Below are 57,671 nucleotides of genomic sequence, written 5' to 3' on the forward strand. Positions count from 1 at the left end.
CAAAAAATATTATTGTAAATATTAGCTTCAGCCTGGTCATCACTAAGCATAATATTAATACCCCCTCCATACTCGGCAGTGTTATTACTAAAAATATTGTTTGTAAAAATAATGTTACCCGAGATTGTCTCTGCATGAACACCGCCGCCATAACTACCCCAACCAAAGCTAACTGTATTTGTAGCAAAAATATTGTTTATTAATATGGTTGTCCCTTCACTTGAAGTTATACAAGCACCAGCACCAACACCACCTGAATTATTATAAAAAGTATTATTTATAAAAGTAACTTTACCTGTTTTTACTTCTATATAGATCCCACCACCCAAAAAATCCCCGTTTCCATTAAAAGTATTATTTTCAAAATTGACTGTACTTGAATTTACTTGGACACAGATGCCACCACCACTAATACTGCCTGAATTCTTACTAAAAATATTATCTGTAACTGTAACATTACCTGAGTCTGTTTTCACATAGATACCGCCACCATTAGAAGCAGAATTATTATCAAAAACATTTTTACAAACATTAATACTTGCACTGTTTGTATGAATGTAAATCCCGCCACCAAAACTACTTGAGCCATTCTTAAAAACAATTCCACATATAGTAATATCACCACCTATATCTCCACCATCATTGGATGTGTCCGTGTCTATATTCATAATTTGTATTTGAGTTCCATTTAGTACAGGTTTATTATTCATATCCTGTGCTTTAATGATAAGGCTATGTCCATTATCACCTGTGTCCGTTTGATAGCTAAGGGTTGATGAGACAGTGTATATGCCAGGAGAAACATAAATTATATCATCTTCATTATTATTATGAGCTATATCTAAAGCATCTTGAAACTCTGTGACATTTGTTACAATAAAAGTTGCTCCTATTGCATTTGAAATATTTATTATAATAAAACTAAGGAACAAAATTACTCCCAACATGACTTTATTTTCTTTAAATTCCCATTTTTGTCAAGAATTTTATTGACACTAATTTTTAAAAAGGTTAATTAAACGTTATGGAACTTATCCCTCGTCAAAAAGGTGTTTATGCCCTTATATTAAGAGCAGAGGAAAAAAGATTTATTGTTGTAGGTAACAGAGGTGGCTATCTTATTAAACCAGGATTTTATGCCTATATTGGTTCAGCACAAAGAGGCTTAGCTATTCGTTTAAAAAGACATTTAAATCTTAAGAAGAAAAAACATTGGCATATTGATTATTTATTAGATTACACTCAGCCTATAGCTGTAATTGTTTCTATTACTTCAAAAAGGATTGAATGCCAAGTAGCTCAATCGCTTTTACCTTTACTTTCATTTTTACCAGGTTTTGGAGTCAGTGATTGTCGATGTAAATCTCATCTTTATTATCACCCTTCTTTAAAAGTTTTAGAAAAAGAAGTTATGAAAGCCTTTTCTCCCTATCCCTGTACATTTATTTCTTTAAAGTAAATTTTCTTTAATATATTCAATGGCATTGCGAAAGATCATCAATCCCATACCTTCTTCTGGCAATTTCTCTCTTGTCCATTGTGGATGATTAGTATAATGAAGATAGGCTTCAGGATGAGGCATAAGTCCAAATAATCTTCCTGTTGAGTCACAAATACCGGCAATAGCATTTATTGAACCATTAGGATTATATGGATATTCCATTGTAGGATTGTCTGTTTTTGGATCAATATATTTAACTACAGCTAAATGGGAATTCTCTATACTTTTCAGAATTTCATTATTTTTTGCTATAAACTTTCCTTCTCCATGCCTTATTGGAAGATAGAGCTTTTCTATTCCTTTTGTAAAAATACATGGAGTTTCTTTATCTACTTTTAAATATACCCATCGATCCTCAAAACGGCTAGAATCGTTATATGTTAAAGTAACTAATTGCTCATCATAACGGGAAAAACCTGGCAAAAGACCAAGTTTTACCATTAACTGAAACCCATTACATACTCCAAGGATAAGCTTTCCATCTTTTATGAAACGTAAAAGTTGGTCAAAAAGCAACTCTCCTGTTTTTTTTACTCTTGCAAATCGCCACCGATTGGCTGCTGCTTTAGCTGCTCCTAAATCATCACCATCTAAAAATCCTCCAGGAAAATTGAGAAAATGATAATCATCAAGCCTTTTTTCACCATAAAGCAATTCACTTATATGTACAATATCTACTTCACCACCTGCCAATTTACAGGCATAAGCCATCTCCACTTCACAATTTGTGCCATAGCCACTAATAACAATACAACGCACTTTCTTACTCATCTGTTTATTGTGGAATAGAGTTAAATTTTTGTCAAGTTTATTATTGACAGTTTGTTTCTGATTAGATAAATTTGCCTGCAAACTTTTAAAAGGAGAATGTTATGCAAGAATTAAATCTTGTTGTTTTACCAGGAGATGGAATTGGTCCAGAAATTGTTAATCAAGCATTAAAAGTGCTTAAAACAGTTCAAAAAAAGTATAATTTAAAAGTTAATTTAAAAGAAGGGCTTATAGGTGGATGCGCTATTGATAAGTATGGCATACCATTCCCAAAAAAAACTAAAGAGATGGTAATTAAAGCAGATGCAGTTTTACTTGGAGCAGTAGGTGGCCCAAAATGGGATAATTTGCCATTTTCTATACGACCTGAACAAGGTCTTTTAGCTTTACGAAAAACTTTAGAAGCATTTGCCAATTTAAGACCTGCCAAAGTATATGATGAATTGATTGATGCATCTTCTTTAAAACCTGAAATAATTGATGGTGTTGATATTATGGTAGTTCGTGAACTAACCAGTGGTATTTATTTTGGAGAACCAAGAGGAATATTTGAAGAGGAGGGAGAGAGAGTAGGAATAAATACTTTAAAATATAAAGAACATGAAATTAAACGAATTGCTAAAGTTGCTTTTGAAATAGCAAGAAAAAGAAGGAAAAAGCTTGTTAGTGTAGATAAAGCAAATGTCCTTGAAGCTACAGTTTTATGGCGAGAGGTAGTAACAGAGGTACATAAGGAATATAAAGATGTAGAACTTTCTCATATGTATGTAGATAATGCAGCCATGCAAATTATTAGATGGCCAAAACAATTTGATGTAATTTTAACAACAAATATCTTTGGTGATATTTTAAGTGATGCCTGTGCTATGCTTACTGGTTCTCTAGGCATGCTTCCTTCAGCTAGCATTGGGGGAAAAACCGGACTTTATGAACCTATTCATGGCTCAGCGCCAGATATTGCTGGAAAAGATATTGCTAATCCAATTGCCACTATTAATTCTTTAGCTATGATGTTTATTTATGCTTTTAATCGCCCAGAAATTGCAGCAAATATTGATGCTGCTATTAAGACTGTTTTAAAACAAGGATTTCGTACAAAAGATATTTGGAGTGAAGGAAAAACGTTAGTTGGAACTGAAAAAATGGGAGATTTAATTAGTGAGGCTATTTGATTGAATTAATCTTTCTAAATAAGGAGCAATTTTTAAAGAAATAAATGCTAATAAAGCACCTGCTAATACATCTGTAACATAATGATAACGACAATAAACTGTTGAAGAAATTAAAAAGATAGTCATTATACCAAAGGCTATACCAATAGTTTTATTTAAATAAAAAGCAAAATAAGTGCATATAAGACTGATTTGAGTATGACCACTTGGGAAAGCATCAGTTTTATTTTTTTCAAGTAGATTTAAAATTTTAAATAATTTAGCTGCTAGCCATGTATCTTTATACACTGCTACTTGAGAAATGCCTAACCCTCTTGGCCCCATTGCTGGAAAAATAAGATAGCCTATATAAGAAAGATAAAATCCTAATAAAATAGTAAAAATTACCGATGGCAATCTTTTATCTTGTTTTTTAAGTAAGATTAACACTAAGATAACAGGCATAAAATAATAACTGATATAACCTAATTGCATAATCTCTGTTAGCCAAGGTTTTGTCCATTTTTCCAAATATTTAAAAGGACATACACCAAAGATTAAGATGTCTAAATGATAGAGAAATTCATCTTTTAAATGATTATGCAAATAAGGGATAATATAGTCAAAGCTTTGAAATATAAAAAAGATAAGAAAAATTGGGTAAAAATAATGAATATAAGCACTCTTTTTTGAGGTATTTAAAGTAGAAAGAAAAACACAAAAAATAATAAAGGTTAAAAGAAAAATATAAAAAATAATAAGTTGTTTTGCATAAAACAGATGTGGATAAAAAATGATGGTCAATAATAATAACAATCCAACAAATATTAAATTTAGTATATCATATGGCATAAAATTAAATTGACTCAAAAAATTTCGCCACATCTTTTAAATCTCTTGTTATGCGACAAGGTGGTAAATTTTTTAAAAAATATGAACCATAAGAGCGTGTATATAGTCTTGGATCAAGGATAGCAAGGAGACCTTTATCTTGACGATGGCGGATTAAACGACCCAATCCCTGTTTTAGAGAAATAATAGCTTGTGGCACTTGATAACTCCAAAAAGGATTTTTACCCATTTTTCTAATAAATTCAATCCTTGCTTTTATTAATGGATCATCAGGAACTGCAAAAGGAAGTCGATCAATAATAACACAACTTAAAGCCTCTCCTGGAATATCAATCCCTTCCCAAAAAGTAGCAGTAGCAAAAAGTACAGAATGAATATCACTTTTAAATATTTCTAAAAGTTTTGGTGAAGATTGTTCACCTTGAATAATAACATTAAATGGAATTTTAGAAGCAACTTTATCATAAATTTCTTTCATAGTTTGTAGATTGGTGAAAAGAACAAGAGCACGACCTTTAGTAATTTTAAGAATTTTTATAATTTCTTTAGCTGCTGCCTGTAAAAAATCTACTGAATTAGGGTCAGGCATAGATGGCGGCAAATAAAGAAGGGCTTGATTTTTATAATCAAAAGGAGAAGGTAATATTAATCCTTCAGTATAATAAGATAAACCCAATCTTTCTTTAAAAAAAGAAAAATTATCACCTGTATTAAGAGTAGCAGAAGTAAAAACAATGGATTTGATTGAAGAATATAGATGCTCTTTTAAAATAAGATCCACTTTCAAAGGAGAACATCCAAATACTATACTTTTTTTCCTTCTCTCTACCCAATAAGCATAATTGGGGTCACTTTGAGCAAAAATAAAATTTAATTCTTTTTTTATTTTATCAATCCTTTCCTTCAGATTCTCTTTTATATCCAAAAAAGTATTAACTTTATGGATAATATCCATAAGTTCATCAAGAAGATTTTTTAAAACATAAATCCCTTTATTGATTATCAATAAAGACATAACTTGATTTAAACTTTCTTTCCCTTTTAAATGTCCAAAAGTTTTAAAAAAATTATCACTTTTTTCTTTTAATATATTAAGCCTTTTCTTTATATCTTTGTCTTCAAAAAGAAGATTTATATCATAAATCAATTCAGCTATCCTAAAATTACTCACTTGAAAGCCAAAATATTCACTTACGATTTCCTCAAGTTGGTGAGCTTCGTCAAATATAACCGCTTCATAAAAAGGAATCACCTGCCCATATCCTTTTTCCCTTATTGCCAAATCAGCCATAAAAAGATAATGATTAACAATAATCAATTGTGCTCTTTGAGCTGATATTTTCATCTTGGTGATAAAACATTCATGCCAAAATGGGCATTTTTGTCCCAAACATTGTTCTGTGCTAGCAGTTAATTCAGACCAACCAAACCATTCTGGTGAAAAAGGCGTTTCAGCAATATCACCTGTTTTTGTAATCTTAAGCCACTGATTTAATATTTTTATTTCTTTACTTTTTGAAATTGGTAATTTTTGTGATATTAATTGATTGAAACGCCAAAGACAAAGATAGTTGCGCCGTCCTTTTAAATAAACAACTTTTGGTTTTTCGTTTAATATTTTTTCTACCAAAGGTATATCTTTATAAAAAAGTTGATTTTGAAGACTTTTAGTACCTGTAGAAATTACTACTTTTTTACCAGATAAAATAGCAGGGATAACATAAGCCAATGTTTTTCCTGTTCCAGTACCAGCTTCAATAATGACCTTTTTCCCTTCAACTAGAGCCTCTCTTACTTTTTTAGCCATTATTAATTGAGATGGTCGCCATTCAAAATATGGCAATTTCTTTGACAAAATTCCTTTTGCACCAAAGATTTGAGAAAGCATCTTCTCTTGATTAAGCAAAATAAATAAGTTATGTAGGAACAAAAAGCAAGAAGGAAAATAATGATAGAAATTATAAATTTGCATAAAAAATTTGGTAAATTAGAGGTATTAAAAGGTGTGAATCTTATTTTAAAAAAAGGAGAAATTACAGCCATAATTGGCCGTAGCGGCTGTGGAAAAACAGTATTAGTAAAACATATTGTTGGTTTACTTAAACCAGATAAAGGAAAAATTATTGTTGATGGTGAGGATATTACGGCTATTAATGAAAAAAAACTAAAATATATTAGAAAAAAATTTGGAATGCTTTTTCAAGAAGGTGCTCTTTTTGACTCTATGACAGTTGCAGAAAATATTGCTTTTCCTTTAAAAGAACATACGAATTTGAGTGAAAAAGAAATAAAAAAAATTGTAAAAGAAAAATTGGCATTAGTTGGATTAAAAGATATAGAAAAGAAAATGCCTAATGAACTTTCAGGTGGAATGAAAAAAAGGGTAGCATTAGCACGAGCAATCGCCCTTGAGCCAGAAATTGTAATATATGATGAACCTACTACAGGACTTGATCCAATGACAAGTGTTTCTATTTATGAATTGATTCAGGATATGGAAAAAAGATTAAAAATTACAAGCATTATCATTACCCATGATGTCCCAAATGTGTTTGCTGTGGCTAATAGAATAGCTGTACTCCATGAAGGGAAAATCATTGCCTGTGATACACCTGAAAATATTGTAAAATCAGATAAACCTGAAATTCAAGCTTTTCTTAAAACTCAGATGAAATTTAAATTATGATATTTACAGTTCTTACCTTATTTCCAGATTTTTTTTCTACACCTTTAAAAACAAGCATTATTGGCCGAGCTATTCAGAATAAAAAAATTAAGGTAAATTTAGTTAATATTCGAGACTTTGCTATAGGAAAACATAAAGTAACTGATGACACCCCTTATGGTGGCGGAAAAGGTATGGTTATGAAACCTGAACCTATTATAAAAGCCATTGAAGATATAAAACAAAAAGATAATAAAGCTTTTATTATTTTGCTCTCTCCTAAGGGAAGAAAATTCACACAAGAGGTGGCAGAAGAATTTTCTAAAAAATCTCATCTTGTTCTCATCTGTGGGCATTATGAAGGTATTGATACAAGAGTAGAGTATTTTGTAGATGATGAAATATCAATAGGTGACTTTATCCTTACAGGTGGAGAAGCAGCAGCCCTTTGCATTATAGATACAGTGGCAAGATTAATACCAGAGGTAGTTGGAAAACCAGAATCTATAAAAGAAGAATCATTTAGTGATGGCTTACTTGAATATCCTCAATATACCCGACCAAGAGAATATGTTGGAATTAAGGTGCCAGAAGTTTTACTTTCAGGTCATCATAAAAATATTGCTCGTTGGCGAAGGTATCAATCTATTTTACGTACGCTTTTATTACGGCCAGACCTTCTTTTAAAAGCAAAATTAACAGAAGAAGATAAAAAAATTTTGAGAGAAATTTGTGAAAAGATTTTAAAATGAAAAACAACTGGCATATTTATATTGGGCTTGTGCATTATCCAGTTTATAACAAACAAAAAGAGGTTATTATTACTGCAGTAGCTACAGTTAATATACATGATATTGCTCGTGTTGCTAAAACTTATGAACTTGGTGGTTTCTTTATCATTAATCCCCTTGAAGACCAACACGCTTTAGTAAAGCGTTTTTTAAATCATTGGCTAGAAGGATATGGTGGCAAATATAATCCATTGCGTATTCCTCCTTTAAAACTCGTTCATTGTGTTTATAGTTTAGAAGAGGCAATTGAATATATAAAAGAAAAATGGAAGAAATTACCTAAAATTATTGTTACTTCAGCTCAACCACATTCAAACAATATTGGATATCATAAAGCCAAAATATTAATTAATAAAAAAGATAATCCATTTCTTATTCTCTTTGGTACAGCTTGGGGTCTTACAAAGGACTTGATTTCTCAAGCAGATTATGTTTTAAAACCTATTTATGGTGTTGGTGATTATAACCACTTGTCAGTAAGAGCAGCTGTAGCTATTATATTAGATAGGCTTTTAGGAGGAGAAAATGGACCCCATTCAGATGATTGAAAAAGAGCATGTTCGTCTTGATTTACCCGAATTTAATCCAGGTGATACAATCAAAGTATATCATAGAATTAGTGAGGAAGGAAAAGAACGTATTCAAGTCTTTCAGGGAGTGGTGATTAGAAAAAGAGGATCAGGTACAGGAGCTACTTTTACAGTAAGAAAAGTTTCTTATGGTATAGGTGTAGAAAAAACTTTTCCACTTCATTCTCCTATTATTGAAAAAATTGAAATTGTCTCAAGAGGCAAAGTGAGAAGAGCAAAACTTTATTATTTACGCGAACTCAGTGGTAAAGCAGCCAGACTTGAAGAAAAAAGGAAATAATGCCACCTAATTTAAATTTTGAATATCAACTATGGCAGAAAGGTTATCATTATATTGCTGGTATAGATGAAGCAGGGAGGGGTTGTTTGGCAGGTCCAGTAGTAGTAGCAGCTGTCATTTTTCCGGTTGGTATAAAGTTAAATGGAGTGGAAGATTCTAAAAAACTTTCACCTAAGATAAGGGAAAAATATTTTTTAAAAATTCAAAAAAAAGCATTAGCTATAAGTATTGCTCTTGGTATGCCAGAAGAAATAGAAAAATTTAATATCCTTGGTGCATCTTTAAGAACAATGAAAAGGGCAATATTAGGTTTAAAAATAAAACCAGATTATATCCTTATTGATGGGCCTTATAATCCTGATATTGATATACCATATATTTGCATAATTCATGGCGACAGTAAATGTTTTTCTATTGCTGCAGCTTCTATCATTGCAAAAGTCTATCGTGACCAAATTATGACTACTTATCATGATCTTTTTCCATGTTATAATTTTAAACAAAATAAAGGATATCCTACTTTAGAACATAAAGCAGCAATCATGAAATATGGGCCTTGTTATCTTCATCGATTAAATTTTAGGTTGCCACGCTATGATTGAAGATTACAGATTTGGAAAAATAGTTATCAATGGTAATACTTATACAAGTGATGTAATTGTTACTAAAACAAAGATATTTCCTTCTTGGTGGCGAAAAGAAGGACATAAAGTTTATTGGATAGATTTAGAAAAATTTATCACCCCTGATATAAAAATTGTTATTCTTGGCACAGGTGCATCTGGACTTATGCAACCTACAGCAGAATTAAAAGAAAAATTAGAAGAAAAAGGTATTAAACTTATTGCTTTACCTACGAAGGAAGCCATTAAAGTATTTAATGATTATTTAAAGAAAGAAGAAGAAATTCTTGGTGGTTTTCATCTTACTTGTTGACATTATGCCTATAATAGGTTTATTATTCTCGCAAATTTAGATAAGAAGGAGGTCATTATGAAGATTCTTATTGGTGGATTAGCAGCATTGGTGCTTGGGGTAGCAGGTATTATTGTTTTTTGGAAACAATTTCTTATATTCTTAGCAGGAGGCATTCCTCTTTTATTATTGCTCTTTGGAGCATTAGCTAGTTATCTTGGTATTGAAGAATTAAAAGATTCTCTTGCTTCTCAAAAAGAGACTTCTATGGAAATAGAGGATTACAAACAAGAAATTGAAAAACTCAAAGCTGAGATTGAAGAATTAAAAAAGAGCAAAGCTTCTGAATCAGAATAAAGATGGAAGAATGGGAATACATTTTTGAAGAAGATTATTTTATAGAAGGTATTAGAGATGCTTATTTAATTATTTTTTTTCCAGGCCCTAAAAATCAATTATTAGCTTGGGGTGAAACTTCACATGGTGGAGTAGATTTTCCTGATGCACCTCCTCAAGGTGTCTTAGATAAGCTTATTACTACCTTAGATGCCCTTTGGCGAGAATATAGCCGATTTGAGCGACCTGGCTGTGAAGTATTTTTAAGAAAACCATATAAAACCATTCATGTAGAAATAAAAGGTGGCAGCGAAGAAGATATGTTTTTATAGCTGCCACCTTTTAATGAAAAAATTTTTATTGCAATTGTCTATCTTTTCCTGGTTTTAAAGAGTATACCTAATAATTAAATATCTTGACATAAAAATTACTTGATGATATAAGTCGCCCATGTTTAAGGTATTGGTTGTAGAAGATAAAAAAGCAGTCAGTGAAATAATTGTTGAATTTTTGAAGATTTTAGGTTTTGAGGCTGATGTGACTCCTACAGCCTCTAAAGCTTTAGAATTTTTTAGCCATAATCATTACTATTTAGCTATTATTGATGGTGAATTACCTGATAAAGATGGGCCTTGGTTAGTAAGAGAAATAAGAAAAAAATCTCCATATTTACCAACAATAGGTATAAGTGGAAGTAACTATAAACAGGCATTTTTACAAGCTGGAGCAAATGCTTATTTAGCAAAACCATTCACATTTGAAGAATTAAGGAAAATTTTGATTTCAATTGTCAATTATGATGTAGAAATGAAAAGGGCTATTGCCTAATTATTTTTTCTTTAAATTAAGTATATCTGCAATAGCTTTTACAGTCTTTTCTAAAAATATTGCAAATTCTTCTGAACTAAGTGACTTTTCATCTGGAAAATAAAGGACATCATTTGGTTTTATAAGTCTAGGAGCATTTTTTAATTCTTTTTTAGGTATAACCTTATATTCAGGAGGAAATGTTTCTTCAAAATACATTTGTTGAAATCCAATAAATTTAAGCATATGTGCTGTGGCATCCAAAATGACCTCTTCTTCAGACTTTACCATTCCCTCTTTTAAAGCCCGCACTAAACCTGCTAAAGATTCACCACCTTGAGTGCAAGCGATATGACCATTGCGGTTGGCAATAAGCATAAAGTCCATAATTTCTTGCTCAGTAACCTCAACGAAAAATATATGCTGTTTACCTGCTAAAGAATTGTATTCTTCTACAAGTTTTATCACTCTGGGCATAGATACAGGATTACCAATCATAGCTGCTTGAGCACAACTAGGTTTCACCTTTACTGGTTGCCACTTTCTTTTTTTTGGGTCAGGCTCTAAATAATAAAGATAAACAGGATTGGCATGGGCAGATTGTACTCCAACAATTTTTGGTAATGTTTCAATAACACCTACTTTATAAAAATTTAAAAATCCATTCATAATAGCAGTGATATTACCAGCATTTCCTATTGGCACAATTACTACTTTATTTTTCAAATCATAATCAAACCACTGAGCAATTTCATAAGAATAAGAAACTTGACCAAGAATACGCCAAGGATTTTTGGAATTAAGAAGTACAACATTATAATTATCTGCAAGAGCTTCTACTACTTTCATGCAATCATCAAATACTCCTGGAATTTCAAAAACATGCGCACCATGCCCTAAAGGTTGAGCCATTTGTTGTGATGTTACTTTACCTTTAGGTAAAATAACAGCCGATTTGACTTTCCCACGCAAATAAGAGGAATAAAGGGCTGCTGAAGCTGAAGTATCACCAGTAGAAGCACAAATAGCTAAAACTTCTTCTAACCCTTTTTTCTTTATAATATAATTAACGTAACTTAAAGCACAAGCCATCCCACGATCCTTAAAAGAAGCACTAGGGTTTTGGCCATCATTTTTGAAATAAAATTTACAACCTACCAATTCTTGAAGATAAGGATTTGCTTCTACTATTGGAGTATGTCCTTCACCCAAAAAGATAATATCTTCTAAAGGAATTACTGGTGCAATAAATTCATGAAAAAGAAAAATACCTTTAAGAGCAGGTATATTGAGCATTTTGCGATAATCAAAAATTTTGCGCCAGTCCTTTCCAGAAATATTTTTTAAACGATCAAATTCATTATCAACAATCATAAAAATACCTTGACATTTTGGACATGTATAAAGAAACTCAGTTATAGAATATTCTGCCCCACATTGAAGACAACGATAAATCAAATCTCCTTGAGGTTTCGGAAGTAAATAAGATCTTATTTCTTTAGGAAAATTATTTAATAACATAAAAAGAATCTACCATAAAAAATTAAGAAAGGCAAATTCAAAATCGCTTTATTATAGCACATTATGTGGTTTCTTGTATGGCAAACAAGGATTTAGGAACATTTTTTCTTGACATTTTCTATATTTGTTAGTATAAGGCAAAATAGATCTACAAGGCAAGGTGAAAAACAAAAAAGTTGTAAGGATTTCTTAATCTACTTCTTTTCAGCTTGCCTTGTTAGAGATTAAAAAATTGGGCAATTGAAAAATATAGGAGGTAAGAAATGAAGTTTATTGTATTAATTTTTATTTTATTTACTTCAAATAATTTGATAGCTCAAGATATACCCAAAAGTGCATCAGTGACACAAGATGGGCAAAAGGATCCTTTGGTTCATATAGATCAGCGAATTTTAGCTATAGAAAAAGCTGCTCAGGCGAAGATTCAAGCAATATTAGAAAAAATGAATTCTCTTTCTGACCCTAGTAAGAAAGCTGAATTACAGGAAGAAATAGAGAAAATTAAATTAAATGCTGAGATTGATCGTCTTAAAATTGAGTTAGAAATAGCTCAGGAAAATGGTGATTATGATACTGCTCAAAGGATACAAAATGAATTATACCACTTGGAGAATTTAGACAGTATTGGATTTAGCTCAACAGAAGAAGAACAACGATTATTTTCTGATTAGGGAGGAAGAGATGAAGCGGATTAGTATAATACTTTTGGCTATAAGTTTGATATTAACTTTTGGAAACATTGTGTTTGCCGAAACTTATGAATATATAATTGAAGCTGGTGAATATGAAATTGTGGATTTAGATAATGGATATCAAGAGATAAAAATGAAAGATTTTGGGCAGTTATTAAAACCAGGAGAGCCTAAACTTCCTTCCAAAATTTTCTTTATTGCTATTCCGCCTGGTGTTAAAGTAAATAGTGTAAAAACTGAAAATATTGGAGTAAAGGAACTCCCTGGTGTGTATAAAATTACCCCAGCTCCTATGGTTAGTCCTTTAAGTGCTACAATTGAGCAACTTGAAAAAATTAAAGCTGATTATGAAAAAAAGATAGAAAAAGTTTATTCTTCAGATATTCTCTATCCTGCTCAAACAGGTTATTTTGTTTCACAAGGTGGATACAGAAAATATAATTTAGTGCAAGTAAGATACTCACCTTTTTCTTATCGTCCTAAAAGTGGCAAACTTTATTTTTGTCCTAAATTAAAAGTAATTATTAATTATTCATATTCTGAAGTTATTTCTTTTGAATCAAAAAAATTTTTATATGATTATGTTCCTGAAGCTGAAGAAAGAGCTGCTAAATTTATCATAAATTATGAAGAGGCACAAAAATGGTATCCTGCCCCTCTTGAAGATTCTATTGATACTCCTAGTGGGTTTGTCATTATCACTACTGAAGCTTTGGAGGACGCTATTTGGCCTATTAAAAACTGGGAAATTTGTAAAGGTAGGGCTGTTTATGTAGAGACAGTGGAAGATATTGATACAAATTATAGTGGTGCTGATTTAGCTGAAAAAATTAGAAATTTTTTAAGAGATCATCTAAGTTCATGGAATATCATTAAAGTATTGCTGGTGGGTGATATTTCTGATGTTCCTATGCGTTACACTTATCCTAAAGGTCCTGATGGTCCGGATGAAGACACTACTCCTTGGGAGTTAGAAGATCGGGTTCCTACAGATTATTACTATGCTGAATTAAGCTTGCCTGACAATCAATCTTGGAATTCTAATGGTGACAATATGTATGGGCAAGAGGGAGTAGATAATGTTCAATTTCCAAATGAGGTAGATGTAGGACGTATTCCTTGGAGTGATCCTGACATAGTAGAAGATATCTGTATGAAGATGGTAGAATTTGAATATTCTACAGATATGGATTACAAACTAAATTATTTACTCACTGGAGCCTTTTTCTGGGAAGATACAGATAATGCTGTTCTTAAAACTTATATTATTAATCATGAACTTGACCCAGGTAATCCTCCAGTTCGCATTTATGAGCAAGGCCCTTGTTGGGATTCTGATTATTATAGTGAATATGCCTTAAGCCGTACTATTACAAGAGAGGTATGGGGAGATGGTCATTTTGGCTTTGTAAACTTGGCTGGCCATGGGAGTCACACTGGGGTTTATTATAAAGAGCGTCACCCCACATGTACCCGAGAACTTTATTTTCATGCTAATGATCGGACTTATCTAAATGACAACTATCCTTCTATTGTCTTTTCTTGCGCCTGCTCCACTGCCTGGCCAGAAGACAACAATTTGGGAAAAATGCTCTTAGAGCAGGGGGCTGTCTCCTTTGTGGGTTCTACTAGAGTTGCCTTTGGTGTTCATGAATGGGATGATCCTAGTGATGGTGGATGCCAGACCCTTGATTACCTCTTTGCCCACTATGCTGTTAGTTATACTTTTAGCCGTTCTAGTGTAGGTTGGTCTCTTCAGCGTGCTTTACAGGATATGTATAATGATTACAACTGGGACGATTCTTGGTGGCAGATGTTTGAATGGAATCTTTACAGTAACCCAGACCTCTGGCTCAGGGATAGGCCAAGCGCTCTTCCCAACCTTACTTATATAACTCCCTCTGGCTGGGACTATCCCATTGTGCCAAGAAGTACAAGTGGTTGCACGGACACATGGTGCCCTGTTACAGATACATTGCCAGGAAATACAAATGATACATATTTTAATTGGGCATGGATAAATAATGGTAATCATGATGCTCCAAATCATAGAACCGTAGTCTATATAGATGATCGTTGGATTTTTTATAGTGAGCCATCTTTAAGCGCAGGTTCAATTAAGAGATATGAAAATCTTCAGACAAGTGTTAATATTTCTGGGGGAAGACATACTTTATATTATAATATTGATTCAAATGAAGAGGTCTGGGAAACAAATGAAAGTGACAATTGCTGGGGACATCAATTTGTCTGGAGCCCCTATCCCCTCTCTGACGATAGCCCTATAACACGCAGTGCTCCACCTATTAAGGATGCCTGGGGATGTGCCCCTGCGCCTCGTTGGTACAATAACGATGGATTTTCTTTCATTGTTCAGCAAGAACATCCTAATAAGTGGTGGTCTGCGGTAGGTATTTTACCAGCTAGTTCTACTGTTGATTATGATTTAAGACTTTGGGATAGAGGCGATTATACGGGAAGTGAACATGGATTTGGAGGTGGTTATTTGGAATGGTCTAGTTACGGTGGTGATGCTTCTGATTTTGTTATCGTCAATGATAATATGGCTCCGGCAGGCACATATTATGCAGGAGTTATCAATTATAATGAAGGTACTGCTGATTTTCGTATAGAAGAAGATACAAGTGTTAAGATATATGAAGGCACAAATGGTCCTTATTCTAAGGCTTCTCATAATGTTTTAGATATTTATGAGTGCTATCTTTCTGAAGGTGAATATGGTTTTAAATTAGTGCAAATATCAGGTAATTGCGATTTAGGCATGAGCCTTTATGATGATGAAACAGTACATTGTAAAAAAAGTGAATATATGCCTGGCGGTTACGCCAATAATACTGGAGATGGAGGAGATGAATTTTTTAAAGTTGATATTCCAGATGCAGGTTTTCATGCACTTGTTGTTTGGAAAGTAGACTCAAGTGATTATAACAAATCTTGCACTTATAAAATTAAAATGGGAAAATGTGCTGATCCGACTACTCCCTCTAATCCTGATCCAGTTGATGGAGCAACAGATGTATCTATTTATACAAATTTAGATTGGGCAGACTGTGCAAACACGGATCACTATGAAGTATGGCTGAAAAAGGAAGGAGAAAGTTGGCAAAAATTGGGAGAGACAGAGGAAAGTGAGTGGGATATTTCTGATTCTTTAGAATATGAAACAACTTATACATGGGCGATTAAAGCAGTAAATATCTGCGACAATTATACTTGGGGTCCTTATTGGACATTTACTACTAGTGCTGAGCCAAAACCCGAACTTTTTGTTACTAGTATTCACACTAATCCAGTTTATCCAGAGCCTGGACAAACTGTGAATATTCAAGTAACTATAAAAAATCAGGGAGACTTAGATGCAGGGGCTTTTTACACCAGTTTCTATAAACATCGCACTACTCCTCCTAGTGTAGGTGATTCTGGAGATTGTAATTGGTATTTAAGCAGTTTAGCCTCTGGTGATTCTCGCACTTTTAGCTGTAATGTAATTTATGACAAGATTGGTTGTTATCAAATGTATGCACAGGTGGATACCTTTAACAATATAGATGAAGGTGAAGAGAAAAATAATGTATTTGGTCCTAAAAATATAATAGTAGGTCGTTGTTATGCTGATTTTGACCACGATGGCGGTGTAGATAGGGATGATTTAGCTGTCTTTGCTGCAGCTTTTGGTTCTACCTCTTCAAATCCAAATTATAATAAGATTTGTGACTTTGATTATGACTATGATGTAGATGGTTTTGATCTGGCTATATTTGCTAGTGAATATGGTAGGATGGATTGTCCGTTATGTCCATAGGATTAATTGGTATAGTTTTTCTTGACGATGGATTGACATAAAATGAAGGATGTGTAAAATAGAAAATGGGAGAGTTTATAATATTTTAAAAAAGGAGGTTTTACGTGAAAAAGATTATTGTATTTCTCTGTATGTTAGGGTTTTTGGCAGTTATAACTCCAGAAGCTAAAGCTTGTTACGCTCCACCTGATATTCAAAATTTAGTTTTTGACGGAGATTTTCTGTTTAATCTTGATGGTACTTATTCAGTTGGAGGAATAGAGTTTCCTTTGCATGTTATGGCTGATTTAGAGGTATTTAATGGCACAGAAGAACTGGGAGAATTGTTTTTATATGGACAAAAGAATTGTCCTAATGCGGAATGGGATGGCACATACTTTGGACATTGGTCATTTATCCCTTCAGGTTGTAAATGTGATTGTGGTTATGAGATAGGGTTATTTTCGGATTTGGGGAGAGAAGATTCAACTGTTAAATTTACTCTTATAGGTTTTAATGAAGCGATAGGGATACCTGAGGAAATACCAGAGATAATAGGCACACTAGAAGATGAACACTTTGTGGGACATCCTGTTCCAATTCCTACTACTCTTCTTTTGTTAGGTAGTGGTTTATTAGGTATTGCAGGGTTGAGGAAGATTGGAGGGGGTGATTATGCTTAAAAAAATCAATTTATGGTTAGTGATTCTATTGTTAATATTGTTCATACCAGCTGTCTGGTCCCAAGAAGTGAGTCTTAATCCTTCATATGCCCAAAGGAATTGTGGTGGGAAAGTAAGGATGCATATTGAGATGAGCGGAGCAACGAATCTTTTGAGTATGGGTATTAAAGTTACGTTTGATCCTAACTTATTGCAGGTAGAGAGTGCAGAAAAGAATACCGAGGTGTGGAAGTTTGAACCACTTGAGCCTAATTCAGAGGCATACTTACCTGAAGTAGAAATTGATAATGTTAATGGGGTTGTGAAGATGATAGGAGGAAGATTGAAACCTGGTGTTTCTGGAGATGTGCTTTTGGGTTGGATTGTGTTTAATTGTAGCGAGACCAATACAGGTGCTGCGGAAGTAAATGTAGAGTTAGCGAATGCATCACCTTATGACAACTTTGTGAGAGAAGATGGCACAGTAGATGATGGAAGCATTGTTTTTAGTGGAGCTACTATCTGCATTGTGGATCCAGAAATTCCTGCATGTGAGGGAGATTTTAACGGTGATGGTGCTGTAACTATGCCAGATTCATTGGTTTTCCGAAGTGCCTTTCCTTCTGTTTTTGGAGATCCGAATTATAATCCTGCTTGTGATTTTAACGCCGATGGCGCTGTAACTATGCCGGATTCATTGGTTTTCCGAAATGATTTTCCACGAACCGACTGTCCTAGCTGCCCGTAGTGCAACAACATAGATAAAATAAATAAAAAGGAGGAAACTAGGGATGAGAAGAAAAATATGTTTTTTGTTCTTAGTAGTAGGGTTAAGTTTAATAGGATTACAAACTAGGGCTGCTACTATGTTCCTTGAACCTCATGGTAGTTTGCCAACCCCTTGTGATTTTGAACTTTTTGTTGGTCCCACAGAGCCATTTTCACTAGATGTATATATCTCTGTGCCAGAAGCAGAGTTCCACGATGGTTTCTATGGAGCGGGATTTTATATAGATTTTGACGGAACAGTAATTAGTGCGGATACAGCTAGTGTAGAAGATCCACCTTTTGACAGTAGCTGGTCGGTTATAGAAATAGGTACTGATTATGTTATGTATCAGGCGATGATGAGAATGGAGGAAAAGGATCATTATGGAACCATTTTGATAGGAACTATTCAGTTCTCACCGATAGCAATGGGGACGTCAATGATAACAATTCGTGACTATTCTAATTTCCCTGATTTTACATGTTTTGATGGATATAACTTTGATAGTGAAGTTACTTTTTGCGGCGGTACTGTTAATGTAGTCCCCATTCCCACCACCCTGCTTCTCCTTGGCAGTGGAATTATAGGAGTTATAGGACTGAGGCGGAAGATCCAAGGCTAGTGAAACAGGGAGGCCAAACGGCCTCCCTGTTTTGGTTTTTTAGGGTGGCGTTTAGCTCCTATAGGGAAAGGGAAAATATCTACTAGACTCGATACTAATCAAGTATGAACAACAGTTTTTGGAAGCAAAAGGCAGTAATTTTATCCCTATTAACGTTCCTTCTTACAGCTTGTTTTGCCCATTTAAAAGCACCTGAGATAAACCCTGAAATGGCAGGTTTTCAGGGGATGGAATGGGACACATCATTAGAAAAATTGAATTTAAAGATAAAGGGAGAAGATAAAAGGAGAGGTCTTAAGTGGTTTTTTCCTAAGGATAAAATTTTTTTAGCAAATGTACCCTTAAATGAGGCAATTTATGTATTTGAAAAAGATAAATTTATTGCTGTTACAGGTGTTATTAAAGGAAAAGAAGATTGTCAGAAAATAAAAGACTTTCTTGTTAAAAGGCTGGGAAAACCAAATCAAGTAAAAGGCGATACCTGCACCTGGACACTTGCTTACACTTTGGTGCTTTTTTCTTATAATCCTAACAAGCAATTTGCAATATTAATATTTAGGAAGAAAGAGGAAATAAAGAGGTAAAAAGATGAAGAGATTGGTTATTTGTTTTTTAAGTTTGACTCTTTTGTTGGTTTTTATGGTCAATTGTTTGGCAAACGTTGTGCCCTTACAAGAGAAAAAGTGGCTGCAAAAACCTGATATGATAGCTGGAAAAAATATTGAATCTATGAATTCAGAGCCTATTGTAGCAGATGACTGGCTTTGTCTTGATGGAAGACCAGTAATAGGTGTTCATTTTTGGGGCTCTTTTATAGGTTGGGAAGAAGAATATCCTCAACAGCCGCCTATTAGACCACCAGAGATAAAAGCCTTTGTCATAAGAATCTATGAAGATGCACCTATTGGTGGCAACGATGAATTTAGTCATCCAGGAAGATTGCTTTATGAGGTAAGGGTTAAAGATTTTACTCAGGAATATTATGGAACTATACCACGTCCAGATGAAACCTATGAACACAAGTTTTTTTACACACTAAATTTACCCCAACCTTTCTGGCAAAGGCAGGGTAATGTCTATTGGCTTTCTATCTCTGCTATTATGGATGATGTGCCATATCCATGGGGCTGGGAGACATCTTGTGAGCACTGGCGTGATTTTGCTGTGCAGGGCTATACTGATTTAAGCAATGCATGGGTTTGGGAAAAGTTAGAAAAGATGGATATGGCATTTGCCCTTACTACCTGCTATTCTGATGCAAAGTGGTGGCAACCGCCTGATGTTGAGGCAGGTGTAAATATCAAATCTACTGAGCCTGAACCCATTGTTGCAGATGACTGGAAATGTGAAGAAGGAAAGCCTGTTTCTGAGATACATTTCTGGGGCTCTTATATAGACTGGGAAGAAGAGAACCCAAAACCTAAGAAATGTCCGCCTGGTGTAGATGGATTTAAAATCAGGATATTTGAAAATATACCGGCAGGGCAAAATGGCTTTAGCCATCCAGGAAGATTACTTTATGAAGCGTATATAGATAACTTTGTAGAAGAATATTTTTGTAGCATCCCTCGACATACTATCCCTGAAACCTATGAGCACAAGTTTCATTACATTATTTATTTAAAAAAGCCATTTAAGCAAATAGAAGGTGAAATTTACTGGCTTTCTATCTCTGCTGTAAAGCTGGTTTCACCAAATATCTATCCATGGGGATGGGAGACATGTAATCCTAATTATCACTGGGAAGATTATGCAGTGCAAGGTTATCAAATAGGCCCTGATGATGTCTGGCGTTGGGAAGAACTAGAAGGAAAAGATATGGCATTTATCCTTACCACCCCTTATGAAGACCCTTGTGAAGGAGATTTAGATTTGGATGGTGATGTGGATATAGATGACTTAAAAAAATTTGCCCGTGCCTATGGCTCAATAAAAGGAGAAGACCCAAATTATGACCCAGCATGTGACTTCTATCCTGATTTAGATGTAGATGGTAGTGACCTAGCTATATTTGCTGCAGATTATGGCAGAGAAAATTGCCCATGTCCTTCGATTTTGCCACAATGAGGGTGAATGATAATTGTTAAAGGTAAAAAAGTCAGATAAGAGGTGGTAAGATGAAGGCAAAATTGTTGTTTTTGGTCTTTTTAGTAGCCTTTTTGACAAATAATGTAGTATTTGGAGAAACCTTTTATGTAACAACATCAGAAGAGTTTCAATATGCACTTACAATTGCAGAATCTAATGGGGAGGATGATATAATAAATGTGGCCGAAGGGACATATAATATTACCTCTACCCTTCACTATTCAACTTATGATGGAGACAGCGGTCACAAACTTACCATCCAAGGTGCTGGTGCAGATAAGACAATCCTTGATGGTGGAGGAAGCATTCAGATTTTATACATAAATACTGATGCAGATTGGAATGGTGGTGATGCAGGTGGTGATGTAACCATAAAGGGTATGAGTTTTAAGGATGGAAATGGTGGTGTTTATGTTTATGGGACATCTATAAATATAACAATAAAAGAGTGCGCATTTTTAGGAAATTCTGGTTATGGTGGTGTAGATGCAAGATCAGACGCAGGCACAGTAACTATTACAAACAATACATTTTCAGGAAATTCAGCTGGTGTTGGTGGTGGTGTAGATGCAACGTCATGGTCAGGCACAATAACTATTACAAATAATACATTTTCAGGAAATTCAGCTGAGAATGATGGTGGTGGTGTATATGCAGATTCATACTCAGGCACAATAACTATTACAAACAATACATTTTCAGGAAATTCAGCTGCTGATGGTGGTGGTGTAAGTGTATTGTCTATAAACGTAAGCACAATAACTATTACAAATAATACATTTTCAGAAAATTTAGCTTATTGGGATGGTGGTGGCGTATATGTATATTCAGACGCAGGCACAATAACTATTACAAACAATACATTTTCAGAAAATTCAGCTAATTATGGTGGTGGTGGTGTATATGCATGTTCAGGCTCAGGCACAATAACTATTACAAATAATACATTTTCAGGAAATTCAGCTGCTGATGGTGGTGGTGTATATACATCAAGCTTAGGCACAGTAACTATTACAAACAATACATTTTCAGAAAATTCAGCTAATTATGGTGGTGGTGGTGTATATGCATGGTTAACGTATGAATCGGCAATCCTAAATGTTTATAATAATATCTTATTTGATAACATAGCCAATGCAGGTGGATATGACGGTGATGACTTATATGTTAATTCTGATGGTGATGGAAATTATATTGGCTGTACTATTAATCTATACAACAATAACTTTTCAGGGAATGCAGACTTTGATATAGGGCTTTCTGAGGACTTATACATTACTTTAACTGATAATTATCACCATGCAAATAACATCCAGGAAGATCCTTTATTTGTTGATGCTGAAAATGGAGATTTTCACTTACAATCAACTTCTCCCTGTATAGATACAGGCACAAATGATGCACCTCACTTACCAGAGAGAGACAAAGATGGAAAGCCAAGGATTATAGATGGAAATGGTGATAATATAGCTATTGTAGATATGGGTGCTTATGAGTCTGGTAATATAATATGTAAGGGCGATTTTGATCAGGATGGTGATGTAGATGGTTTAGATTTGGCAATATTTGCCGAAGACTTTAGCAGAAAAGATTGTGACACTGGACCAATTTGTGAAGGTGACTTTGATGGTGATGATGATGTGGATGAGTTAGACTTGGCAGTATTTGCAGAAGATTTTGGCAAAACTGATTGTCCGGTGTACGAATAAAAACTTATAACTGATCGTTTATAGAGTTTGTTGGATTCAATGTGAGATATTTTGCATAATTATATTTGGTGAAGACTGTTTTTAGTTGATTTTTTTCTTTTTTAAGTATATTTTAGAAGAGATGGGAAAAATTATCTATTGATGAGACAAATAAAAGGATTGATGAAAAAAATTTTTTTAATAATTATTTTATTTTTTATTTTTTTTGTTCTTTTATCAGCTATTATTCTGCCTCATATAGAATTTAAAAGTTTAAGAGAAAAAGCCCAAAGGGAGTTATCATCTAAATTAGGGGGAAAATTAACTATAAAAAAAGCATTTATTTATCCTTTGCCATTTCCTCATTTTCTTTTTAAAAGAGTAAAATTTGATATTCCAGAAAAAGCAGTTGGAGATATAGCTATACTTAAAGTTTATCCTCAAATTTTTCCTCTTTTTAAAAAGAAATTTGTTTTAAAGAAACTGATATTAAAGGAGAGTGAAGTAAATTTATTTTATCAAAGTAAAAAACTAAAAATAAATAAATTAAATGGCAAAATTTTTTTAAAAGGTAAAAATAAAATAGCTATTTTACTTCATTTTTCTTCGCCATTTGCTAAACATGTAGAAATAAATGGGGAAGTAGATAGATGGGAAAAAATCTTTTTGAAATTAAAAGGTAATAATCTTGAAATTATGGGGATAAAAGGGGGTGAATGGAAGGGAAATTTAAAAAGAATAGGTGAAAAATGGGAAATAAATATTGATTCTTTATCTCTTTTTTATCCTTCTATGGAATTTTCTCTTTGGTTAAAAAAAGATAAAGAAGGAATAAGATTTCTCTTTAAGGGCTTTAATATAAATATAAATGAAGTTAAACAATGGGCTTTTAAATTTGCCAAAAATAAAAAAGACATACAAAATGTTTTTCAAATTCTTCGCGCTGGAAATGCACCTTATCTTATTGTTAAATCTTATGGTAAAGACTTTAAAGAAGCATTTTCTATTCATCATCTTCAATTTAAAGGTAATTTAAAAAAAGGAAATCTTTTTATTCCTGCTGTTTCTTTATTTTTAAAGGATGTTTCTGGTGAAGTAGAAATAAAAAACGCAATCCTTAATGGTTGGAATGTAGAGGCGATATTAGGAGAAACTATTGCTAAAAATGGAAAGATTATTATTGGATTAACTAAAGAAAATACTATATTTCATCTTGATACAGAAATCTTGGCAAAAGCAAAAGATTTAGCAGTCTATTTGCCTAAATTTATTAAAGATAAAAAAACACTTGAAATAATAAAAAGCTTTTACGATTTTGAAGGAATAGTAAAAGGACATCTTATTTTAAAAGATGATCTTCATAAACTTAAACCTTCAATAGAAATTCAGGATATACAGCTTTCATTTAAACATAAAAAGCTACCATGGCCAGTAAAGCTAGAGAAAGGAAAAATTCAAATTCAATTACCTTTAATTAGTTGGCATGAAATAAAAGGAAGTTTTGGAGAAAATTATATTTCTAAAACAAATGGAAAATTGCTTCTTTCAGAAAAACCTTATTTAAAAATTACAGAAATGATAGGGAAATTACATCTTTCTGAGATAAAAAAGGTAAAAAATTTTTTTAATATTGACATAAAAGGTGAATTGAAAACTAATTCCTTTTATTTAGAAGCCTTTTTTAATCCATTTGAAATTAAAAAAATCCTTTTTAAAGGAAGGGCTCATAATCTAATTTTACATTCATTTTTTCCTGAACCACTTATAATTAAAGATGGTGAGATAAATTTTTCTGAAAATATTTTAGATTTTAAAGATTGTCATGTTTATTTAAAAGATAGCAGTGGTATTTTAACAGGAAAAATAAAGATTAATAAAAAAATTGAAAAAATTTTTCTTTCAGGTAATGCTCATCTTACTTCATTTTTTACAACATGGTTTTATAATTTGATAAAAATACATCCTTATTTTAGGTTTAAACCACCTTATAAAATTATTGGATTTGAGACTGAAATAGAAAAAGATAAAAAATATTTTAAAGGAAAAATTATCTTTCCATCTAAAGAAATTGAGATAGATTTTATATCAACAAAGGATATAATAGCCTTAAATAAATTTAGCATGAAAGGGGATGAAAGAGCAGATTGTTCTTTTATTTATAAAGATAAAGCTCTTAAATTTTCATTTTCTGGAGATATTAAAAAAGAAACTATTGATGAGTTAATAGAAAAAAAAGACTTTTTAAAAAGAATAAAAGGAGAAATAAAAGGTATTTTAAATTTTAAACATTCAGATTTTACAACAACAGGTTGGATTGAGGTTGAAAAATTCTTTTTCCCAATTAAAGGAAAAACTTTTAAAATTTCTAAACTGAATTTAAAAGGTAAAGAGAAAACTTTGGCTGTTTTTGCCGATGTAGTTTCTTGGGATAAATATAGATGGCAAAACATTATTGGAGAAATGAAAGTTGTTAAAGGAAAACCAATATTAACAATAACTCAAGGTCAATTATGTGGAATAAATACTACTGGCAATATTTCTTTTGAAAAAGGGAAGTTTTCCATTTTTTCCCATCTTAAAGCCCAAAATGCAGATCTTCACCAAGCTATTCTTTGCTTGGCTAAAAAGGATATTATTGAAGGATGTTTTTCTTTAGAAGCCCATTTAAAAATGAAAGAGCCTTTTAAAAAGAATCTTAATGGAGAATTATATTTTTTATCTAAAAGTGGTAAAATATATAAATGGCCATTTTTTATTAAAATTTTTTCTTTTTTAGATTTTATGGAAATTTTTAAAGGTAAATTTTCTGATTTATGGAAAAAAGGTTTTTCTTATCATCGTTTTGAATGTAAAGGGAAATTTGAAGATGGCCGTTTTTGGTTAGAAAAAGGTTTTTTGGAAGGGCCTGGTCTTAAGGCTTTTGCCAAAGGTTGGATAGATCCATTTAAAGAAAAAGTAGATATTGTTGTTTTTATTTCTCCCTTAAGAACAGCAGATGCAATTATAAGTAATATCCCTATTCTTGGAGAAATACTTACTGGGAAAAGCAAAACACTTATATCTATTCCTATTGGAGTTAAAGGTTCTTTTAAAGAACCAAAGATAAAGATTCTTCCAATTTCTACAGTAAAAGAAAAGATTTTTGTATTAGAAGAAACTATGAAATCACCTTGACAAAATCAAAAGGATACATTTTAATTTAAATTTTTGGAAAAGGAGGAAAAATTTATGTATGCAGTGTTGGAAACAGGTGGCAAGCAATATCGGGTAGCACCTGGAGAAATTATTAGGATAGAAAAAATTCCAGGGGAAAAAGGTGAAGAGGTATTATTTGAAAAAGTACTTCTTGTTTCTGATGAAAAGGAAATTAAAATAGGACATCCTTATATTAATGGAGCAGTAGTAAAAGGTGTTATTGTACAGCAGGGAAGGGGGAAAAAGATTATTGTTTTTAGATTTAAACGAAGGAAAAGATATCATAAAAAACGTGGACACCGTCAATATTTTACTGCTGTAAGAATTGAAGAAATTAAGGTTTAAAGGAGGTAAATTATGGCTCATAAAAAAGCAGGTGGTAGTTCTCGTAATGGTCGAGATAGTGTTGGTAAAAGGTTAGGTATCAAACGTTTTGCAGGACAATTTGTTCGTGCTGGAAATATTCTTGTTAGACAAAGGGGAACAAAGGTTCACCCTGGTTTAAATGTAGGAATGGGTAAGGATTATACTTTATATGCTAAAATAGATGGAATTGTTGCCTTTGAACGTTTAGGAAAAAATAAGAAAAGAGTTAGTGTATATCCTATAAATGCTTAAATGCGTTTTGTTGATGAAGCTAAGATATATGTTAAAGCCGGAGATGGCGGAAGGGGATGTGTTAGTTTTCGTCGCGAAAAATATGTCCCCCGTGGTGGCCCAGATGGTGGTGATGGTGGACGTGGGGGACATGTTATCTTAAGAGCCAATCCTCATATTCACACTCTATTAGATTTCCAATATCGTCAACATTTTAAAGCTAAGAATGGACAACATGGAAGGGGTAAAAGGCAAAAAGGTAAAGATGGTGAAGATCTTATTATTGAAGTACCAGTTGGTACAGTTGTATGGGATGCTGAAACTGGGAAAATGTTAGCTGATTTAGTAGAAGCAGGGCAAAAAGTTATTGTAGCTAAGGGTGGAAAAGGAGGATTAGGAAATTGGCATTTTGCTACTCCTACACGCCAAGCACCTAGGTTTGCTCAACCAGGAGAAAAGGGAGAAGAAAGATGGCTTTTATTAGAATTAAAGTTAGTGGCTGATGTTGGACTTGTTGGTGAACCCAATGTAGGTAAGTCATCTTTAGTAGCAGCCCTTTCAGCAGCACGTCCTAAGATTGCTGATTATCCATTTACTACTCTTGCTCCACAATTGGGAGTAGTAACAGTTGCTGATTATCCCCCATTTGTTATTGCAGAAGTTCCAGGTCTCCTTGAAGGTGCACATGTAGGTATAGGACTTGGTATTCGCTTTTTACGCCATATTGAAAGAAATGTTATGATTGCTTATGTTCTTGATGCTTCAAGGGTTGAGATAGAAAATCCTCTTGCTTCTTTAAAAAAAATAAAAAATGAAATTAGTGCTTATAATATTTCGCTTTTAGAAAAGGAACAAGTAGTTATTGTTAATAAAATAGATTTACCAGAGGCTAAAAAGATATTGCCTTTTTTAAAAGAGGCGTTAAAAAAAGAAAAATTAACATATTGGTGTGTTTCTGCTCTTTTTAAAAAAGGTATAGAAGAATTAAAAGAGGGATTAGCTAAAAAGGTTTATGCTATCAAAGGAAGAGATAATCAATTTAAGGAAATCTTTATGTAAACGGGTTCGCCGCTTAGTAATAAAAGTAGGAAGTAGTGTTATTACTACTCAAAGTGGTCTTAATGTTAAAGTAATAGAACAATTAGTTACTCAAATTGCTAAATTGCATAATCAAGGTAAAGAGGTGATTCTTGTCTCTTCTGGCGCTATTGCTGCTGGAATGCGAAAGATGGGTTTAAAGCAAAGACCTGTTTCACTTCCCCAACAGCAGGCTTTGGCTGCAATTGGACAAAGTGATTTAATTCGCATTTATGAAGAAGCCTTTGCTGTATATGATTTAAAAGTAGCACAAGTACTTCTCACTCGTGATGGGCTTGTGGATCGTCATCGTTATCTTAATGCAAGACATACATTTTTTGCCCTTTTACATTGGGGTATTGTGCCTATTGTAAATGAAAATGATACAGTAGCAGTAGAAGAGATAAAGTTTGGTGATAATGATTTTTTAGCTGGCTTTATAACAGCTATGTTAGAAGCAGATTTGCTTATTCTTCTCACTGATATGAATGGTCTTTATAATCATGATCCCCGTTTTTATCCAGAAGCAAAAAGATTGCCAATAATAGAAAAAATAGATAAAAAAATTGAGGCCTTAGGAAAAACTACTCCTAGTTTTTTGGGACGTGGAGGTATTGCTAGTAAAATTAAAGTAGCTAAAGATATAACAGCTGTAGGAATTCCTGTATTTATTGCAAAAGGTGATAAACCAGGAATAATTAATGCTATTCTTGAAGGTGAAGATGTTGGTACTCTTTTTTTGCCTCAAAAAACACAACGTTTACGTAAACATTGGTTAGCATCTCTTCCAGCTAAAGGAGAATTAGTTATAGATGAAGGGGCTATAAAGGCTATTAAACAAAATGGAAAAAGTCTTTTGCCTTCTGGAATAAAGAAAGTTAAAGGACAATTTTTTGCTGGAGATCCTGTCTATTGTGTAGGAGAAAAAGGAGAAAGGATTGCTATTGGTCTTGTAAATTACAATAGTACTGAAGTAGAAAAGATAAAAGGTCTTAATACTAAAGATATTATCAAAGTTTTAGGTTATAAAGGATATGACGAAGTGATTCATCGTGATAATTTATGTGTATTAGAAGATTAAAGCCGGTGATCATTGACCACCGGCTTAGAGGAGGGAGAAAATGAGAATTTATAAATCTAATTTAGCAAAAAGCTTGCCAACTCTTAAGTATCCAAAAATTTAATTCTTTTAAAGAAGAAAAAAATAGTTTTGTTCAAAAAATTTTACTTTAGAAGTTCAAATTTTTGAACTCTTTAAAATATATGGTTATTTTAGGTATAAAATTTTGGTCTATGAAAGAAGATTATATTTTTTGATTTTGTACTGAAGCAAACTTTTAGTAATACCGAGTAAACGAGCAGCCTTTGCTTGAATAAAATTGCTTTCAGCTAATGCTTGACGAATAAGCCTGATTTCTATTTCTTCTAAAAGTTGAGGTAATGTAAGATTTTTTGGTAAATTTTCCAAAAGAGAGGAAGGGGTTCTTTTTTCTTCTCTTAATTCTTCTGGTAAATGTTCTGGTTTTATCTCTTTTCCTGAACAAAGTACTACTGCTCTTTCTATAGCATTTTCCAATTCTCTTACATTTCCTGGCCAACTGTAATTATATATAAGGCTTAATGCTTCAGGAGATATTTTCAATTCACTTTTCCCCATTTCTTTTGTGTATTTTTTAAGAAAATGAGCAACAAGAAGAGGTATATCTTCAGGGCGTTTGCGTAATGGCGGTAAGTGGATATGAACTACATTCAAACGATAATACAAATCTTCTCGAAAATTTCCACTATCTACTTCCTCTCTTAAATCTTTATTTGAAGCTGCGATAATACGTACATCTACTTTTAATGTTCTTGTACCACCTACTCTTTCAAATTCTTTTTCTTGTAATACTCTTAATAACTTCACTTGAAGGGCTGGTGACATCTCACTTACTTCATCTAAAAATAATGTGCCTTTATCTGCCAATTCAAACCTTCCTTTACGCATCGCAGTAGCACCAGTAAATGCCCCTTTTTCATGTCCAAATAATTCGCTTTCTAATAAAGTTTCAGGTAAAGCAGCACAATTTACAGATATAAATGGTGCGTTTTTTCTAGGACTATTATAATGAATAGCCCTTGCTACTAATTCTTTTCCTGTACCACTTTCACCAGTGATAAGTACTGTTGTTTTTGTTGCTGCTACTTTTTTTATTATGTCAAATACAGCTTGCATTGTCTTACTTTTTCCAATAATGTTGTCAAAATGATATTGGTGATATAATGCTTGATTTAGCCGTCTATTTTCTTTTAATAATTGATAGACATTAATAGCCTTTCTTATAGTAATTTTTAATTCTTCATTAGAAAATGGTTTAAGGATGTAATCAAATGCTCCTTTTTTCATAGCTTCAACAGCTGTTTCAACTGTACCATATGCTGTCATCATGATAACAGGTAAATCTTCATTTATTTCTTTAATTTTTTCAAGCAAAGTAATACCATCCATCTGAGGCATCTTCATATCAGTAACAACTACATCTAAGTCTGTATGTTGCATAATTTCTAATGCAGAAAAAGCATCTTGAGCTGTTAGGACTTCATAGCCTTCTTCTTCAAGAACAGCTTTTAAAACTACCAAATAATTTTTTTCGTCATCAACAATAAGTATAGTTTCCATAATCAATAAGGTAACCAAATAATTACTTTTGTACCTTTGTTTATCTCACTTTCAATTTTAATCCTTCCATGATGATTTTCAATAATCTTTTTCACAATAGCAAGTCCAAGACCTGTCCCTTTCTCTTTTGTGCTAAAAAATGGAGTAAAAATTTTTTCTAATACATCTTCTGGTATTCCTATTCCAGTATCACTAAATGTAATAATTACTTTTTTTTCTTTTGGATTAGTATTTACTTCTACTTTTAATCTCCCACCTTTAGGCATGGCTTGTATAGCATTTAAGACAATATTTGAAAAAGCGCGATATAAAAGCTCAGCATCGGCATTTATAATTGGTTTATCTTTATAATCTTTTACAATTTCAATTTGCTGTGATTTGAACTCTGGCCCTAAGAAAGTAAGTACTTTATCTAAAATGGCTGTTATTTCACATGAAGAAAGTTTAGGCAAACGTGGTCGAGCGAATTCTAAAAATTCGCTTAAAACTTGATTAGCTCTTTTGGCTTCTTCTAATATAATTTGAGAAAGTTGGGCATTTGTAGGATTTTCTTTCTCACGATTTTTTAAAAGCTCTGCTGTGCTAGACACTACTCCTAAAGGATTTCTTAATTCATGTGAAATGGCTGCTACCATTTGGCCAATATTGGCAAGATGTTCGGCTTGTCTTAATTGTTCTTCTAATTTTCTTTTTTCTTCAGTTCTTTCTTCAATGATCCTTTCTGCTCTGCGTACAATTAAGGTAAGACCAATAAATAAAAATCCCATAATAAGGACAGAGCTGAGCACTACAGTTCTTTGAAAATCTGTAATACTTTGATAATCCTTTTTTAAGTCTTGAATAATTTCAAAAATTCCCAATACCATACTTGGATCTTTTACCAATCCTCTTTCAGCCATAAAAGGAGCATAAGTTTTTAATACATTTCCTTCCAATCGATAAGAAAGTTTGCCTTTTTTTGCCTGTTCAAATTCTGGAGGCACAGGCATCTTTTTCCCAATCAATTTTTTGTCAGTGCTATAAGCAATTTTTCCTTTAATATCATAAATATTTACTTGCTTAATATTGAAACCATGAATAGTATTTCTTACTACTCGATCCATACGTTCAAATTGCGCTCTTTCACGCAGTTTAATTCTGCCAAAGATGGCTACTGTAGGTAAAGTAAAATGGAGAAATACCTGATGATTTAGATTTTCAGCTACTAAAAAAGCATAATCTTCACTTTTTTTAAGAATAAGTTTTCTTGCCCCTTTAGAGATAACAAAAGAAAGTGCTAATGATGAGATTAAAATAAGGGAAAAACTTGTATAGGCGAAGTATTTTACAAGTTTAAAAGGTCTTACACCTTCGCTATGATACATTTTGGACTTTCAATATTTGGTTTTTCTTCTATCCATTCTGGATGTCCCATTAATGCTTTAGTATAACGTTTACCTAATTCTACACCAGGTTGGTTTAAAGGATTTACTTTCATAAGCAGACCAAAGGCAACAGTAGCTAATTCTAAACATAAAAAGATTTCTCCTATTGTAAAGGCATCAATTTTTTCAAAAACAAATTTAGCATTAGGGCGCCCTGCTTTGCTTAAAGCAGCTTCTGTACCCAACTGTTCTGCCTGAATCAATTCATTAAAAGTGTGACCTGAAAGGTAATTAAAAGCAGAAATTTCTTTAAAATAAGATGGAATAGATATAGTTTTTCGATATTTTTTAGGCACAAAGAATGTAATAACTTTATCATAAGGACCTTCCATATAAAGCTGAAGCTGAGAATGCTGGTCTGTTACTCCTAATGCCCTTACAGGAGTTGGCCCTTTTTCTTCCTTTCCTAAACTTTCTGCCCAAAGCTGACACCACCATTCTGCCAAGCCCATTAATGCTTGAGTATAAGGAAAAATAACATGAATATTTTTTCCTTTTTCTAAAAATAAGAAATGAGTAAGTGCATAAAGATAAGCAGGATTTTCTATTTTTTGACAACGTTCATACATAATTTTTGCACCTTCAAGCACAGCTTCTATATTTATACCAACAAGTATAGCTGGTAAAAGTCCAACAGGTGTAAGTACAGAGTATCTGCCTACTACTTTAGGTGGAATAGAAAATGTAAAAAAGCCTTCTTTAGATATTTCTCTCAATGGCCCCTTTTCAGGGTCAGTAACAATAACTATTTGTTCTTTTAAATTTCCTTTTTTCTCTATTATTTCCAAAAAAAGCAAAAATTGGGCTAAAGTTTCAGCAGTTGTTCCTGATTTACTTATTACTAAAAAAAGGGTCTTTTTTAAATCTAAAATATCTAAAAAACTCTGCATCAACTCTGGGTCTACATTATCAGCAAAAAATATGCGAGGATAGCCATTTCTTTCTGTAGGAGAGAGAAGATTATAAAAAGGATGACAAAGGGCTTGAAATAATGCCCTAGCTCCTAAAGAAGAACCACCAATACCAAGTACTAAAATATTTTCCCACTTTCCTTTAGCATCAGCAGCAAATTTTTTCATCTTATCCAATTCTGGCTGAATAATAGGTAAATCTAAAAAAGAAAAGGTACCATCTTTTTGCTTTTCTTTTATCTCTTCATGTAATACAGAAAGTAATTTTTTTCTTTCTTGTAATAAGTTCCAAGGAATTCCTTGTTTTCCTATATTTTCTTCAATAAGATTTGTATAATCATAAATAAGCATTTTTTTCTCCTTAAATACGTGGTTTTGCAAGGATTTCAAGTACTTTTAAATCTAAAAATCTTTTTGAAGTTGCAGACTTTAAAATTGCTACTGTATCTGCTCCACGCACAGTACCAGCCATAGCTACTACTTCTTTCCCCTCCTCTATTAAACCTGCATCGCAAGCTTCCATAACAATTTCACAACATACCTTTATACCTTCACCAAATCGACGTAAAGATTGGGCAATAATAAGAGTGGGATAAACACCACCAAATTTTTTAGCAAATGCTGTTTCTAAAGAATGAGTAAGTATAGTTCCTTTATAAATCTTACCACCAGCAGCTAAAATGGCTTCATAATTTTCTTTTAAAAATTCATCATGATTTGGTTCTTTAAAACCAACAGAATGAGCAACTACAACTACATTTACACCAAAAGGTTTTAATCTTTCTGCTGCTCGCCTACCTGTTTCCCCAGTAGTAGAAGCAATAACAAAATCTTGATAATCTTCTTCAGCTAATACTACTAAAATGTCCAAACAGGCGGATGTATTTTCCGGTCCGGCCTTTTTAAAAAACCAGACTTCTCTTCTTATCATCCCTTCCTCCTAGGATTTTTTTCCACCATAGCACCTTTAATTATTTTTGCCAAGACTTGCAGTAATGAATAATTTGAGTTAAAATTTTGTAAAGTTTCTGTTAAGAATTTTTTTAACAGTGACTTTTATATTTAAAAGAAAAATATATGAAAGTATTAATTTTAGCCGCAGGAGAAGGCAGAAGGTTGAGACCAATTACGGTCAAAAAACCAAAACCTGCCATAAAAGTCTGCGGTGTCCCTCTTATACTCCGCAATTGTGCCATCCTTAAAGAACTTGGATTAGAAATCTGTGTTGTTGTTGGTTATAAAGCAGAAGAAATTATAAATATTTTAGATAAGGACGTTCAAGTTATCTACAATGGTGATATTAAAAAAGGCAATGCTTATTCTGTTTTCTGCGCTAAAAATCTATTTAAAAATGAAGAGAAATTTCTTGTTTTAATGGGAGATCATCTTTATAGTCCTGAATTTCTTAAAAAAGCTATAAAAGCTCCTGAAAATACTGCTATTGTTTGTGAACAAAATGAAATTATAGAAATTGAAGAAGCAACAAAAGTTTTTACAAAAAATGGTCAAATTGTGGATATAGGTAAAACAATTAAAGATTGGCATTATATTGATACAGGTGCATTTATGTGTACAGGAAATATATTTGAAATTTTAGAAAAATTATTTAGAGAAAAAAAGACAGTAGAATGGTCTGAAATAGTGAAAGAGGCTGGAATGAATATTTATGTAGTAAATGAAGCTTGGATGGATATTGATACTATAGAAAATTACAAAACAGCTGAAAAAATTCTTTTAAAGGCTTTAATCAAACCAGAAGATGGATTTATTGCTAAAATATTTAATCGTAAAATTTCTTTAAGAATTACCAAATATCTTTCTACATATGATTTAAGTCCAAATCTCATTTCCTTCTTTTCATTCTTCTTATGTATTGTTGCTGCTTGTCTGTTTTTTTTAAAATCTTATCTTTTAGGTGGTATTTTTGCGCAATTTTCTTCTGTTATTGATGGCGTTGATGGTGAAATTGCTCGATTAAAATTAAAAAAATCAAAATTTGGTGGATTTTATGATGCCCTTTTAGATAGATATGCAGATGCCTTTCTTCTTTTAGGTTTATTTCTTTCATTACCTTTTAATCTCTTTCGCTTTTTCTCTTTCTTTTTTGCTCTACTTGGTACATTCCTTATAAGTTATACTACATCAAAATTTTATGAAACTTATAATTATCGTGCAGAAAGTGTAGAAAAATATCTTAGACTCTTGCCAGGTAAAAGGGATGAAAGAATATTTCTTATCTTTATCTTTTCTTCACTTGCCTGTTTTCATTTAGTTTTTATAGATATTCTTCTTTTCATACTTGCTTTACTGACAAATATAAGGGTAGCTGGTAGACTCCTTGTCGCTAGGAGTTTGGAAGGAGTGTTACCCTAATATGCAATCTTTAAGTTTATACAAATTCTTTTATTTAGCAATAAAACAAAGTTTTTTTGATTTGGGAATTAAAGAACCTGAAATTGCTGATTATATAGCAAATTTATTAGCTGAATTTGCAAGGACAGATAATTTGTATAAGATTAGAAATGCACAAGGTGAAAAACTTACTACTGTAGTAGAAATGTTGATAGAGGCAAATTATTCTTTTAGAGAAAGAGAGATAAAAAAACATATTGGTGATTATACGCTTTTTATGACAGGTATATTTAGAGAATATGTAAAAAATCAATCATTTTTCCAATTTTATCTAGAAGAAGGAAAAAGAGCATATTTTTATGTGTTTAATTTTGATAGACTTGCTTATGTACCTGGTTCATACTTATTTTTTGAATTATCAAAAAATTTTGAATTTTATTCTGGTGCATTAGATTATATGAAAAAAAGATTCTTTAAAGAAACAAAAAGTAATGATCCATTTTTAGACTTTTCTTATCAATTATCAAGGTATGTTCATTAAATTTTTTTCATAAAGGATATACAGACCTTCAAGTACTAAATTTTCTTCAATTTTATCTATCTCTTTTACTTCTGTAGCAATAAGTGGAGCAAAACCTCCTGTAGCAATTACAAGCGGTTTTTCAGAAATTTCTTGTTTTATACGTTTTATAAGTCCACTAGTCAAAGCAGCATATCCATAAATAAGACCAGCATTCATAGCATTTATTGTATTTTGATTAATAACTTGTGGCGGTTTAATAAACATTTCTACGCGTGGAAGTTTTGAGGCATGAATAAATAAAGCTTCAGCAGCAATCTGAATACCTGGCACAATAATCCCACCTTTATATTCACCGTTTCCAGAAATATATTCAAATGTAATAGCTGTACCAAAATCAATAATGATTAAAGGACAGCGATATTTTTCATATCCAGCTACAGCATTAGCAATACGGTCTGCTCCAAGTTCTTTTGGATTATCATAATGAATAGAAATACCTGTTTTTATACCTGGTTCAACAATAAAAGGTTTTAAATTAAAATATTTTTCAGCCAAAATCAAAAATGCATTTAAAACAGGTGGTACAACACATGCAATAGCTAAATGTTTAATATTATTAAAGGATAAATTGTTTAATTCACAAAGGGATTTAATTTTTATAGCCAATTCATCAGCAGTAAAATCATGCTGAGTGCGAATTCTCCATACTGCTTTAAGGTATCTTTTTTCAAAAACACCAAATGTAGTATGGGTATTTCCAATATCAACAGTTAAAAGCATTATGCCCCTATACTTTGAGCAATGGCTGAGGCAATATTTTCTGCTAAGCGTTTTATCAAACTAGCATCAGTTCCCTCTACCATCACACGAGCAACAGGTTCAGTACCAGAATAACGTAATACTATTCTGCCTTTTCCTTCAAGCTGTTTTTTTGCTTCTTTTAAAACTTTTTGCACAACTGGTATACTTTCAAGTGGTGGTCTTTCTTTAACTTTTACATTAATTAACTTTTGAGGAACAAGTTCTATAATAGAAGAAAGTAAAGAAAGTGGTTTCTCTTCTGCTAGCATAATTGAAAGAATTTGTAATGTAGTAAGAATGCCATCACCTGTAGTATGACGATCCAAAAATACAATATGACCTGAAGGTTCACCACCAAGGTTACTATAACCTGCTCTTAATGCTTCTGTAACATATCTATCTCCTACTTTTGTACGCATAAGTTTTATTCCTCGTTCTTTTAAAGCAAGTTCTAATCCAAAGTTTGACATCACTGTTCCTACTACAGTATTGTGTTTAAGTTTATTTTGTCTTTTTAAATAATCACCACAGATAGCAAGGATTTTATCTCCATCTACAATATTGCCTTTTTCATCAATTAAAATGGCTCTATCACCATCACCATCTAAAGCCAATCCTAAGTCTGCTCCCATTTCTTTTACTTTTTCTGCTACCACTTCTGGATGTAATGCTCCACATTTTTCATTAATGTTAACACCATCAGGTTTTACCCCAATAAGACATAAATCTGCTCCTAACTCTGAAAATACCATTGGTGCTACTTTATAAGCTGCTCCATTAGCACAATCAAGGGCAATTTTAATACCATCTAAAAGCATTCCTCTAGGAAAATTATTTTTTAAAAATACAATATATCGACCTATTGCATCTTCTATCCTAAAAGCCTTTCCTATTTCTGTAGCTACTGGTCGGATTGTATCTATTTTATTTTCTTCAAGTACAAGTTTTTCAATTTCTGCTTCAGTTTCATCAGGCAATTTAAATCCGTCTCTGCTAAAAAATTTAATACCATTGTCATCATAGGGATTATGTGAAGCTGAAATTACTACACCAGCATCTGCACGCATATTAGCAGTAATAAAGGCAATGCCAGGTGTAGGTAAAGGGCCAATTAAAAGTACATCCACACCCATACTGCAAATTCCAGCTGTTAAAGCTGTTTCTATCATATAGCCAGAAAGACGAGTATCTTTTCCTACAACAACTTTATGACGATGGGATTGTTTCTTAATAACATAAGCTAATGCTCGACCCACTTGCATAACAACTTCTGTAGTCATAGGCCAAAGATTAGCCTTACCTCTAATTCCATCTGTTCCGAAAAGTTTACCCATCTGTTGCCCCCTTAATGGCATTTATAACATCTATTATTTGGCGTGCTTCTTTTACAGCATGTACTCTCAAAATATCCACATTATTTAAAGTAGCATGTGCTATTACTCCTAATGTGCCAATATCTCTTTCTTGAGGATTTTCAATCCCAAGGATTTGGCCTATAAATGATTTTCTAGAAGGCCCTAAAAGTATTGGTCTTCCGAGATTTTTAAAATAAGTAATATGCTTTATTAATAGTAAATTATCATTAAGACGTTTACCAAAACCAATTCCAGGATCAATAGCAATTTGTTCAATCTTTATTCCTTGAGAAAGGGCAAATTCTATCCTTTGTAAAAGAAATTCATACACTTCCTTTAAAACATTTTTATAAAAAGGGTTTATCTGCATATTTCTAGGTGTGCCTTTCATATGCATAAGGACAATAGGTACTTGATAATCTGCTATTACTTTAGCCATATCTTTATCAAAGCGCAATGCACTAACATCATTCACAATCTTTGCACCAGCTTCAATGGCAGCTTTAGCTACCTTTGCTTTATAAGTATCTATAGAAATAGGAATGTTTAATTCAGAAGAAATAACTTTTATTACTGGGATTACTCTTTTTAATTCCTCTTCTGCTGAAATAGGTTTGGCAAAAGGACGAGTGGATTCTCCTCCTATATCTATAATATCAGCTCCATCTTGGGCAAGATTATGAGCATGTGCTATTGCATTTTCAGTTTTGAAATAAAGACCACCATTAGAAAAGGAATCAGGTGTGACATTTAAAATTCCCATTATTAAAGGGCGTTTTTGAAGGAATATATCCCATTGCATAAAACTCCTAATGTGTGCCTTCAGCAATTATCTGATCAAGAAGAGCACTATCTATCGTTTCTTTTTCTAAAAGTGTTTGAGCTATTTTATGAAGTAAATGCATATTCTTTTTAAGCAATTCTTTTACTTCTTCATAACTTTTGATTACAATGCGTCTTACTTCTTCATCAATTCTTCTTGCCGTTTCTTCACTATAATCTCTTGCTTGAATAATTTCTTTTCCTAAAAAGATATGTTCTTCTCTACGACCAAAAGCAAGTGGTCCTAGCTCTTCACTCATTCCCCAATTACATACCATTTTACGAGCTAATTCTGTTGCTTGAGCAAGATCATTACCTGCACCAGTAGTAAAATCATTAAATACTAACTCTTCTGCTGCTCTTCCACCTAAAAGCACAGCCAAACGATTTAGTAAATATTTCTTAGAATAAGTATGTCTTTCATCTACAGGCAATTGCTGTGTAATACCTAATGCCTGTCCTCTAGGTACAATACTTACTTTATGTACAGGATCACTACCTGGAAGAAGCTTTGCTACTAAAGCATGTCCTGCTTCATGATAAGCAGTAAGCCTCCTTTCTTCTTCACTAATCACCATACTACGGCGTTCTTTACCCATTAATACTTTATCCTTTGCTTCTTCAAAATCGTCCATTTCTACTTTTTCTTTACCTTTGCGTGCAGCAAGCAGTGCTGCTTCATTTACAAGATTTGCTAAATCAGCACCAGAAAAACCTGGTGTGCCTTTAGCAACAATACTTAAATCTACATCCGGAGCAATAGGAATTTTTTTAACATGAACTTTAAGTATTTCCTCTCTTCCTTTTACATCTGGCATGGGTACTACAACCTGTCTATCAAACCTACCTGGACGTAAAAGTGCAGGGTCTAAAACATCTGGTCTATTGGTAGCAGCAATAAGAATCACACCATCACTAGCGTCAAATCCATCCATTTCTACTAAAAGCTGATTTAAGGTCTGTTCTCTTTCATCATGTCCTCCGCCTAAACCAGCACCACGGTATCTTCCAACAGCGTCAATTTCATCAACAAAAACAATACATGGGGCATTTCTTTTTGCCTGAGCAAACAAATCTCTCACTCTTGCTGCACCAACTCCTACAAACATCTCAACAAATTCAGATCCACTAATACTAAAAAATGGTACATCTGCTTCGCCAGCTATAGCCTTTGCCAAAAGTGTTTTACCTGTTCCAGGTGGGCCTACAAGCAATACACCTTTTGGTATTTTTCCACCTAATTTTGTAAACTTTTGAGGTTTTTTTAGAAATTCTATAATTTCTTGAAGTTCTTCCTTTGCTTCATCTATCCCAGCTACATCCTTAAAAGTTACTTTTTTTGATTGATCACTAATTAATTTTGCTCGGCTTTTACCAAAGGAAAAAGCTTTGCCACCTCCTGCCTGCACTTGTCGCATAAAGAATATCCAAACAGCAATTAATAAAATCATAGGAAACCATGAAATAAGAATAGTCATATACCATGGTGAATTTTCTTCTGGTTCTACCCTAATTCTCACACCATGTTGGCGTAAAAGAGGTATTAATTGATTATCCTTTGGAACATAAGTATGAAAAGACTCATTAGTAATCAATACTCCCTTTACTTCATTCCCTTTTAAAGTAACACTTATTACTTCACCATGCTGTATTTTGTCTAAAAACTCACTATAAGTTATCGTTTGACGAGTAGGTTGAGGATGGTTAAAAAGATTAAAAGTTAAAATCATAATAATGGTAATAACCAACCAAATTGCTAAATTTCTATATGTTGGACTCACTTTTTTACTCTTTTACCCGAATGGGTAAAACCAGGTATTTTTTTGCCCCCCTGGTTACGGGACATTCTTAATTTCAGAGTAACAATTAAAACATAAAAGGTCAATATTCTTTTTAACTCATCTCTCTATCTAAAGTACGATATTGAATTGCTTCCGCAATATGCTGAGATAATATATTTTTTTCACCTTCTAAATCAGCAATAGTTCTAGCTATTTTTAAAATACGTGTATATGCCCTAGCACTTAAACCCAATTTTTCCATAGCTGTCTCAAGCAATTTTTTACCAGCATTATCTAATACACAAAATGTATTAACAAGTTTTGAATTCATTTGGGCATTGCAATAAATTCCTTTTTTAGCAAAACGCTTTTTTTGAATATCTCTTGCTGCTTCTACCCGTTTTCTAATTTCTTTTGAGCTTTCTCCTTCAGAAATTTGATTCAAATCTTGATAAGAAACAGCTGGTACTTCAATATGAATATCGATTCGATCAAGTAATGGCCCTGAAACCTTTGCTCTATAACGCTGAATCTGTAAATAACTGCAAGTGCATTGGTGTTTTGAATCACCAAGAAAACCACAAGGGCAAGGGTTCATGGCACAAACAAGCATAAAACGAGCAGGATAAGTGACTGTTGCTCCTACTCTTGCTACTGTTACTATTCCATCTTCTAATGGTTGTCGCAAAGCTTCCAATACATGGCGTTTAAATTCAGGCAATTCATCTAAAAACAAAACACCATTATGGGCTAAAGTGACTTCTCCAGGCTTTGGAGTTTGTCCACCACCTACAAGTCCTGCATCAGATATAGTATGATGAGGAGCACGAAAAGGACGAATAGTAATAAGTGCTTGTCCTTGTGGTAATAAACCAGCTACACTATAAATACGTGTAGTTTCCAAAGCTTCTTCAAAAGTTAAAAGTGGTAAAATAGTAGGTAATCTTCTAGCAAGCATTGTTTTGCCAGCTCCAGGTGGGCCAATCATAAGCACATTATGACCTCCAGCTGCTGCAATTTCCAATGCTCGTTTGGCATAGACTTGCCCTTTTACTTCTTGAAAATCAATTTGTGAATCTTGTTCTATGTTAAACACTTCTTCAATATTAAGGCTTGCCTTAGGTAAATCAATTTGATTGTTTAAAAAATCTACTACTTGAGGAAGATTATCTACAGCCATTACTTCAATGTCAGGAATAATTGCAGCTTCAGCCACATTGCCTTTTGGGACAATCAATCCCTTTAGACCCTCTTTTCTTACACAAAGGGCAACTGGTAATATTCCATTTACAGGTTTTATTCGACCATCTAATGAGAGTTCACCTAAAAATACATATTCTTTTAAAATTTCTGTTTTAATTTGACCACTTGCTGCCAATATTCCAAGTGCTATAGGTAAATCAAAGGCAGAACCTTCTTTTCTCTGAGAAGCCGGAGCAAGATTAACAGTAATTTTATCAGTCGGAAAGTAATAACCACAATTTTTTATAGCAGAACGAATCCTTTCTTTACTCTCTTTTACAACTGTATCAGGTAATCCTACAGTTATCCATGCAGGAAGTCCATGTTGAATATCAACTTCTACTTCAATGAGATAGGCATTTATGCCTAAGATGGCACTACTTAAAACCCTAGCTAACATTATCCTTTGATTACACCAAGAGGTTTAATCCTTGCTACCATACGACTAATACCAGCTTGATGTACTACATCTATAACCATAGCCACATCTTTATATGCTTCAGATATTTCTTCAATTAATGTGCGTTTTCCTGCCCCTCTAACATAAATCCCTTTTTGTCTCATTTCTTGAGCAATGTTTCTGCCTTTAGCCATCCTAATAGCTTGATGCCGACTCATTACACGTCCTGCACCATGACATGTGCTGCCAAATGTCTCTTCCATAGCTTTTTCTGTACCTACAAGAACATAGGAATAACGACCCATATCTCCTGGTATAAGGACAGGTTGTCCAATCTCTTTATAAATATCAGGGACTTCTGGATGACCGGGTGGAAATGCCCTTGTTGCCCCTTTACGATGTACACAAACTTTTACTTTTTTCCCATTATAAGTATGGGTCTCAATTTTGGCAATATTGTGACAAACATCATAAATCAATTTAAGTCCCAATTCTTCAGCAGATTTTTTAAAAAAATATTCAAAGCTTTCTCTTACCCAATGTGTAATTATCTGCCGATTAGCAAAAGCAAAATTGGCTGCACAAGCCATAGCAGATAAATATTGTTGCCCTTCTGAAGAATTAATAGGAGCACAACAAAGCTGTTTATCTGGTAAATGAATTCCATATTTTGCACTAGCTTTAAGCATTACTTTAATATAATCATCGCATACTTGATGTCCTAATCCTCTAGAACCTGTATGAACTAAAATCATTACTTGATTTTTAAAAATGCCTAAAACATTAGCTACTTTTTCATCATAAATCTCTTCCACATATCCTACTTCTACAAAGTGATTACCAGAACCAAGTGTGCCCAATTGATCTTTCCCCCTTTCTAATGCCCTATTTGAGACATATTCAGGATTAGCATTTGGTAAACATCCTCCAGCTTCTATATGTTCTAGATCTTCATTCCAACCAAATCCTTTTTTTACTGCCCATTTTGCTCCTTCTTTTAAAACTTTTTTTAATTCAGCTTGTTTTAATTTAAAGTCTTTTCTATGTGATCCCACACCTGTAGGAATATTTACAAAAAGGGTATCTATTAATTTTTCAATGATAGGAACTATATCTTCTTTTATTAAATTTGACCGCAATAACCTCACACCACAATTTATATCATAACCAACCCCACCAGGACTAATAATACCTGAATCTACATCAAATGCAGCTACACCACCAATTGGAAAACCATAGCCTTCGTGGATATCAGGCATAGCTAAAGAAGGGCCAATAATGCCAGGTAAACAAGCTACATTTGCCACTTGTTGTAAGCTTTGGTCTTCTCTTATCTGAGCAATCATTTCTTGTGTAGCATATACAATACCTTCAGTGCGCATTTTTCCTTCTTTTGGTATACGAACTCGATATTTATCAATCCGTTGAATTTTTATAGACATAACACCTCTTTTTTTCAAAAAAACTACTATTTTTAGATTAACATGAAGAAAGGGAAAAGGCAATAATCATTCAATATTTTGCAATTGTTGTCTTATTTTTTCCAATTCTGTTTTAATTTCTACCACTTGTTGACTAACAATAACATCATTTGCCTTTGCTCCCATAGTATTAGCTTCACGATGCATTTCTTGTAAAAGAAAATCCAATTTTCTTCCTATAGCTTCTTTTTCTTCAAGTAAATCATTGAAATTTTTAATATGTGTTTTTAATCGTACAATTTCTTCAGTAATATCGCTGCGTTCAGCAAAAAATACAACCTCTTGTGTAATCCTCTCTTCATTTATATCATTTAATAATTCTTTTACGCGTTGATATAAACGCTGTCGATAAGCTTTAACTATTTCTGGAACCCTTTCTTCAATTTTATTAAGATGTATAGAAATTGTACTTAAACGTTGTTCAATATCTTTTTTTAAACTTTCTCCTTCTTTTTGACGCATAATATCTATTTGTTTTAAGGTATCTTCTAAAACTTGTTTTAGTGGTGGCCAAAAGTTAAAAATATCTTCTTTTGTTTCTTCTGTAATAAAAATATCTTTTACTCCAAGAAACATATCTAAAGTAATATCACTTTTTAATCCTAAACCATTTTTCAATTCCTTTAAAAGATGATAATAAGTCCTAGCTACTTCCCAATTAATACTTAAAGGAGGGAGTCCTTCTATATTGCCACTAATTTTAACAATACAATCTACCCGTCCTCTAAATATATATGATGAAATCAATTGTCTTACATTTTCCTCTAAAGGAAGAAATCTTTGAGGGAGCTTTAAGATAATGTCACGATAGCGATGGTTAAGGGTGCGTATTTCTACACTAAAATGTAAATTTTGCCATTCAAGTTCACTTTTTGCATAAGCAGTCATACTTTTCATAATTATCCTCTCTTTCTTTGTTCAAGATACCGTTTTCGAACAAGTTTTAATAAACCTTTTAAAGGTTCGCTAGCATAGTCAGGGTAAGTCCAGGGCAGAGCTTGAAAATCACCTTTTTGATAAATAAGTGTTAAGTCAGCATAAACACCATCCTTTAAATATACACGATGAGTATAATTTTTCCCTGTTGCAAGCACTAGACGTTCAGCTGTAATATAACCTGGGTCAATATTTATTTGTCTTTTCCCATTTATAGCATATTCTTTTTCAATATTATTTGTTTTTATCTTAATATCTGGTAATTCATCAGGTAAAATGAGGTTTAAAAAACTGATAAGACGGCGAAAAAGCGGTTTTCCCATTTCTGAATAATAATAATCAGTGTGGTCAAAAGGTAAAATTTCACTAATAAAGTCTATCTCCCCAAACAATTCAATAAGTTTAGGTAAAACTGATTCAAAAATATCTTTTTTATGAAAAATAAGACTCATAATAAGTTTTACAGGTGAAGGTGGTTTTAGTTCACTCATGAAGGACTTTAATGAGTTGTTCTCGACTTACTGTAGCTGTGCCTACTTCTCCAACAACAATACCAGCAGCTAAATTAGCTAATATTGCTGCTGTTTTAAGAGAAGCACCACTAGCCCAAGCAGCAGTTAAAGTAGCAATAACTGTATCTCCAGCCCCAGTAACATCATATACTTTTTTAGCCATAGCTGGAATATAAGTAATTTCTCCATTTTTTTCAAAAAGGGTCATACCTAATTCACCTTGGGTGATAAGGACTGCTTGCGTTTTAAAATTGGAAAGTAATATCTTTCCTGCCTCTTGAACCATTTCCTGAGTTATATCCATAATACCATTAAAACCACAAACCTGCATAGCCTCAAAATGATTAGGAGTGATAATATTTACTCCTTCAAATAATGGAAAATTTTTTACTTTAGGATCAACTGTTAAAAGGATTTTATTTTTTTGAGCCAATTCTTTTAAACCTTCCATTAAATTTGGACAAATTACACCTTTAGCATAATCTGAAACCAAAATGGCATCTATTTTAGAAATATGTTTCTTAACAAAATCAAGCATTTGAAAAACAGTATCTTCTTCAATAGGATGCCTTTTTTCTCGATCCACTCTTACTACTTGTTGGTTATGAGCAATGATTCTTGTTTTGACAGTAGTAGGGCGATTAGTTTCCACAATAATACCTTCAGGGTGAACTCCTAATTTTCGTATCTCTTTTATCAATTGCCTTCCCATCTCATCATTGCCTATTACTCCAGTAACAAATACTTTTGTTCCAAGAGAAACTAAATTATTAACTACATTAGCTGCTCCTCCTAAACGATATGATTCATTTACTACATCCACCACTGGTACTGGTGCTTCAGGGGAAATCCTTTGTACTTTTCCCCATACAAATACATCCATCATAAGATCACCTACTACTAAAACCTTTGCTTTAGATAAAGCATTGATAACAAAAATGGCTTCTTTCTGTGTCAGCATAATCAATCCCTACCTTAAACTGCATTTTTTGGCAAGTCTTTATTTGATATGATATAAAATCTTTATGAAAATTAAAGTCATACCAGAAGATTTTATAGTTGAAGAGATTGTTAATTATCCAATAAAAAGTGAAGGGAAATATGCAATTTTTAAACTTAAAAAACGCTATTGGGAGACATTTAGCCTTTTGAATCGTATTGAAAAAGATACAGGTATGAAAAAGGAATTTATTCATTTAGCTGGTATTAAAGATAGATATGGACTGACAACACAATTAATAGCAGTTAATAAAGAATATGCGATATGCAAATCCTTTTCAGGCTCAAATTACTCTTTAGAATTTCTTGGTTTTGGTGATGAAAAACTTACAGCTAGCCATATTGTTAAAAACCGATTTACAATTGTGCTCCGTGATATAAAAGTAAATGATGTTCAGAAAATAGAAGAAGCTATAAATCAAGTAAAAAATTATGGATTTCCAAATTATTATGATGAGCAACGCTTTGGCTCAGCTAGACATAGAAAAGGATTTGCTGGCAAGGAGTTGTTTTTGAAAAATTATGAAAATGCCCTTTTTCTTTTAGTCGCCACCCCTTCTGGTTATGATGATAGAAAAACAAGGGAGTTTCATAAATTTGTTAGAGAAAACTGGGGGAATTGGAAATCCTGTTTAGAAAAGTCCTTTTTTGAATATAAAGCAGTATTTCGCGCCCTTATTAAACAGCCCAAGAACTTTCTTTATGCTTTACAAAAATTGGATAAGCGTTTCCTTGTTCTTTTGGTTAATGCCTATCAATCATTTTTATGGAATGAATATGTAGCCCTTTATTTGAAATCCATTTTAAAGAATACAAAAGATGAAATTTATGAATATCCTTATCTTTTAGGAAAGTTTTTATTTTATAGAACTTTGGATAAAAAGGTAAAGGATTATCTTATACAAAAGACTATCCCAGTGATAAAAAAGGGGACAAAGATTTCAGATAAAAGGCTTAGGTCAGCTATAAGCAAGGTGTTAAGAAAAGAAGGGATTAAAAAGAGTGATCTAAGTGTAAAATCTTTACATATCAGATTGCAGGAAAAGGAAAGAAAGTTAATAATTGTTCCAGAACATCTTGAAATCCTAGAAATAGCTCCAGATGAACGTTATAAAAATAGAATGAAGATAAAATTTTTATTAGAACTTCCGCGTGGTAGTTATGCCACTATTTTTATAAAAAGAATTACACCAATAAAATGAAACTGATACTTATAACTCTTTTTGGACTATTTTTTATTTTCTTTTTTAAAATAGTCTTCGTCATCTCTACATCTAGTGTGATAAGCATTACTCAAGGTGCTCTTTTTACTAGAACAAGTTTTGCCAAAATAAAAAGAATATTGGAATATATTAATCTTAAGCCAGGACAAATTGTCTATGACATTGGTTGTGGTGATGGACGCTTTTTAAGGGCAGTAGTAAAAAAGTATAAAGTAAAAGCTATTGGCTATGAAATAAATCCTTGGGCTTATTTTTTAGCAAAAATTTATTGTTTAGCTTATCCAGAGATAAAAATTTATTTTGCTAATTTTTGGCGCAAGAACTTATCCGATGCAGACCTTGTTTTTTGCTATTTATTCCCAGATGTTATGAAAAAGCTTAGAAAAAAATTAGAGGTAGAGCTTAAACCTGATACTTGGGTGGTAAGTTGTAATTTTCCTATTCCTGGTTGGGAGCCTAAAAAGGTTATATACGAAGGTGATCCAATTTATATTTATCGAATATAAATTCTTGACCTCCTTAAATAAGTACCACATAATGTCCTTATGACTCGTTTGCAGGTAATAGACACAGAGCGATGTGTAGGTTGTCAGTTATGTATGTATGCATGTCAACGCCGTTTTGGTAAAGGTGGAATCGGCAGTGCGGCTATTTTTGTTCGTTCAAGAGGAGGCATGGGACGTGGTTTTCGTGTAGTAGTCTGCCGTGCATGTTCAGATCCTCCTTGTGCAGCAGTATGTCCAGTAGATGCTTTACGTATACGTAAAGGGGGAGGGGTAATTTTACAACCCAATAAGTGTATTGGTTGTGGTCATTGTCAAGAAGCTTGCACTATTGGTGCTATTTTTTGGGATGATAGAGCTAATAAGCCTGTAATTTGTGTGCATTGTGGTTATTGTGCCAATTTTTGTCCACATGGTGTAATTGCCCTTGTAAAGGAAGGAAGTAAAGATGTTATTAAATGACCCATTAGCAAAAGTACTTTATATTGATTTAAGTAGAAGAAGTTTTTGGATAGAATATCGTCAAGATTTATTTGAAAAATATTTAGGTGGTGTTGGTGTAGCTAGTATGCTTTTAAAAGAAGAATGTCCTGAAGGAATAGACCCATTTGATCCAAAAAATCCAATAATTTTTGCTGTTGGGCCTTTGGTAGGATTATTCCCTATGGCTTCAAAGACAGTAGCTATGTTTAAATCTCCATTAACAGGTAACCTTGGTGAGAGCCATGCCGGCGGTAGAAGTGCTGCTAGTATTCGTTTAGCTGGTTATGGCGCAATTGTAATTAAAGGTGCAAGTGATATTCCTATTTATTTAACAATTTATAATGATAAAGTTAGATTTCATGATGGTCGTGCCATTTGGGGAACACGTAGTACAGTTGCTGGTCGTGCTTTACGTGAAAAAGAACCTGGCTCTGGTATTAGATGTATAATGCGTATTGGGGTAGCTGGGGAAAGGCTTGTAAGATATGCTTGTGTTATTACTGAAACATTCCGCCATTTTGGCCGTTTAGGTTTGGGGGCAGTATTTGGAAGTAAAAAATTAAAAGCCATAGTTATTGCTGGGAACAATACTTTACAAGTAAAAAAAGGCAAAATTTATAAAGAAGCTTATAAAGAAATTTTTAAACGGATTTTAAGCTTATCTGCTTTAAAAAAATATCATGATTTAGGTACCCCAGTAAATATATTACCTTTAAATAAAATAAAAGCTCTTCCTACACGAAACCTTAAAACAGCTTTTTTTGAAGAAGCAGAAAAAATTTCTGGTGAACATTTTGCAGAAAATCATCTTGGTCGACGTCTAGCCTGTACTCATTGTCCTATTGCCTGCATCCATTTAGCAGCATTACGTCAGCCATATAAAGATGAGCCCTATTTTTACAAAACTACCTTTATTTCTTATGATTATGAATTAATTTATGCCTTAGGTAGTATGTTAGGTATTAGTGATTCTGTAGGAATTTTGCGCCTTTTAGATGAAATAGAAATTTTAGGTCTTGATGCTATTTCTACTGGAGTAGTGCTTGCCTGGGCTACAGAGGCTTTTGAAAAAGGATTAATTACTGAAAAAGAGACCGAATTAAGACCAAAGTGGGGAGATTATGAAAGTTATATTAATATGGTTAGAAAAATTGTTACTCAACCTAATGATTTTTATAAAACATTAGCTTTAGGAGTAGATGAAGCTGCCAAAAGATATGGAGGCGAAGAATTTGCTTTAGCTTTTGGCAAGAATGAAATGCCTGGTTATCATACTGGACCAGGCAGTTATTTAGGTTTTCTTACAGGTGCTCGTCATAGTCACTTAGATTCAGCTGGTTATAGCTTTGACCAAAAATATTTAGGAAAGGAATTTACTTCAAAAGATTTAGCTATTGCACTTTTTAAAGAAGAATCTTATCGGCAAATTTTATGTTCTTTAGTTATTTGTCTCTTTGCTAGAAGTGTTTATGACTGCCAGACAGTTTTGCGTCTTCTTGACATAGCTGGTTTTACAATGAATGAGAAAACATTAAGGCAATTAGGAGAGGAAATTTTAAAAAATAAATATCAATTCAAAATTCAAGAAGGTTTTTCTTTTAAAAACTTGCGTATTCCAAAAAGAATCCTTGAAACGATTTCCCCTCATGGCCAGCTAAAAGAGGATTTTTTGAGGGAAGCTATCAATGTCTATCAACAGCTTTTAGAAGGAAAGATATTTCTTGATTAATCTTTCCTACAGGCATTATACATAAAGGGTGTTCTTCATCCAGCATGTTTAGAATTTTTCTTACTTTATCGTCTCTAAAAGCTCCAACAACTACCGTGCCGAGATTCAAGGAAACTGCCTGTAGATAAACATTTTGAGCCGCATGACCAACTTCTATATGCACATATCTAATGCCTCTATCACCATATTTTTGAGTCGTTCGTTCATAAACTGCAGAGAATACAATAACGATAGAACCCTCTTTAACCCAAGGTTGTCCAAGAGCAGCAACAGATAATTCATCTCTCACATCCCCACTTCTGACCTTTACAAGTTCGTGTCCATGTGGCTTATATTTATAAACCCCTTTTGCAAGTCCTTCTACATTACCAATCACTACATATACTTCAAGCGGGTAGAGTGCGCCTGCAGAAGGTGCTGTTCTAAAACCTCTTGGATTGGTAATTCCCTGCGCAGCCCAAAGAAGCTGTGAAACTTCAGCAAGCGTGAGTGCTTCATCTTTATATTTTCTGATAGATCTTCTTTCACGCAAAGCCTTCTCAACTGAAGTATTGCTATCATACTTTGGCTTAGGTAATTTTATTTTTTCATTAATGGATTTGCTATGCTCATATTTACTCTCCACTGATTGCCATAACATGAAAAATCCACTCAATACCATAATCATAATTATGATATGTATTTTTTTCATGATATTACCTTATTTATGTCGCCCTAATGTTCCAGCGATATCCGAAGTTCCGAGCGAAGTGAAGAGTTTGGACGAAGTGTTAGCGAAGTCGAATATGCACCGCTATATGAAGTGACAATATTAATTATATTCATAAATTGGTCCCTCAAATTCTTCATAAGTTTCTATTTTGGGTTTTTCTGTTGTTAAGTAGTAAATCGGACTTTTTAAGGATTTCACATAGTCAACAAATTGCTTAATTTTTACATCAGATTCACGTCTCTTCACTCGAGAATAAAAATCATTGCGAGAAGCTTTACCTAATTCTTGAACTGCTAAAATTACTGCTAGTTTTGTATAAGTCTCGGATAAACTATCATAACTATCTACGATTAATTCTCTATCCCTATTATTACCATATTTTCCGGCTAACAAGAAATAGAACCCACGTACTGCATAGTGTTTATTAGTGCCCTTTGCGGAATTGAGGAAAAATTCGATATTTTCTCGGTTTATTCTAACATTGAATTTTAAAAGGGTCTGTAATATTTTTAGTTCTTGCCATTCGTAAATATTATTCTCTGATTTTAAAAATTCTAACAAAAATTTCACTATATTTTCATCGTTAGGAAACATTGATAAGAAATCACAAAACAATCCAGTATGATGAGGTTTTGAAATAAAATTATCTTTGATAGTTTTTATTATTTTTGTGGTATCAAAGTTGAAACCACTATTTTTTAAAATAGACAGTCTGTATAAAGAAAAATTTAAGTGTGTTTTTTCAAACGGATCATTTGAAAAAGCATCCTCAAAAATTTTTAATAAAGCAGGGATAACTTTTTCTTCTATAAGTTTTTTATTCCCAGATTTCATCAGTGTATCTATTATATCCAAAAGAGATTTATGTGGGTCAAAAAGTTTTTCTTCTATCTCCCCACCTTTAAGTATGGATGTCTTTTTAGCGTTTATATTAAGCTTAACATTTCTCAAAGCTATTATAAGATCTTTAAGTGCAATTTTTGTCTCAATTTCTCGTTTACAAAATATCCTAATATCATCCATATACCGAAAATATCCTTCATATTTTTCCATTTGGCGATCTACATGATCCAAATATATATCTGCAAGAAATGCCGAAGCTGGAGGACCTTGTGGCAGTCCATATTCTGATATACGTTCGTCGCTCCACTTTCTTAAAAGGTGAAAAAGAGCTTTAATTATTTTAAGTTTATCTCTATTGTCTCCCAAATAATTTAAAATTCTTTTACGCAATTCTTGCAGATTGATATTCTCATAATATCCCGTCAAGTCAGTAGTTACACAATACTTATACCCATTTTTATAATATTCCCTACAACATTCGTCAAACTTTAACCAAGCATCTGTCTTTTTCTTACTCTGACCTTTAAAATTCAAAATGCTAAAACTTCTCTGACAAATCTCCTCCTTCTTTAATATTTCTTTTGCCAGATAATCGATAATTGCTTCATATATCAGCCAGTCCCTTACAGATGGTCTCGCCATGGGCCTAATAGTAAAGTTTTCTTTAGGAACATCTATTCTTAGCAAGGGCTCCGGTATCTCCTTTTCTTCTGCATATTTTTCGAACAAGCTTTCTATTTCAGTAGAAAAATCAGGTTTGAATAAATGCTTAAGATGCAGAAAACCTAATATGTCGGGTACAGGATTGTTTCCTCTCAATTCTTCAGAAATTATCCTTTTTAAGGCTGTATTTAAATCTAACTTCATAGTTCTACTTCTTTTAATTTCACTGCTGCCATTTCATATAACTCATTCATATCTGCATTGCTGATATCATTCCAATTCTAGTAAATATACGCAATATTGCAGATATACATACTCTGGGCACACTCATATTTCTTCCTTCTTAAAGAAAGTATCAAGTGGATTCCTTATTTTTGCTATGTTTGTCTTACTCACACTAAATATACCTTAAATCCACCCCGCTTTCCAGAAAATGTATCACAAATAAAGTCTTAAAGAACGAGCTGCCAAAGTTTATCATCATCTAACATCTCTGGTCAACAGTATAAATCCAAAATTTTTCAGACACATAGTGCTAAAGGCTGAGTTGTTTAGAAAAGGATTTTTCATTGCTTGCAATTTTTAAAAAACTTGATAAAATAATTTTGGTGCGCCTGTAGCTCAGCTGGATAGAGCGCCGGACTACGAATCCGTAGGTCGGGGGTTCGAATCCCTCCAGGCGCGCCATTTTTTAAAATAAACAATTGTTTAAAAGAAAGTGTGAATTTGCCCTTTTGTCCTTCTGAAGATATGTTTTTTTTAAATTAATAAAAACATTTCCTTCCATAGAATTCCATATAGGAGAAAAGTTTTTATAAAATTTTTTAGCCTTTTCTTTATTGAGGTTTGCATAACAATATACACAACCATGAATGCAAGTGTTATATGCGCCAATATCAATACTTTTAGTACAAGCACATTCTTTTCTTGTAGCTGCAGGTTTGGTTTCTAATGAAATATGAAAAAGATTAGATAAATAATAGGCATTAATACAACTTGCTTTTTTAACTTTGTCAGAGAGAAGATAATCATTGCAACAAGCATATAATTTTATATTGTATTTTTCAGCTATTTCAGCCAATTTATAAGCAAATCTTCTTTTTTCAATCTGGCTGATTTCAATTGGGATTTGATTAGTATATTTCCTAAAATTTATTAATACTTTTTTATATAAGTTTACAAAACTTATATAGCATGTTTTTGTATATCCACATAATTTTTCAATACATTTTATAAATTTTTCTTGATAATAATCAAAAGAAAGTTCATTAGTGATACATATAGGATCAAATCGCCAGACAATATGTTTTGGTGAATATCTTTTTGAAATAAAGATAAAATCTTTAATTGCTTCTTTATAATCAGGTACATTGGGTTCAAGTATTTTATTTCCTGTGATAGTGAAATGAAAAAATAAATTAGAAACTTTATTTTCTATTTTTTCTATTTGTTTTAATAAAGGAGAAAAATTTTTTGACCAAAATACAATCACACCTATATCTTCTGGTTTTAAAGAAACATATAGCCATTCTTTAGTAAAAGGATGTTTAACATAAACAAATCCAGATTTTAAACGATTAATAAACCAATCTGTATAAAAAGCAGGAATATCTGTCCTTCTGCTAACTGAAATGATTGATTTCATTTTTTAAAAATCTCTATAATCTCTTTAAAAGATAAAGGAATACGTTTAAAAAATTCTTCAGCATTTGGTAAAATTTTAAAAGGATCAAGATTTAATTCTTTTACAAACCATTTCCAATCTTCTTTTTTACAATTTATAGTACGTAAAAAGTGCTTTTTCAAGTAATCATCTTTTAATTCTGCTTTTACATAAATAGTTAAGGCTTGAGCCAATTCAGGAATAATATTGCTTATATCAAGCTTTTCTTTATTTGCATATTGTTTTAATCTTTTATAGTTTATAATAGCACGTTCTATACCTCTAAATTCATTTTTCCCTCTCATTTGAGGATTTAAATCTCTTAAAATAATTCGTTTATATCCTTCTATTACACCCTGTTTAAGAAAATCAATTTCTTTTTGAGTGAGAATTAAATGAGGTCCTTCAGGTTTTTCAGTAAGAAAATAAAGGCTACTATAAAAAGCTACTTCCGGCAATTCACCTGAATGAGCAATGATTTCTCTTTCTTGTATTACTTCTTCTCTCATAGAGAGTCATTAATTTTTAAAATAACGATAGGCAACCATAAACAGAGAGCAATAATATTAAAGACAATTACTGGTAAAGAATTTGTTAAAAATCCATAAATTACCCAACAAAATATGCCAAAAATAAATGGGAAAAGAAATTTAAGGGTAAAACTGCGTACGTCTTTATTTTTATATGAATAATAAAGTTGAGGTAAAGCACTAAAAGTAGTCAAAATTCCTGCAATAGTTCCTATTATTATTTCAGACATTATTTAATCTTTTTTATCATTATTTCTTGAAGACGGCGAGGAGTAGCTGAGAGTATTGTAAATTCAAAATTTTTATAATAAACAACCTCTTTTGGCTTAGGTACAGTGCCTGTAAGATGAATTAAAAAACCAGCTAGTGTTTCATATTTACCTTCAGGAAATTCTATTCCCAAAATTTCTCCCAATTCATCCAAATCAATTCCTGCTCGTACCCGCCAAGTATTTTCTGTAGTTTGAACAATAGGTATTGCTTCTCTATCATATTCATCTTGAATTTCACCAAATATCTCTTCAATAATATCTTCAATAGTGACTAACCCAACAGTGCTTCCATGTTCGTCAACTACAATTGCCAGATGGATATGACGAGTATTCATTTCTTTTAATAATGTATTTATTTTTTGAGTTTCTGGGACAAAAAGAGGAGGTATAAGTATTTTAGTCAAATCCATGTCTTTTTCTTTGCTCAACCAAATTTTAAGAAGATTTTTAGCATGAAGAATACCAATGATATTGTCAAAGTGCTCTTTATATATAGGTAAACGACTATGTCCTTTTTCAATAATAAGTTCAATAATCTTAGTTATAGGAGTATTTACTTCAGCACATACCATCTCTGGGCCAGGTATCATAATTTCTCTTACTGTGGTATCTTTAAAGCGAAATGCCCTGATAATAATCCTAAATTCTTCTAAAGACAAAAATTTTTTTTCTTTTCCTTTTTCGAGGAGCCAAAAAAATATTTTTTCAAATTTTTTAGCTTTTTTAAGCTCTTTATTCCATATGTATTTAGCAAAATTATCTAGGAGGCAAGAAAAAAGACTATCCTCCTCGTTCAATCCTTTCCTCCCTAAAGGATAAAAGTACCTGTCTCATTTAAATGAGCAGATAAATTGTCTGCAATTTTAATAAAACGTGGGACTTCTTGACCTCTGATAAGGACCTTTATTTTACTTTTCTTTATACCAAAAAGATGAATTATATCCTTTATAGCTTTATCTATATCAAATTCTTTACATGAATAGATATCTAAATTCATCTCTGATGTAGCTAAATTTGCATGAATGCTTATGTGGCTTTCTGCAATCATCACAAATCCAAAAATCATCTCAATATCATTCATATAATATCTATTTACATACGGAGGAGATACCTTATTCATGTTAATTTCAGTAGGATATTTGTCCAAAAACTCATAAATGAAATGATTGTCTGAAATTTTATTATAATCACATTCTACTCCATCAATTATGAGATGATATCCTTTGCCATCACGGACCTTTTCCATTTTTTGCCTCCTTGACTAAATTTTACCATTTTAATTCTTTATTCATAATTCTTTGGTATAATGTTTTAGGTAAAAAACACCATTTATGAACTTCTGAATCATAAAATCTTACTCCAGTAACAGGTGCCTTTTGTGGCTTTCTAGGATTGTATTTCATTGAAGCAATTGAAAATGTCCACCAATTTCCAGGATATGTAGCAATTGGCACAGAATATAAATCAACAATTGAAAATACTTTTTTTAAAGTTTCTTGTATTTCAATAGTAACATCTCTATGAAAACATAGAGATTCACTATGAGTTACAAATAAACCATCATCTTTTAAAGCTTTTTTCACATGAAGAAAAAAATCATAAGAATATAAACTGCGGGCAAAACCAATAGCATCTGTTGAATCTACAATAACAACGTCAATATCTTTAACACCTTTTATAAATTCAGAGCCATCTCCAATATGAATTTCTACTTTTGGATTATCTAATGATTGTGAAACAAATTTTAAAAGATTTTTTGAAACTTCAATGACTTGTTTATCAAGTTCTGCCAAATAAACTTTTTCAACACTTTCATGTTTTAAAACTTCTCTAACAGCCCCTCCATCTCCTCCTCCTATAACAACAATTTTCTTTGCACAGGGATGTGTATGCATGGCAATATGAACTAGCATTTCGTGATAAAAAAATTCATCCCTTTGGGTCAATTGAACAATGTTATCTAAAACAAGGACTTTTCCAAAATCAGGGGTTTCTAATACTAAAATCTCTTGATATGAGCTTCTTCCTTTAAATAATATGTTATCAACTTCATAAGTATATTGGATTGGAGAAAAGGGTTCATTTTCTATAAATTTAATCATATTTTTCTCCTAAAATTTTATATTAAAATCACTTTTGGAATAGGAAAGCCATTGAATTCAGATGCATAAGAAACAGTATAAGCCCCTGCAGACAGAATAAGCACTAAACTACCTTCTTCTACATCTGGTAAATCAACATGTTTATCTATTACATCCATACTATCACAACTTGGCCCAGCAACTGTCCATTTTTTATATTTACATTTATCACTTTTTACTTCAACAATATAAGTATATTTAATACCTCCTAAGCTTTCCATTAAACCATTAAACACACCAACATCTAAATAAAGCCAATTTTCATAATTTCTAACTGCTTTACCCAATATTTTGGTTACCATTATTCCTGCATCTCCTATTACAGCCCTTCCAGGTTCAATATGGACTTCAAAATCTCCAGGTATTTTTTCTTTTAAAAGTTTTGCGACATACTGTTCAATCTCATTAATTTTAGGCGCTATTTTTGTGTAATTTATTGGATATCCCCCTCCTATATTTAATACTTTTAACTCAATTTTATTTTCAATAGCCCTTTCCCATAGCTGTCTAGCCTTATCTATAGCAATATACCAATTATATAAATTCAAGCACTGCGAACCAACATGAAAAGTTATACCTATTGGATTTAAGTTCAGCTCCTTAGCTCGCTTTAATAATTCAAAAGCTTCATCTAATTCTACACCAAATTTTTTGCTTAAAGGCCATTCACTACCTTCATTAGGTACCGAAATTCTCACATAAACATTACAACCTGGCGCATATTTGTCAAGTTTTTCTAATTCTGTAAAAGAATCAAAAGCAAAAAATTTAACTCCATAAGAGTATGCTTTTTTAATAAAATTTATAGATTTAATTGGATTACTAGAAATAATTAAATCCGGATTTATATTTAAATTAATTAATAAATCAAGTTCACCTTCAGAAGCAATTTCAAATCCTATTTTATGATTTTTTAAAAGTTTTAAAATTTTTTCATCTGAATTTGCTTTTACTGCATAAAAAACTTTGCTGTTTTGAATATTTTTCCCTATTAAAGAAACATTTTCTGCAATTTTTTCTTCATCCATTAAAAGCACAGGAGTAGATATATCTGGATTGTGATCAATAAATGAAAGTACTTTTAATAATGTTCTTTTTGTGACAATTTTTCTATGCCATGCTTCTATTTTAAATTTTTTAACCATAGTAGAGCTATTTTTCCTTTTTATGATAAGATGTCAAGATGTTTAGTAAAATTTTTATCAAGATGTTTAGTAAAATTTTTATGGAATTTTATGGGAAAAGAGGTGGTATTTTTAAACCAGTTTCTTCTGGAAGATTTAACATAATATTCATATTTTGAATAGCTTGTCCTGAAGCACCTTTACCCAAATTGTCA

General features: G+C 32.5%; 57 protein-coding genes, 1 tRNA gene and 1 pseudogene (1 of these 59 running past the window's edge). 31 read left to right on the forward strand and 28 right to left on the reverse strand.

Annotated elements, in window-relative coordinates; translation table 11 throughout:
* Positions 1–947 (reverse strand): glycoside hydrolase family 55 protein (locus tag LWW95_01275; protein ID MDL1955674.1); only part of this gene is annotated, 947 nt, incomplete at its 3' end.
* Between the two features lie 77 nt (positions 948–1,024).
* Here LWW95_01275 and LWW95_01280 point away from each other — a divergent pair.
* Positions 1,025–1,459, forward strand: coding sequence for a GIY-YIG nuclease family protein (locus LWW95_01280; GenBank protein ID MDL1955675.1), 435 nt, complete (start codon positions 1,025–1,027; stop codon positions 1,457–1,459).
* Here LWW95_01280 and LWW95_01285 read toward each other — a convergent pair.
* Positions 1,451–2,272: a phosphoribosylformylglycinamidine synthase subunit PurQ gene (locus tag LWW95_01285; protein ID MDL1955676.1), complete on the reverse strand. Its 822-nt coding sequence runs from the start codon at positions 2,270–2,272 to the stop codon at positions 1,451–1,453. The genes LWW95_01280 and LWW95_01285 overlap by 9 nt on opposite strands.
* A 101-nt stretch (positions 2,273–2,373) precedes the next feature.
* On the opposite strand from LWW95_01285, the gene leuB reads away from it, so the two are divergent.
* Entirely contained in the window at positions 2,374–3,444 is a 1,071-nt protein-coding gene (gene leuB, locus LWW95_01290) for a 3-isopropylmalate dehydrogenase (protein MDL1955677.1), read from the forward strand.
* On the opposite strand, the gene LWW95_01295 is transcribed toward leuB, so the two are convergent.
* Both LWW95_01295 and LWW95_01300 read right to left on the reverse strand, forming a co-directional pair.
* Positions 3,424–4,308: a phosphatase PAP2 family protein gene (locus LWW95_01295; GenBank protein ID MDL1955678.1), complete on the reverse strand. Its 885-nt coding sequence runs from the start codon at positions 4,306–4,308 to the stop codon at positions 3,424–3,426. The genes leuB and LWW95_01295 overlap by 21 nt on opposite strands.
* On the reverse strand, positions 4,280–6,082 hold the full coding sequence (locus tag LWW95_01300; protein MDL1955679.1) for an ATP-dependent DNA helicase: 1,803 nt from the start codon (positions 6,080–6,082) through the stop codon (positions 4,280–4,282). The genes LWW95_01295 and LWW95_01300 overlap by 29 nt, the downstream gene beginning before the upstream one ends.
* A gap of 141 nt (positions 6,083–6,223) precedes the next feature.
* Here LWW95_01300 and LWW95_01305 point away from each other — a divergent pair, with 141 nt between their 5' ends.
* From LWW95_01305 to LWW95_01345, 9 genes are all read left to right on the forward strand, one after another.
* Positions 6,224–6,961, forward strand: coding sequence for an ABC transporter ATP-binding protein (locus LWW95_01305; protein ID MDL1955680.1), 738 nt, complete (start codon positions 6,224–6,226; stop codon positions 6,959–6,961).
* On the forward strand, positions 6,958–7,692 hold the full coding sequence (trmD, locus tag LWW95_01310) for a tRNA (guanosine(37)-N1)-methyltransferase TrmD (protein MDL1955681.1): 735 nt from the start codon (positions 6,958–6,960) through the stop codon (positions 7,690–7,692). Before LWW95_01305 ends, trmD begins: the two co-directional genes overlap by 4 nt.
* On the forward strand, positions 7,689–8,279 hold the full coding sequence (locus LWW95_01315) for an RNA methyltransferase (GenBank protein ID MDL1955682.1): 591 nt from the start codon (positions 7,689–7,691) through the stop codon (positions 8,277–8,279). The genes trmD and LWW95_01315 overlap by 4 nt, the downstream gene beginning before the upstream one ends.
* Positions 8,257–8,601: a 50S ribosomal protein L19 gene (rplS, locus tag LWW95_01320; protein ID MDL1955683.1), complete on the forward strand. Its 345-nt coding sequence runs from the start codon at positions 8,257–8,259 to the stop codon at positions 8,599–8,601. Before LWW95_01315 ends, rplS begins: the two co-directional genes overlap by 23 nt.
* Positions 8,601–9,203 (forward strand): ribonuclease HII, encoded by a 603-nt coding sequence (locus LWW95_01325; GenBank protein ID MDL1955684.1) that lies wholly within the window; start codon positions 8,601–8,603, stop codon positions 9,201–9,203. Before rplS ends, LWW95_01325 begins: the two co-directional genes overlap by 1 nt.
* On the forward strand, positions 9,196–9,537 hold the full coding sequence (locus LWW95_01330; GenBank protein ID MDL1955685.1) for an MTH938/NDUFAF3 family protein: 342 nt from the start codon (positions 9,196–9,198) through the stop codon (positions 9,535–9,537). Before LWW95_01325 ends, LWW95_01330 begins: the two co-directional genes overlap by 8 nt.
* A 57-nt stretch (positions 9,538–9,594) precedes the next feature.
* Positions 9,595–9,873 carry a hypothetical protein gene (locus LWW95_01335; protein ID MDL1955686.1) on the forward strand — a complete coding sequence of 93 codons (279 nt, stop codon included), beginning with the start codon at positions 9,595–9,597 and terminating at the stop codon, positions 9,871–9,873.
* 2 nt (positions 9,874–9,875) lie between these two features.
* Positions 9,876–10,184, forward strand: coding sequence for a hypothetical protein (locus LWW95_01340; protein ID MDL1955687.1), 309 nt, complete (start codon positions 9,876–9,878; stop codon positions 10,182–10,184).
* Positions 10,185–10,302: 118 nt separating this feature from the next.
* A complete protein-coding gene (locus tag LWW95_01345; protein MDL1955688.1) occupies positions 10,303–10,680 on the forward strand; it encodes a response regulator in 378 nt (125 codons plus the stop codon).
* Here LWW95_01345 and thrC read toward each other — a convergent pair whose 3' ends face one another.
* A complete protein-coding gene (thrC, locus tag LWW95_01350) occupies positions 10,681–12,180 on the reverse strand; it encodes a threonine synthase (GenBank protein ID MDL1955689.1) in 1,500 nt (499 codons plus the stop codon).
* A 263-nt stretch (positions 12,181–12,443) separates the two neighbouring features.
* Between thrC and LWW95_01355 the strand changes: the two genes are divergently transcribed.
* From LWW95_01355 to proB, 13 genes and pseudogenes are all read left to right on the forward strand, one after another.
* Positions 12,444–12,851: a hypothetical protein gene (locus LWW95_01355; GenBank protein MDL1955690.1), complete on the forward strand. Its 408-nt coding sequence runs from the start codon at positions 12,444–12,446 to the stop codon at positions 12,849–12,851.
* 10 nt (positions 12,852–12,861) lie between these two features.
* Positions 12,862–16,695 (forward strand): C25 family cysteine peptidase, encoded by a 3,834-nt coding sequence (locus tag LWW95_01360; protein ID MDL1955691.1) that lies wholly within the window; start codon positions 12,862–12,864, stop codon positions 16,693–16,695.
* 104 nt (positions 16,696–16,799) lie between these two features.
* A complete protein-coding gene (locus tag LWW95_01365; protein MDL1955692.1) occupies positions 16,800–17,357 on the forward strand; it encodes a hypothetical protein in 558 nt (185 codons plus the stop codon).
* Positions 17,350–18,084, forward strand: coding sequence for a dockerin type I domain-containing protein (locus LWW95_01370; GenBank protein ID MDL1955693.1), 735 nt, complete (start codon positions 17,350–17,352; stop codon positions 18,082–18,084). The genes LWW95_01365 and LWW95_01370 overlap by 8 nt, the downstream gene beginning before the upstream one ends.
* 43 nt (positions 18,085–18,127) lie before the next feature.
* Positions 18,128–18,727, forward strand: coding sequence for a PEP-CTERM sorting domain-containing protein (locus LWW95_01375; GenBank protein ID MDL1955694.1), 600 nt, complete (start codon positions 18,128–18,130; stop codon positions 18,725–18,727).
* A 104-nt stretch (positions 18,728–18,831) separates the two neighbouring features.
* Positions 18,832–19,311 carry a hypothetical protein gene (locus tag LWW95_01380; GenBank protein ID MDL1955695.1) on the forward strand — a complete coding sequence of 160 codons (480 nt, stop codon included), beginning with the start codon at positions 18,832–18,834 and terminating at the stop codon, positions 19,309–19,311.
* 4 nt (positions 19,312–19,315) lie between these two features.
* Positions 19,316–20,794: a hypothetical protein gene (locus LWW95_01385; protein MDL1955696.1), complete on the forward strand. Its 1,479-nt coding sequence runs from the start codon at positions 19,316–19,318 to the stop codon at positions 20,792–20,794.
* Positions 20,795–20,994: 200 nt separating this feature from the next.
* Positions 20,995–22,524: a right-handed parallel beta-helix repeat-containing protein gene (locus tag LWW95_01390; protein MDL1955697.1), complete on the forward strand. Its 1,530-nt coding sequence runs from the start codon at positions 20,995–20,997 to the stop codon at positions 22,522–22,524.
* Between the two features lie 162 nt (positions 22,525–22,686).
* The gene (locus LWW95_01395) at positions 22,687–25,677 is read left to right on the forward strand and encodes an AsmA-like C-terminal region-containing protein (GenBank protein ID MDL1955698.1); all 2,991 of its coding nucleotides are present in this window, start codon (positions 22,687–22,689) and stop codon (positions 25,675–25,677) included.
* Positions 25,678–25,731: 54 nt separating this feature from the next.
* Positions 25,732–26,043, forward strand: coding sequence for a 50S ribosomal protein L21 (gene rplU / locus LWW95_01400; GenBank protein ID MDL1955699.1), 312 nt, complete (start codon positions 25,732–25,734; stop codon positions 26,041–26,043).
* A gap of 12 nt (positions 26,044–26,055) precedes the next feature.
* Positions 26,056–26,316: a 50S ribosomal protein L27 gene (gene rpmA, locus LWW95_01405; protein MDL1955700.1), complete on the forward strand. Its 261-nt coding sequence runs from the start codon at positions 26,056–26,058 to the stop codon at positions 26,314–26,316.
* Positions 26,317–27,282, forward strand: a pseudogene (obgE, locus tag LWW95_01410) (GTPase ObgE). It begins immediately after the preceding gene.
* A gap of 25 nt (positions 27,283–27,307) precedes the next feature.
* The gene (gene proB / locus LWW95_01415) at positions 27,308–28,453 is read left to right on the forward strand and encodes a glutamate 5-kinase (protein ID MDL1955701.1); all 1,146 of its coding nucleotides are present in this window, start codon (positions 27,308–27,310) and stop codon (positions 28,451–28,453) included.
* Between the two features lie 210 nt (positions 28,454–28,663).
* On the opposite strand, the gene LWW95_01420 is transcribed toward proB, so the two are convergent.
* Genes LWW95_01420 through LWW95_01435 form a run of 4 tightly spaced genes read right to left on the reverse strand, consistent with a single transcriptional unit; the run spans position 28,664 to position 33,297 of the window.
* Positions 28,664–30,031 (reverse strand): sigma-54 dependent transcriptional regulator, encoded by a 1,368-nt coding sequence (locus LWW95_01420; GenBank protein ID MDL1955702.1) that lies wholly within the window; start codon positions 30,029–30,031, stop codon positions 28,664–28,666.
* Positions 30,032–30,033: 2 nt separating this feature from the next.
* Entirely contained in the window at positions 30,034–31,395 is a 1,362-nt protein-coding gene (locus LWW95_01425) for an ATP-binding protein (protein ID MDL1955703.1), read from the reverse strand.
* Positions 31,374–32,717, reverse strand: a complete 1,344-nt coding sequence (locus LWW95_01430; GenBank protein MDL1955704.1) for a glucose-6-phosphate isomerase — start codon at positions 32,715–32,717, stop codon at positions 31,374–31,376. The genes LWW95_01425 and LWW95_01430 overlap by 22 nt, the downstream gene beginning before the upstream one ends.
* 10 nt (positions 32,718–32,727) lie before the next feature.
* Positions 32,728–33,297 carry a hypothetical protein gene (locus LWW95_01435; protein ID MDL1955705.1) on the reverse strand — a complete coding sequence of 190 codons (570 nt, stop codon included), beginning with the start codon at positions 33,295–33,297 and terminating at the stop codon, positions 32,728–32,730.
* A gap of 146 nt (positions 33,298–33,443) precedes the next feature.
* Between LWW95_01435 and LWW95_01440 the strand changes: the two genes are divergently transcribed.
* Positions 33,444–34,739, forward strand: coding sequence for an NTP transferase domain-containing protein (locus LWW95_01440; protein ID MDL1955706.1), 1,296 nt, complete (start codon positions 33,444–33,446; stop codon positions 34,737–34,739).
* Position 34,740: 1 nt separating this feature from the next.
* On the forward strand, positions 34,741–35,259 hold the full coding sequence (locus LWW95_01445) for a hypothetical protein (protein ID MDL1955707.1): 519 nt from the start codon (positions 34,741–34,743) through the stop codon (positions 35,257–35,259).
* Here LWW95_01445 and LWW95_01450 read toward each other — a convergent pair.
* The 9 genes from LWW95_01450 to rfaE1 all read right to left on the reverse strand — a co-directional run bounded on the left by LWW95_01450 (position 35,242) and on the right by rfaE1 (position 45,532).
* Complete coding sequence (locus LWW95_01450) at positions 35,242–36,021, reverse strand: type III pantothenate kinase (protein MDL1955708.1); 780 nt, start codon at positions 36,019–36,021, stop codon at positions 35,242–35,244. The genes LWW95_01445 and LWW95_01450 overlap by 18 nt on opposite strands.
* The gene (gene glmM, locus LWW95_01455) at positions 36,021–37,376 is read right to left on the reverse strand and encodes a phosphoglucosamine mutase (GenBank protein ID MDL1955709.1); all 1,356 of its coding nucleotides are present in this window, start codon (positions 37,374–37,376) and stop codon (positions 36,021–36,023) included. Before glmM ends, LWW95_01450 begins: the two co-directional genes overlap by 1 nt.
* Positions 37,369–38,199 carry a dihydropteroate synthase gene (folP, locus tag LWW95_01460; GenBank protein ID MDL1955710.1) on the reverse strand — a complete coding sequence of 277 codons (831 nt, stop codon included), beginning with the start codon at positions 38,197–38,199 and terminating at the stop codon, positions 37,369–37,371. Before folP ends, glmM begins: the two co-directional genes overlap by 8 nt.
* Before the next feature lie 7 nt (positions 38,200–38,206).
* Positions 38,207–39,949 (reverse strand): ATP-dependent zinc metalloprotease FtsH, encoded by a 1,743-nt coding sequence (ftsH, locus tag LWW95_01465; GenBank protein ID MDL1955711.1) that lies wholly within the window; start codon positions 39,947–39,949, stop codon positions 38,207–38,209.
* Positions 39,950–40,112: 163 nt separating this feature from the next.
* Positions 40,113–41,642, reverse strand: a complete 1,530-nt coding sequence (locus tag LWW95_01470; GenBank protein MDL1955712.1) for a YifB family Mg chelatase-like AAA ATPase — start codon at positions 41,640–41,642, stop codon at positions 40,113–40,115.
* The gene (locus LWW95_01475; protein ID MDL1955713.1) at positions 41,642–43,078 is read right to left on the reverse strand and encodes an RtcB family protein; all 1,437 of its coding nucleotides are present in this window, start codon (positions 43,076–43,078) and stop codon (positions 41,642–41,644) included. The genes LWW95_01470 and LWW95_01475 overlap by 1 nt, the downstream gene beginning before the upstream one ends.
* A gap of 72 nt (positions 43,079–43,150) precedes the next feature.
* Positions 43,151–44,020 (reverse strand): YicC family protein, encoded by an 870-nt coding sequence (locus tag LWW95_01480; GenBank protein MDL1955714.1) that lies wholly within the window; start codon positions 44,018–44,020, stop codon positions 43,151–43,153.
* 2 nt (positions 44,021–44,022) lie between these two features.
* Positions 44,023–44,550, reverse strand: coding sequence for a DUF4416 family protein (locus LWW95_01485; GenBank protein ID MDL1955715.1), 528 nt, complete (start codon positions 44,548–44,550; stop codon positions 44,023–44,025).
* Positions 44,543–45,532 carry a D-glycero-beta-D-manno-heptose-7-phosphate kinase gene (gene rfaE1, locus LWW95_01490; protein MDL1955716.1) on the reverse strand — a complete coding sequence of 330 codons (990 nt, stop codon included), beginning with the start codon at positions 45,530–45,532 and terminating at the stop codon, positions 44,543–44,545. Before rfaE1 ends, LWW95_01485 begins: the two co-directional genes overlap by 8 nt.
* Before the next feature lie 64 nt (positions 45,533–45,596).
* Here rfaE1 and truD point away from each other — a divergent pair, with 64 nt between their 5' ends.
* The 4 genes from truD to LWW95_01510 are packed head-to-tail and all read left to right on the forward strand — an operon-like array spanning position 45,597 to position 49,508.
* A complete protein-coding gene (truD, locus tag LWW95_01495) occupies positions 45,597–46,772 on the forward strand; it encodes a tRNA pseudouridine(13) synthase TruD (GenBank protein MDL1955717.1) in 1,176 nt (391 codons plus the stop codon).
* The gene (locus LWW95_01500) at positions 46,769–47,299 is read left to right on the forward strand and encodes a class I SAM-dependent methyltransferase (protein MDL1955718.1); all 531 of its coding nucleotides are present in this window, start codon (positions 46,769–46,771) and stop codon (positions 47,297–47,299) included. The genes truD and LWW95_01500 overlap by 4 nt, the downstream gene beginning before the upstream one ends.
* Positions 47,300–47,338: 39 nt before the next feature.
* Complete coding sequence (locus LWW95_01505) at positions 47,339–47,758, forward strand: 4Fe-4S binding protein (GenBank protein MDL1955719.1); 420 nt, start codon at positions 47,339–47,341, stop codon at positions 47,756–47,758.
* Positions 47,745–49,508 (forward strand): aldehyde ferredoxin oxidoreductase family protein, encoded by a 1,764-nt coding sequence (locus tag LWW95_01510; GenBank protein MDL1955720.1) that lies wholly within the window; start codon positions 47,745–47,747, stop codon positions 49,506–49,508. Before LWW95_01505 ends, LWW95_01510 begins: the two co-directional genes overlap by 14 nt.
* On the opposite strand, the gene LWW95_01515 is transcribed toward LWW95_01510, so the two are convergent.
* Both LWW95_01515 and LWW95_01520 read right to left on the reverse strand, forming a co-directional pair.
* On the reverse strand, positions 49,462–50,148 hold the full coding sequence (locus tag LWW95_01515; protein MDL1955721.1) for a SagB/ThcOx family dehydrogenase: 687 nt from the start codon (positions 50,146–50,148) through the stop codon (positions 49,462–49,464). The genes LWW95_01510 and LWW95_01515 overlap by 47 nt on opposite strands.
* Before the next feature lie 171 nt (positions 50,149–50,319).
* Positions 50,320–51,882: an RNA-directed DNA polymerase gene (locus LWW95_01520; GenBank protein ID MDL1955722.1), complete on the reverse strand. Its 1,563-nt coding sequence runs from the start codon at positions 51,880–51,882 to the stop codon at positions 50,320–50,322.
* 454 nt (positions 51,883–52,336) lie between these two features.
* Between LWW95_01520 and LWW95_01525 the strand changes: the two genes are divergently transcribed.
* Positions 52,337–52,413, forward strand: a tRNA-Arg gene (locus LWW95_01525).
* A 4-nt stretch (positions 52,414–52,417) separates the two neighbouring features.
* Here LWW95_01525 and LWW95_01530 read toward each other — a convergent pair.
* From LWW95_01530 to argC, 8 genes are all read right to left on the reverse strand, one after another.
* On the reverse strand, positions 52,418–53,371 hold the full coding sequence (locus LWW95_01530) for a DUF1848 domain-containing protein (protein ID MDL1955723.1): 954 nt from the start codon (positions 53,369–53,371) through the stop codon (positions 52,418–52,420).
* Positions 53,368–53,898, reverse strand: a complete 531-nt coding sequence (locus LWW95_01535; GenBank protein MDL1955724.1) for a hypothetical protein — start codon at positions 53,896–53,898, stop codon at positions 53,368–53,370. Before LWW95_01535 ends, LWW95_01530 begins: the two co-directional genes overlap by 4 nt.
* On the reverse strand, positions 53,895–54,149 hold the full coding sequence (locus tag LWW95_01540; GenBank protein ID MDL1955725.1) for a SemiSWEET transporter: 255 nt from the start codon (positions 54,147–54,149) through the stop codon (positions 53,895–53,897). The genes LWW95_01535 and LWW95_01540 overlap by 4 nt, the downstream gene beginning before the upstream one ends.
* A complete protein-coding gene (locus LWW95_01545; protein ID MDL1955726.1) occupies positions 54,149–54,988 on the reverse strand; it encodes a hemolysin family protein in 840 nt (279 codons plus the stop codon). The genes LWW95_01540 and LWW95_01545 overlap by 1 nt, the downstream gene beginning before the upstream one ends.
* 11 nt (positions 54,989–54,999) lie before the next feature.
* Positions 55,000–55,437: an S-adenosylmethionine decarboxylase gene (locus LWW95_01550; GenBank protein MDL1955727.1), complete on the reverse strand. Its 438-nt coding sequence runs from the start codon at positions 55,435–55,437 to the stop codon at positions 55,000–55,002.
* A 22-nt stretch (positions 55,438–55,459) separates the two neighbouring features.
* Positions 55,460–56,293: a polyamine aminopropyltransferase gene (speE, locus tag LWW95_01555; protein ID MDL1955728.1), complete on the reverse strand. Its 834-nt coding sequence runs from the start codon at positions 56,291–56,293 to the stop codon at positions 55,460–55,462.
* 17 nt (positions 56,294–56,310) lie between these two features.
* Positions 56,311–57,477, reverse strand: a complete 1,167-nt coding sequence (locus LWW95_01560) for a type III PLP-dependent enzyme (protein ID MDL1955729.1) — start codon at positions 57,475–57,477, stop codon at positions 56,311–56,313.
* An 88-nt stretch (positions 57,478–57,565) separates the two neighbouring features.
* On the reverse strand, positions 57,566–57,671 hold the 3' end of the coding sequence (gene argC / locus LWW95_01565; protein MDL1955730.1) for an N-acetyl-gamma-glutamyl-phosphate reductase. Its footprint extends 932 nt past the window's final position; the window shows 106 of its 1,038 coding nt (coding positions 933–1,038); the start codon falls outside the window, past its right edge; it ends in the stop codon at positions 57,566–57,568.

Origin of the sequence: Candidatus Desulfofervidus auxilii, assembly GCA_030262725.1 — a bacterium.
GTDB lineage: Bacteria > Desulfobacterota > Desulfofervidia > Desulfofervidales > Desulfofervidaceae > JAJSZS01.

Excerpts from the sequence above, each read along its gene's own strand:
- LWW95_01280 (MDL1955675.1), top strand. The coding sequence starts at position 1,025 with ATGGAACTTATCCCTCGTCAAAAAGGTGTTTATGCCCTTATATTAAGA.
- LWW95_01285 (MDL1955676.1), bottom strand. The coding sequence starts at position 2,272 with ATGAGTAAGAAAGTGCGTTGTATTGTTATTAGTGGCTATGGCACAAAT.
- leuB (MDL1955677.1), top strand. The coding sequence starts at position 2,374 with ATGCAAGAATTAAATCTTGTTGTTTTACCAGGAGATGGAATTGGTCCA.
- LWW95_01295 (MDL1955678.1), bottom strand. The coding sequence starts at position 4,308 with ATGTGGCGAAATTTTTTGAGTCAATTTAATTTTATGCCATATGATATA.
- LWW95_01300 (MDL1955679.1), bottom strand. The coding sequence starts at position 6,082 with ATGGCTAAAAAAGTAAGAGAGGCTCTAGTTGAAGGGAAAAAGGTCATT.
- LWW95_01305 (MDL1955680.1), top strand. The coding sequence starts at position 6,224 with ATGATAGAAATTATAAATTTGCATAAAAAATTTGGTAAATTAGAGGTA.
- trmD (MDL1955681.1), top strand. The coding sequence starts at position 6,958 with ATGATATTTACAGTTCTTACCTTATTTCCAGATTTTTTTTCTACACCT.
- LWW95_01315 (MDL1955682.1), top strand. The coding sequence starts at position 7,689 with ATGAAAAACAACTGGCATATTTATATTGGGCTTGTGCATTATCCAGTT.
- rplS (MDL1955683.1), top strand. The coding sequence starts at position 8,257 with ATGGACCCCATTCAGATGATTGAAAAAGAGCATGTTCGTCTTGATTTA.
- LWW95_01325 (MDL1955684.1), top strand. The coding sequence starts at position 8,601 with ATGCCACCTAATTTAAATTTTGAATATCAACTATGGCAGAAAGGTTAT.
- LWW95_01330 (MDL1955685.1), top strand. The coding sequence starts at position 9,196 with ATGATTGAAGATTACAGATTTGGAAAAATAGTTATCAATGGTAATACT.
- LWW95_01335 (MDL1955686.1), top strand. The coding sequence starts at position 9,595 with ATGAAGATTCTTATTGGTGGATTAGCAGCATTGGTGCTTGGGGTAGCA.
- LWW95_01340 (MDL1955687.1), top strand. The coding sequence starts at position 9,876 with ATGGAAGAATGGGAATACATTTTTGAAGAAGATTATTTTATAGAAGGT.
- LWW95_01345 (MDL1955688.1), top strand. The coding sequence starts at position 10,303 with ATGTTTAAGGTATTGGTTGTAGAAGATAAAAAAGCAGTCAGTGAAATA.
- thrC (MDL1955689.1), bottom strand. The coding sequence starts at position 12,180 with ATGTTATTAAATAATTTTCCTAAAGAAATAAGATCTTATTTACTTCCG.
- LWW95_01355 (MDL1955690.1), top strand. The coding sequence starts at position 12,444 with ATGAAGTTTATTGTATTAATTTTTATTTTATTTACTTCAAATAATTTG.
- LWW95_01360 (MDL1955691.1), top strand. The coding sequence starts at position 12,862 with ATGAAGCGGATTAGTATAATACTTTTGGCTATAAGTTTGATATTAACT.
- LWW95_01370 (MDL1955693.1), top strand. The coding sequence starts at position 17,350 with ATGCTTAAAAAAATCAATTTATGGTTAGTGATTCTATTGTTAATATTG.
- LWW95_01375 (MDL1955694.1), top strand. The coding sequence starts at position 18,128 with ATGAGAAGAAAAATATGTTTTTTGTTCTTAGTAGTAGGGTTAAGTTTA.
- LWW95_01380 (MDL1955695.1), top strand. The coding sequence starts at position 18,832 with ATGAACAACAGTTTTTGGAAGCAAAAGGCAGTAATTTTATCCCTATTA.
- LWW95_01385 (MDL1955696.1), top strand. The coding sequence starts at position 19,316 with ATGAAGAGATTGGTTATTTGTTTTTTAAGTTTGACTCTTTTGTTGGTT.
- LWW95_01395 (MDL1955698.1), top strand. The coding sequence starts at position 22,687 with ATGAAAAAAATTTTTTTAATAATTATTTTATTTTTTATTTTTTTTGTT.
- rplU (MDL1955699.1), top strand. The coding sequence starts at position 25,732 with ATGTATGCAGTGTTGGAAACAGGTGGCAAGCAATATCGGGTAGCACCT.
- rpmA (MDL1955700.1), top strand. The coding sequence starts at position 26,056 with ATGGCTCATAAAAAAGCAGGTGGTAGTTCTCGTAATGGTCGAGATAGT.
- proB (MDL1955701.1), top strand. The coding sequence starts at position 27,308 with ATGCTATCAAAGGAAGAGATAATCAATTTAAGGAAATCTTTATGTAAA.
- LWW95_01420 (MDL1955702.1), bottom strand. The coding sequence starts at position 30,031 with ATGGAAACTATACTTATTGTTGATGACGAAAAAAATTATTTGGTAGTT.
- LWW95_01425 (MDL1955703.1), bottom strand. The coding sequence starts at position 31,395 with ATGTATCATAGCGAAGGTGTAAGACCTTTTAAACTTGTAAAATACTTC.
- LWW95_01430 (MDL1955704.1), bottom strand. The coding sequence starts at position 32,717 with ATGCTTATTTATGATTATACAAATCTTATTGAAGAAAATATAGGAAAA.
- LWW95_01435 (MDL1955705.1), bottom strand. The coding sequence starts at position 33,297 with ATGATAAGAAGAGAAGTCTGGTTTTTTAAAAAGGCCGGACCGGAAAAT.
- LWW95_01440 (MDL1955706.1), top strand. The coding sequence starts at position 33,444 with ATGAAAGTATTAATTTTAGCCGCAGGAGAAGGCAGAAGGTTGAGACCA.
- LWW95_01445 (MDL1955707.1), top strand. The coding sequence starts at position 34,741 with ATGCAATCTTTAAGTTTATACAAATTCTTTTATTTAGCAATAAAACAA.
- LWW95_01450 (MDL1955708.1), bottom strand. The coding sequence starts at position 36,021 with ATGCTTTTAACTGTTGATATTGGAAATACCCATACTACATTTGGTGTT.
- glmM (MDL1955709.1), bottom strand. The coding sequence starts at position 37,376 with ATGGGTAAACTTTTCGGAACAGATGGAATTAGAGGTAAGGCTAATCTT.
- folP (MDL1955710.1), bottom strand. The coding sequence starts at position 38,199 with ATGCAATGGGATATATTCCTTCAAAAACGCCCTTTAATAATGGGAATT.
- ftsH (MDL1955711.1), bottom strand. The coding sequence starts at position 39,949 with ATGATTTTAACTTTTAATCTTTTTAACCATCCTCAACCTACTCGTCAA.
- LWW95_01470 (MDL1955712.1), bottom strand. The coding sequence starts at position 41,642 with ATGTTAGCTAGGGTTTTAAGTAGTGCCATCTTAGGCATAAATGCCTAT.
- LWW95_01480 (MDL1955714.1), bottom strand. The coding sequence starts at position 44,020 with ATGAAAAGTATGACTGCTTATGCAAAAAGTGAACTTGAATGGCAAAAT.
- LWW95_01485 (MDL1955715.1), bottom strand. The coding sequence starts at position 44,550 with ATGAGTGAACTAAAACCACCTTCACCTGTAAAACTTATTATGAGTCTT.
- rfaE1 (MDL1955716.1), bottom strand. The coding sequence starts at position 45,532 with ATGCTGACACAGAAAGAAGCCATTTTTGTTATCAATGCTTTATCTAAA.
- truD (MDL1955717.1), top strand. The coding sequence starts at position 45,597 with ATGAAAATTAAAGTCATACCAGAAGATTTTATAGTTGAAGAGATTGTT.
- LWW95_01500 (MDL1955718.1), top strand. The coding sequence starts at position 46,769 with ATGAAACTGATACTTATAACTCTTTTTGGACTATTTTTTATTTTCTTT.
- LWW95_01505 (MDL1955719.1), top strand. The coding sequence starts at position 47,339 with ATGACTCGTTTGCAGGTAATAGACACAGAGCGATGTGTAGGTTGTCAG.
- LWW95_01510 (MDL1955720.1), top strand. The coding sequence starts at position 47,745 with ATGTTATTAAATGACCCATTAGCAAAAGTACTTTATATTGATTTAAGT.
- LWW95_01515 (MDL1955721.1), bottom strand. The coding sequence starts at position 50,148 with ATGTTATGGCAATCAGTGGAGAGTAAATATGAGCATAGCAAATCCATT.
- LWW95_01530 (MDL1955723.1), bottom strand. The coding sequence starts at position 53,371 with ATGAAATCAATCATTTCAGTTAGCAGAAGGACAGATATTCCTGCTTTT.
- LWW95_01535 (MDL1955724.1), bottom strand. The coding sequence starts at position 53,898 with ATGAGAGAAGAAGTAATACAAGAAAGAGAAATCATTGCTCATTCAGGT.
- LWW95_01540 (MDL1955725.1), bottom strand. The coding sequence starts at position 54,149 with ATGTCTGAAATAATAATAGGAACTATTGCAGGAATTTTGACTACTTTT.
- LWW95_01550 (MDL1955727.1), bottom strand. The coding sequence starts at position 55,437 with ATGGAAAAGGTCCGTGATGGCAAAGGATATCATCTCATAATTGATGGA.
- speE (MDL1955728.1), bottom strand. The coding sequence starts at position 56,293 with ATGATTAAATTTATAGAAAATGAACCCTTTTCTCCAATCCAATATACT.
- LWW95_01560 (MDL1955729.1), bottom strand. The coding sequence starts at position 57,477 with ATGGTTAAAAAATTTAAAATAGAAGCATGGCATAGAAAAATTGTCACA.